The sequence below is a fragment of the Nitrobacter vulgaris genome (assembly GCF_031453995.1).
Lineage (GTDB): Bacteria > Pseudomonadota > Alphaproteobacteria > Rhizobiales > Xanthobacteraceae > Nitrobacter > Nitrobacter vulgaris.
This window is the reverse complement of record NZ_JAVDPZ010000003.1, coordinates 1-56339: the sequence shown is the minus strand read 5'-3', so window position 1 is coordinate 56339 and position 56339 is coordinate 1. Positions and strand designations below refer to the sequence as shown.

Below are 56339 nucleotides of genomic sequence, written 5' to 3'. Positions count from 1 at the left end.
TCCTTTCAGATAGGATTTGGCTTCGTCGAGCTCCTTCGGCGTCGGTCCGTTGTCGGCAAAGCGCTGGATTTCCTTATTAACGGCCTCGATGCTCTCGCCGGCGCGGTCCGCGCGGGTTCCGGTGGTGCCCGCGAACAGCGCCGAATGGTCCATCCACAAAAGAGATTCCGAGATGGAATAGGCGAGGCCGCGCTTTTCGCGCACCTCACGATACAGCCGCGACGACAGCGAGCCGCCGCCGAGAATGTGGTTATCAATGTAGGCTGCCATGAAATCGGGGTCGTGACGCTTGACGCCGGGGCCTCCGAACATGACCACGGTTTGCGGTACGTCGAGCGGAACGAATGCACTTTGCGGCGGCTTCGCGGCGAGGATGTCAGGAACGGGTGTGAGATCGCCCTTCGCCGGTAGACCTCCGAAAGTTTGATCCAGCATCTTTGCAAGAGTCGCCGGCTCGATGTCGCCCACCACCGCGATCTTCAACTTGTCTCTCGCCAGCACCCGCCGCACGTAATTTCTGAGATCGTCGGTCTTGATCGTTGGAATGCTTTCGAGCGTACCGTGCGAGGGATGACCGTAGGGATGACCGCCGAATGCGAGCTTGGAAAAGTTGAGGCCGGCAAGTGCATTCGGATTGGTTGAGTTGTGGCGCAGGTGGGACAGAACCTGCGCGCCGATGCGCTCGACGTCATCAGCGTCAAAGCGCGGCGAGGTTAAAGCGAGCCGCAGCAGGCCAAATGCTTCGCCACTGTGTTCCTTGAGCATTCGCAATGAGCCGCGGAGCTCATCGCGCTGGATCGTAAAGCTGAGCTCGATGGCGCGGCGATCGAGCTGTTCACGAAAGGTCTTGGAGGGGAGATCCCCGGCGCCCTCGTCGAGCAGGCTGGCAACCATGTGGCCGACGCCCGGCTTGTCGGGCGGGTCCTGCGCCGAGCCGCCAGAGAACGCATATTCCATTGCCACCAGAGGTACGGTGGCGTCCTGAACGAACCAGGCCTCGATACCTCCCGGCGTCACCAGATGCTGGATTTTCGTCCCGGCGAACGAGGGACCAGCAGCAAAACAGATCAATGCGAAACATACGGTGACGAGCAGGCTGCGCCCCGCTCTTGTCCGGGGGCGTCTCACGATCGCTTCTCCTCGTGCGCCGGCGTCGAGTCCTTGATGAGGTACCCGGTGACCGAGCGCGTTTTTACCAGCCACTTCTGCGCGACGTCCCGAACCTGCGCGGCGGTCACCGCACGGATGCGGTCCGGCCAGTTCCTGATCTCGTCGACGCTCAATCCGACGGTTATGCCCGTGCCGTACCAGCGTGCCAGTGTCGTTTGACTGTCCTGAGCGTAGACGGCCTGCGCGATCAACTGAGTCTTGACGCGCTCGAGGTCCTCCGCGGGGATCGGGTTTTTGATGAGATTTGCGATCACGGCATCGATGGCCTGCTCGACCTCAGCAAAACCGGTGCCCGGTTTCGGCGCCACCGCGATCGAGAACTGACCCGGATCGAGCGCGGTGCCCTGGTAGGTCGCGTTGGTGGCGACGGCCAGCTGTTTGTCGACAACGAGCGCGCGGTAGAGATAGGCGTTGCTGCCGTCGCCGATCAATTGCGCAAGCACATCCAGCGCGGGACTTTCTCCCGCCGCAGCGGTGGTTACGGAGGGCACGAGGTAATACCGCCGCAGCATCGGCTGCTCGACGCGAGTGTCCGCAAGCGTGACCGTCCGCGGCGCGACCGGCAGCGGCTCCTGCGGGCGGATACGAGCGCTCGGAATAGCGGGCTGCGGCGGCACATGGCCAAACGTCTTTTCGATTTCAGGACGAATCTTCTGCGCGTCCACGTCGCCCGCGATCACCAGCGTTGCATTGTTCGGGGCGTAAAATCGTTTGTAGAAGGCAAGCGCATCCTCGCGGGTGAGCTTCTCGATTTCATGACGCCAGCCGATCACGGGGCGGCCATATGGATGGTTGAGATACAGCGCGGCCATGATCTGTTCGGTGAGCCGCGCGTCCGGATTGTTGGCGACGCGCATGTTGTATTCCTCGAGCACGACGTCGCGCTCAGGCAGCACGTTTTCATCCTTCAGCACCAGGCCGGTCATGCGGTCGGCCTCGAACGCCATCATGGTCGCGAGTTGATCGCGGGTTACGCGCTGATAGTAGCCGGTGTAATCGAAGTTGGTGAAGGCATTCTCCTCGCCGCCAACGCGCAGCACGGTCTGGGAAAACTCGCCGGTGGGATGCTTGGCGGTGCCCTTGAACATCAGATGCTCGAGGAAATGTGCGAGTCCGGATTTACCGGGCGTTTCGTCCGCCGACCCGACCTTGTACCAGATCATCTGAGTGACCACCGGCGTCCGGTGATCGGGAATGATGACGACCGCGAGCCCGTTGGCCAGGGTAAACGTGACGGGAGGTTGGGAGGTGACGGTCTGCGCCATTGCTGCCGGCACGGCCAGAAGGACCGCAAGGCACACCGCCAGTGCCGCGAAAGCGGGGATGGCCGCTCGTCGCGCTGCCATCATGGCGCATCTCCGGCGATTTGTCTGAGAGATCACGTTATCGTCAATCCTTTGCTGGAGCGTTTTACGAAGTGCATATGGTTGGCATGGGGAAACACGTCAAATCGAAAACGGGGATATCGCTTCAGATCCCATTAAAAGGGACGCTTTGGTGGGAGGGAAATTGACATTCGCGCCCCGCGAGCCGCGCGTCTTGGACGCGATATCGATTCAAACTCCACGGGCGACGTGCATTACTAGCGGTCCTTCGATTCTGACATTCGTAAGAAGGCAAGGCTCGCTTAAACGAAATGCAATGTCAGGATCGGACGATGTCGGGATCGGACTACGGCAGCGAATGTGGTTATTCCGGTGGAGTGTCGTCCGCTCCTGCCTAACGCCGAAGACTGCCTGCATCATGTTCTGCGATCCGGCAGGAAGACGTGGGCCGTCTGGTCGCGTGATCCGCTTCCCGCCGCGGTCGGTTAGTAAGTCCGTTCTTTGCCGCTGTTGACGTCGATATAGGTGTTGCCGAGAGCTTCCTTGGGTCCGGTGCCGTAAGCGAAGTTCGGCGATGGAGTCTGATAGCCCGCCGGCGGTTGCGTCAGTTTTTCACGATCAGGCTCGCCCGTGAACGGGGCAGTCTCCGTTTTGTTGCCGCCGAATAGATTGCTGAACTTGCTCGCGAAGCCAAGTTGCGTGGGGCTGAGTGATGGATTCACATTATCCGCCGTGCCCAAGTGACGCGTCTCAGCCTGTTGTGTGGCGGTGACCGCCGAACCATTCGTCGCGAGCTTGCTCGGCAGAATCGAATGTCCGCCTTCCGATTGTCCGCCTTGCCAAGGCGATGGCTTGCGGTCTTTCTTGGCGGCGGCCGCCTCCTTGCGACGCTCAACGTCGGGGTCCTTGGGCCAGTTCGGGTCCCTGGCTTCAGCCACGCCCGAGCCGGGCTGCGGCAATTCGGTGCTGGGTGGAATCACCAGCGGCGACCGCTCGCGATACTCGATGCTTGAGTTTTCCATATTGGTGGCGCCGAGGCCGTGCATGATTTTCGTGATGATTTTGTCTTCGAAGCTGGCGTTTTCATCGTCTTGGGCACGGGCCACGCCCGCCGACAGCACGATGGCAACGCCCGTGGCGACCGCGGCCAGACGAACGCCGCGCAGCAGTGTTGCCGTGGCCCCGAGCACGTCCCAACCGTTTCGTTCGGTGTTGCGCATCACGTTCATCCTGTTCAGCTTTTCAGCGGATCGCAGCAAAAGCCGCTATCACCCCGAGTAAGCCCTATCGTCCGTGATCAGGGCGCTTTTGCGGCGGAAGTCCCGAGGAAAGAATCATACAACAGGGCTATCACCCCGACAACGATCGCCACATCGGCAAGGTTGAATACGTACCAGTTATAGGTTTTACCTGCGATCTGGACGTGAAACAGGGCGAAATCCACCACCGCGCCATAGGCGAAGCGGTCGATCGCGTTGCCGATAGCTCCGCCGATAATAAGGCCGAGGCCAATTGTCGCCGTGCGGGTATGCGACCGCGCCATCCAGACCGCCAGCAGGACTACTGCGACGGCCTTGATCGCGAGCAGAATCGCGGCGGCCGTCGGACTTTCAGTTTGGAACCAGCCATAGCTGATGCCGGTGTTCCAGGCCAGCACGAGGTCGAAGAACGGCGTGACGCTGACGGCGCCACGGCGGCCAATATCAAACGCAAACAGAAGCCAGAGCTTGGACGCCTGATCGGCAATCAGCACCGCGATGGCCGCAACGATGCCGGAGCGAACTGCCGGCGTCACACAGTTACTCCCAGCGTCTTCCATTCCCGCAGCGCCTGCGCGTCGCGTGGCGATACGTCGGGATACTCCCTGTCGCTGCCGACGGTTGGCAGGATCTTCCACGATCGGGCGCACTTGGCCCCGGCAGCTTTCTCGATCACCACGGCCACGCCGGGGACGCTCGGCAAAAAGAACGCGTCGGACGGGGCGTTACCCTCGCGCACTTCAAAATTTGAAGTGATGCAAACCTCTGCAAGATCGACGTCGAACAACACGCCAAGCATCGCGCGGTCGGCGACATAGACAATCGGCGAGGCTTCGAGCGAGGAGCCGATCCGCTTGGCGGCACGCTCAAGCTCCAGCGCGCCGGTGACGACGCTGCGCACCGCGCGGATGGTCTCCCATTTCACAGCCAGGGCGTCGTCGCGAAAGTTGTCGAAGCTCTCCGGGAACAGCGTCAGATGCACCGACGGTTCTGCATCCGGCCGATAGAGCCGCCACGCCTCTTCGGTCGTGAACGAGAGCACCGGCGCCAGCCATTTCAGGATTGAATCGCAAAGTTTGTCGATCACGGTCAGCGCGGCCTTGCGCGCCGTCGACGACGGCGGTTCGCAGTAAAGCGTATCCTTTCGGATATCGAAATAGAACGCCGACAGTTCGGTGTTCATGAAAGCCGCGAGACTTGCGACCACCGTCTTGTAGTCGAATTCCGCATAGGCCTTGCGCACCACCGCGCTCTGTTCTGCAAGTTGGTGCAGCATCAAGCGCTCGAGTTCGGGCATGTCGGAGATCGCAACGGCCTCGCCGCGATTGAAATGATGCAGCGTGCCGAGCATCCAGCGAATGGTGTTGCGCAGCTTGCGATAGGTCTCAATGGTGTTCTTGAGAATTTCCGGACCGATGCGCTGATCGTCGGCATAATCCGTTGCGCAGACCCACAGCCGCAGGATGTCGGCGCCCGAATCCTTGATGACTTTCTGAGGATCAACGGTGTTGCCGAGAGATTTCGACATCTTGCGGCCGTTCTCGTCGAGCGTGAAGCCGTGGGTCAGCACCACATCGTAAGGCGCGCGGCCGCGGGTGCCGCAGCTTTCCAAGAGCGATGAGTGAAACCAGCCGCGATGCTGGTCGCTGCCTTCCAGATACATCACGGTATCCTGGCCGCCGTCGGCCTTGCGCTTGATGTCCCTGAGGCCGGGGAAGTGCAGGGGGTCTTCCAGCACGAAAGCGTGCGTCGAGCCGGAGTCGAACCAGACGTCGAGAATGTCGTCGACCTTGCGCCAGTCCTCGTTGGAGCGCGATCCCAGAAAACGCTCGCGCGCGCCATCGGTGTACCAGGCGTCCGCGCCTTCCGTTTCGAAGGCGTCGGTGATGCGCTGGTTGACGGCGTCGTCGATCAGGATTTCGGCGGAGCCATCGCCCGTCTCGCGCACGAACACCGCGATCGGCACGCCCCAGGCGCGCTGGCGCGAGATCACCCAATCGGGGCGATTGGCGATCATGCCGGTGATGCGGTTCTGCCCGGCTGGCGGCACCCATTGGGTGACGCTGATTGCTTGCAATGCGCGGGCGCGCAGCGTGTCGCCGTGCTTCGCCTTGCCGTCATCAGCGATGTCCCGATCCATCGCGATGAACCACTGCGGCGTGTTGCGGAAGATCACCGGCTTCTTCGAGCGCCACGAATGCGGATATTGATGTTTCAAACGGCCACGGGCGAGCAGCATGCCGCGTTCGACCAGCGCCTTGATGACCACCTCGTTGGCGTCGCCCTTGTTGCCCTTGTCGTCGATGACTCGCTTGCCCTCGAAGCCCGGGGCCTGCGCGGTCAGCGCGCCGTTCTCGTCGACGGTATAGGGAATTGTCGAAATGATTCCGCGCGCCTCAAGCTCGCGCGCGTTGTGAGTCCAGATGTCGAAATCCTCACGACCGTGGCCAGGCGCGGTGTGGACGAAGCCGGTGCCGGTGTCGTCGGTGACGTGATCGCCTTCCAGCAGCGGCACGATGAATTCGTAGCCGCCGGAAAAGCTTTTCAGCGGATGCGCGCACTCCACCGCATCTAACGTGTCGGCGGGAATGTCGCGAATCTTCTCGAAGGCGGTAACGCGCGCCTGTTTGAACACGTCCTCGGCAAGTTTATCCGCGAGGATCAGAAGATCACCGGCCTTCGCCCAGTTGTCGGCAGGTGCATCGGTGACCTTGTAAAGACCATAGGCGATCTTGTTCGAGAAGCTGATGGCGCGGTTGCCCGGCAGCGTCCACGGCGTCGTGGTCCAGATCACCACGCTCGCCTGCGCCAGCGCGCCGTGCGCCGGCGAGGTCACCGGAAACTTCACCCACACCGTATCGCTGGTGTGGTCCTCATACTCGACCTCGGCTTCCGCCAGCGCCGTTTTCTCCACCACGCTCCACATCACCGGCTTGGAGCCGCGATAGAGTGTGCCATTAGCGGCGAACTTCATCAGTTCGCGCGCGATCTGCGCCTCGGCCGGATAGGTCATGGTGGCGTAGGGATGATCCCAGTCGCCGATAATGCCGAGACGCTTGAACTGTTCGCGCTGCACGTTCAGCCAGTTCTCCGCATAGGCGCGGCATTCTTTGCGAAATGCCACCATCGCTGCGGGGTCTTTGAAGTTCGGCTTCGTCTTGCCCTTGGAGCGGTAGTTCTCCTCCTCGATCTTCCATTCGATCGGCAGGCCGTGGCAGTCCCATCCCGGCACGTAGTTGGAATCATACCCCAGCATCTGCTGGCTTCGGGTCACCACGTCCTTCAGGATCTTATTGAGCGCGTGGCCGATATGGATGTTGCCATTGGCATAGGGCGGGCCATCGTGCAGCACGAATTTCGCGCGGTCCTTCGCGGTCTTGCGGAGCTGTCCGTAAAGATCGATGTCTTTCCAGCGCTTCAGGATTTCCGGTTCGCGCTGCGGCAACCCCGCGCGCATCGGAAATTCCGTCTGCGGCAAAAAGAGGGTTTTGGCGTAATCGGGGGCGTCGGCTTTCGCGGCGGATTTCTGCGACTTGTCGGACATATGGCTAGGCTTCTGGCTTTGGCTGAATGGCGCGGAAAGTGGGGTGGTCCCGGTCTTGCGCCGAGCGAAGCTCAGGCGAAAGCCGGGCCGCTAATGCTTGGAATGGTGCGCCGCGCAAACATGGGACTGTCCATAGCAGTCAGCCGAGGGAATGGCAAAGCGCTGGGTCGTGATTCAACTTCCGCTCCGGAGACGACGCGCAGGATTTCCCGCCACCGTGACACCTGCTGCGACATCCCGCGTCACCACGCTGCCGGCGCCTATGACCGCCCCGTCGCCGATAGCGACGCCGGGAAGGATGATCGCGCCTCCGCCGATCCAGACATCGGAGCCAATTCGAACAGGCCTGCCGAACTCGAGCCCTTCGTGCCTTGTCTGAGCGTCACGGGGATGGTCGGCGGCATAGATCTGGGTCGCTGGACCGATCTGGGTGCGGTCACCGACCGTAACATGGACCACGTCAAGGATAACGCAGTTGAAATTGAGAAATACGCCGTCGCCCAGAAAGATATTATAGCCGAAATCGCAGGAGAACGGAGGCCGGATCACGACGCCTGCGCCGACGCGGCCCAGGTGCTGCGTGAGCAGTTCGTAGCGTTGGGCTTCCGGAAGCCCCATCGCCGCGTTGTAGCGCGCGAGCCATACGCTGTTCGCACCTTGCTCGGCCTGTATCTGCGGGTCGCCGGGGCGATACAGTTCGCCCGCGAGCATCTTCTGCTTTTCGGTCTTCAGCCGATCTCTCCCAGCTTCGGAAATACATCAGGTGCGGCGGCGAGCTGGGTTTTGGCACGGGCGGCGTCATCGTCCATTTGACGAACCAGCGCCTCGACACCATCAAACTTCAGTTCGTTGCGGATGAAGTCGATGAAGGCGACGTCCAGTATGGTCCCGTAGAGGTCGCCCTGGAAGTTGAACACGAATACCTCGAGCAGTGGCGCGCCGTTGTCGAATGTCGGACGGCGGCCGAAGCTCGCAACGCCGTCGAAGCGGTGGTGATCCTTTCCCTCGCCGCGGCCGACGCGCACTGCATAGATACCATGCTTGAGGCCGCAATCCTGATCGAGGCGGATGTTGGCGGTGGGATAGCCGAGGCTGCGGCCTCGCTTCTCGCCGTGGATCACCTCGCCGGTCACGAACCATGGCCCACCGAGCATCGCGGTGGCGTCCGCGATCCGGCCTTCCGCAAGCGCCATGCGGACGGCGCTGGACGAGACCGCGCGTTCGTCGATGTCGACAGGAGGCTGCACGTCCACCTCGATCCCGAGGCGCGGGGCTTCGCTGACAAGCAGGCTCGGCGATCCCACCCGGCCCTTGCCGAAACGGAAATCGTATCCGACGGCGATGCCGCTGACTCCGAGGCGTTCGATCAGATCTTGGTGAATGAAATCTTGCGCTGTCGTGCCGGCCCGCGCGGCGTCGAAGGTCATGACCACGGCGCCGTCGAGACCTGTGCCCGCCAAAAGCCGCAGCTTGTTGGTTTCGTCGGTCAGGCGAAACTGCGAGGCATTCGGACTGAAGAACTTCCGCGGGTGCGGCTCGAAGGTCACCGCGAAGGCAGGCTTTCCGCGGGAGCGGGCCATTTCGAACGCGGCCGCGATGACCGCGCGGTGGCCGAGGTGTACACCATCGAAATTTCCTATTGCCACCACTCCTCCCTTAGGAATAGCGGCAGCGAGAGCGATATCGCGGATAATCGTGAATCCCGAGGCCATTATCGCGTTCATTGAAGGGTTTCAGTGGCGGACCGTGACGTTGCGGCCGGATCGAAGTCAAGTCGGCTTGGCGTCCGGCGGCACCTTTCGACGGCCGGTTAACGCGCTGTTTAAGGGCTGGTCGTATCATGCAAAACTACCCGCGAGGCGAGTGACCGGCGGAAAATACCGGTGTTTGCTTCGAGGATGGCCCACTTCAGCGGGCTTTTGGCGATTTCGGCGCACATAGAAAATCTGACGCAGGGGGCTCGAGATGGCGGTTGATTTGTCGATGTCTGTTCTGGTGGTGGATGATTACAACACCATGATCCGCATCATCCGGAATCTGCTCAAGCAGCTTGGTTTTGAGAATATCGACGACGCCAGCGATGGTTCGGCGGCGCTGAACAAGATGCGCACCAAGAAGTACGGTCTCGTGATCTCCGACTGGAACATGGAGCCGATGACCGGCTACGACCTGCTCAAGGAAGTCCGTGCCGATGCCAATCTTGCGATGACGCCGTTTATCATGATCACGGCCGAGTCCAAGACCGAGAACGTCATCGCCGCCAAAAAGGCCGGTGTGAACAACTACATCGTCAAACCGTTCAACGCCGCGACGCTGAAGAACAAGATCGAAGCGGTATTTCCCGACAACGTCCCGGCGTAGCGTTTCCGGCGAGCCCAGGTTTGCGATCAGAATACGTGCGACGCAGCGGCTTCGCCGCGTCCTGTTCGTCTACCATCTCAGCTCGCGCATCAGCGCCAGAGGCGGATGGCCGAACAGTTCCTTGACCGAGGCCGGATCGAGCTGGTCGATGCCGGCGAATTGCTCGGAATGGATGCCGCGCGTCAGAAACAGCAGGTCGATGCCGAAGGCGTGCGCGCCCATGAGGTCGGTGCGTACGGAATCGCCAATGGCCAGCACCCGGTTTAACGGCGTGTCTTTGCCGCGCTGCTCTCGCGCCAAGGCCATGGCGCGCTCGTAGATCGGCCGGTGCGGTTTGCCGTAGAAGACCACCTCGCCACCGAGTTCGCGATAAAGTTCTGCGATGGCGCCGGCGCAATAAAGCAACCGGTCGCCACTTTGAACGACAATATCGGGATTGGCGCAAATCAGCGGCAGCTTGCGCTCGCGCGCCTGCATCATAAGGGCACGATAGTCCTCCGCGGTTTCGGTCTCGTCGTCGAAGGGGCCGGTACAGACGATGTAATCGGCGTGCTCGATCGGCGCGAATACCGGATCGAGGCCTTGGTGGATCGCGCTGTCGCGCTCAGGCCCCAGCCAGAAAATCGCCTTGGCCGGATGCTCTGCGACGAAGTTGCGCGTCAGGTCGCCGGAGGAAGCAATGCCATCGTAAGCATCGTCCGGAACTCCGAACTTGCGCAACTGCCGCTGCACTGCGTCGGCCGGGCGCGGCGCATTGGTGATAAAAATGACGGTGCCGCCCCGGCTGCGGAAGGTTTTCAGCGCGGAGCAGGCCTCGGAAAACGACATGACACCGTTGTGGACGACGCCCCAGACGTCGCAGAGCACGACATCCCTTTCGGCGGCGGGCTCGCGCAGATGATCGATAAAACGAAGGGCAGTCATTCAGTCGGATGCTTTCAGGCAGCGCCGCCAGCGCGACGTGCCAGGGCAGCGTTGCCGGTCACGCGAGACGAACGTTCGGGCTTGATCGCGTCAGTTTTCACGGCTCCCACTTCACCCGGTCTGGCTGCACTGTTGGCGCGCGACTTTGCCTTGTCAGCTGTATCCTCCGCCGCATCCTGGCGTAGCGGCCGCGGCGCGGCGAATAGGAAACCCTGGCCAAAGCGAACATTGTAGTCGAGCAAATCGACGACCGCCGCTTCTTCTTCGATCCGCTCTGCGATCAGGTCGATGCCGAAGCGTCCCAGCAGATCGGATATGTCGGCCGGATGGATATCGGAGGTCGACGTTTGTTTCTGGTCCAGCAAGAGCGAGGCGGGCACCTTGATGAAGCGGACGCCGCGGTCGGCCAGTTCGCGCGGTTCAATTCGCAGGTTCGCTACATGGTCGACCGAGAACCTGTAGCCGAGCTGCGTCATCGCGGCCAGGCGTTTGCTTCCGGTGATGTCCAGAGCGCGCAGCGTATCGTGCTTGAATTCGAGAATCAGCGAGGACGCCAACGCACGATTGGCTTCGAGAATGTCGAGGTACTGCGCGAATGTGGCGGGATTTCCGAGCGTCGCCAAGGCGACGTTGCAGAACAGGCCGACGTCCTTGTTGCGCGATTGAAGCCGCTGCAGAACTTGCATGCAGCGGAGCAAGATCGTGTTGTCCAGTTGCCCCATCAAGCCCACAGCTTCGGCGGCTGGAATGAACTCGCCGGCTGCGAGGTATGCGCCACGGGCATTGCGCAGCCGCGTCATCGCTTCGTAGTAGCGAATCTTGCGCTGCGGAAGCGTAACGATCGGTTGCAGGAAGGTATCGATGCTGCCGGTCTCGATGGCGTTTTGGATGGCCAGGATCTGTAGGTCGGTGTCAGTCCGTGCCGAATTGATGGCCGTCCGAGGCAATGCCGGTGCAATCGCCCTCGCGAGGGGCTCACGGTGGACGGGTCTCTCCGGTGCCACCGGTTCGAATGCGGGCGCGGAAGCGGCTGATGGCAAGTCGGTCAGCATGTCGTCATGGGCGGCGACCGTGGCGGCGAGCTGCTTGACCAGTCCGCCGAGCTCGTTGATTTCACCAAGCGCGGATTGAAGGCCGGATTGAACTCGGTCCGAACCACCGGAATTCGCCGAGGCAATCTTGCTTTCGGCTGCCGCGAGGCGGCGCCCGAAATCGGAGATCTGGCGGGCAAGGTCAGCGACGCCCTGCGACAGGTCCGCGATCTGACCTTCGGCGTTGTTGCCGTCGCGTAACCGCATGGACACAGCATTGTAGAGGATGAGGAATGCCAGGACCGTCAGCGCTACGATGGCTGACTCCGACGCGCGCAGGCCTGTAATCGTATAGAGCACGATACCCACCGAGGCGGAGACCAGCACCATGCAGAGAGCAATGAAAATCGTGGAAATACGAATCATCTGGCGTAAATGCTTCCGGCGTGGAGCGATCTGCGGCGCTTCCAGTCCCCCGCACTACCATTATTGCTGATTCGGCGGATGGGTCTTTCTGAAGTTGTCCGCCGAAAATCGGGCCGATGGTTCAGGCGACGGCGCGAATCACCTTGGCGGTCTTTTCGACGATCTCGCCCACCTGATCGTCGCTGACGATCAACGGCGGGGTAAGTGCCAGCGTGTCGCCTGCGACGCGCATCATCAGATCGTAATCGTGGAAGGCGGATCTCAGGGCCGCAAAGCCGCGGTCGCCCGGCCCGTTTTCGTTGGGGGCGAGCTCGATGCCCGCCGTGATGCCGACGGTGCGGATGTCCACCACGTTAGGTTCGTCGCGCAGGCTCATCATCGCGTCCGCGAACTTCGGTTCCAGGCCGCGAGCACGCTCGAACAGCTTTTCGTCGCGGTAAATATCGAGCGTGGCAAGCCCTGCGGCGCAGGCCAGCGGGTGCGCCGAATAAGTATAGCCATGGAACAGTTCTACGGCATTCGCCGGGCCGGTCATGAAGGCGTCGTGGATGGTGTCGCGCACCAGCACGCCGCCCATCGGGGCCGCGCCGTTCGTCACTCCCTTTGCAAAGGTGATCATGTCGGGGAGCACGCCATAGCGCTCGGCGGCGAAGGCGTAACCGAGGCGTCCGAAGCCGGTGATGACTTCGTCGAAGATAAGGAGGATGCCGTGCTTCTGCGTGATCTCGCGCAGCCGCTTGAGGTAGCCTTTCGGCGCGGGTAGCACGCCCGTCGACCCGGCCATCGGCTCCACGATCACGGCGGCGATGGTTTGGGCGCCGTGCAGATTGACGAGGCGCTCCAGCTCATCGGCAAGTTCCGCGCCCCATTGCGGTTCGCCTTTGCTAAACGCCTGCTTGTCGCGGTTGTAGGTGGATTGCAGATGGTCGACACCGGTGAGCAGCGCGCCGAACATTTTGCGGTTGCTGACGATGCCGCCGACCGAAGTGCCGCCAAAGCCGACGCCATGATAGGCCCGCTCGCGGCCAATCAGGCGGATACGGTTCCCCTGACCGTTGAGCTGGTGATATGCCAGCGCGAGCTTCAACGCGGTGTCCGCGGCCTCCGATCCGGAATTGCAGAAGAATACGTGATCGAGCCCCTCCGGCGCGAGCTCGGCGATGCGGCTTGCCAGTTCAAAGGCCTGCGGAATGCCGAACTGGAACGGCGGCGCGAAGTCCAGCGCCTCGGCCTGTCTGGCGATAGCCGCGGCGATCTCGGCGCGGCCGTGACCGGCGTTGCAGCACCACATGCCGGCGGCGCCGTCGAGGATTTTGCGGCCGTCGGTGGTGACGTAGTGCATGTCTTTGGCGCCGGCGAGCAGCCGCGGCGCTTTTTTGAAGGCGCGGTTAGCGGTGAAGGGCATCCAGAACGCAGCAAGATCGTTCGGCACGTTGAGGGCAAGGCTTTTGTCTAACATCGGGGATCCCTCATTTTTTCAGCGCGTTGCGGATGATGTTCGGACCTCCGCCGCGCAACATCAGCGTTGGTGGGCACTTCACTATGCGGCGCCTTCGGTGCCAACTCAGGATTCGAAAGGACTGGAGTCAACTCAACCATTCCAGCGTGTTCAAGTTCAGAAATTTGCTTGCCTACAGCGAAAATGAACCGAACGTCTGAGCTTGAACCACCCTAGAACTTTTTGCGCACCTGCGAAACGCAGTTTGCGTGATCGATCGCGTGCTGAAAATGCCGAGACATCTGCGGCGTCGTCCGGTGGCCGGACGCGCGCTCGTTTTGCGGTCGAAATATACTACTATTGATTGATATAATATTCACACACACTTAATAGTTGTGTGACTCAATAAGTCGCATGACAGACTTGCCACGCCACGCCTTGTGCCTTCCGCGCTTTGCCCGCTGCATCCGCGCCGCGTCCGCGGTCGAATTCGCGATGCTTCTGCCGCTGTTCCTGGTGCTGGTATTCGGCATCGTCGTGTTCGGCGCCTACCTCACCATGGTGCATGGCGTGCAGCAACTTGCCGCGGAAGCGGCGCGTTCGTCGGTCGCGGGCTTGAGCGAGACAGAGCGCATCAGCCTTGCCGAAAACTACGTCACGACGAATGCCGGGTCGTATCCTCTGTTGCAGCCCGGACATCTCACCGTCAGCGCGGCAACCTCCGGCAGCGACGTCTTCGTCGTCACAGTCAACTACGACGCCTCCGACAATGTCATTTACACGTTGCCGTTCGTGCCGGCGCCGCCTTCGACCATCATCCGCTCAGCGGCGATTCCGTTCGGCGGCTTTTGAGGAGACGCACGATGCGGAACCTGCTTCGGCGCTTCATTTCGGATACGCGCGGCAATTTCGCGATCATGGGAGCCGGGTGCATGGTGCTGGTGCTCGGTTGCGCCGCGCTCGGCGTGGATGTCGGGTCGATCTATGCCGACCGCCGTAAGGCGCAGAGCGCCGCCGACCTTGCGGCCATTGTCGCCGCCGGCAACCTTGGCAAAGCCACGAGCGCGGCCGCCGCCACCGTGATGGCCAACGGCTATCCGACGAACGCGCTGCTTTCCGTCGAACTCGGCACGTTCACCGCGAACGCAGCGCTGGCGCCGCAGGCGCGCTTCGTCACCCCCGCGACCGGCGCGCCCAACGCGGCGCGGGTCACGCTGCGTACCGAGACGCCGCTTTATTTCGCGCGCATGTTCACCGGCGGCAGCAGCCACTTCGATATCACCAGCAGGGCAACGGCCGCGAGCACCGCGCTTGCCTCGTTCGCGATCGGCTCGCGGCTGGTCTCGCTCAATGGCGGCCTGCTTAATGCGATTCTCGGTCAGATGTTGGGAACGACATTATCGCTTTCGGCAATGGACTATCAGTCGCTGATCGACGCTCACATCGACGCCTTTGATTTCATCAATGCGCTGGCGACGCGGCTCGACCTGACCGGCGTCACCTACGACTCCGTGCTGTCCGGCGACGTGAAGGTCGGCGACATGGTGGCGGCGATGCTGAGCGCGCAGCAGGCGGCGAACGGCATGAATGCCGCGACCACGGCGCTGTCGAAGGTCTCGCTGGCGCTTGCCGGGCTAACCACCACCATCGTGCCGGGGAAGCTGATCGACGTCGGCCCCTATGCGGCGATGACGGTCGGCTCAAAACCGAAAACAGGCGTCAGCGTCTCGGCGTTCGATCTGCTTTCGGCGACCGGTGCGATCGCCAATGGCAGCAACCAGATCGCGGCCTCCGTCAATCTCGGACTACCCGGTATCGCCAGCGTCTCCGTGATGGCGACGATCGGCGAGCGCCCGCAAGGGACAAGCTGGATGACGGTCGGGACTGAAGGCGCGAGCGTGCACACCGCGCAGACCCGCGTGCTGGTATCGATCAAGTTGCTTGGCAGCGGCCCGGTCGCGGCCGTCAATCTCCCGGTCTATATCGAGGTCGCCTCTGGTACGGCCACGCTGACCGCCGTGAGCTGCGGCCGTCCCGATATCAGCACCTCCAGCGTCACGCTCGGCGTCACGCCCGGCATCGTCGACGCCTGGATCGGCAACGTGTCGGCGGCCGAGATGACCAACTTCACCAGCAAACCGGACCCGGGCGCGGCGATGCTGGTCAATCTCGGCGCAGTCACCGTGACAGGCCGCGCTCATGCCGGCATGGGCAACACCGCGCCGACGCCGGTGTCCTTCAGCTACGCGGACATTGCCGCGCAAACGAAGAAGACCGTGACCACAACCGATTTCACCTCGTCATTGACCGCGAGCCTGCTCGGCGATCTCTCGCTCAAGATCAATGTGGGGCCGCTGGGCCTGCCCGTCCCCGGTCTCGGGCCGGCCGTGACGGGCATCATCAGCGGCGCCACGGCGTCAATCGATCAGGTGCTGGCGCAGGTGTTGGCGACGCTCGGCGTCGGCATCGGGCAGGCGGATGTCTGGGTCTCCGGCATCCGCTGCGACGGCGCGGTGCTGGTGAATTGATCTCCCGCAAGGGGAGAGGGATAACGAGTTCGCCTTGCCCGCTTGCCCGTCGGCTGGTAACCCGACGCTGATTTTGTAGACGACGGAAATCTACAAACACAGCAGCGAGTCCCATGTCCGACAAGAAACCGAAAAAGCCGCAAAAACTCCGCGCCCGCCTGCCGCGCGGGCTGGAGGATCGCGGTCCTGCCGCCATCGCCGCCACGCGGCAGATGATGGAAAAAATCCGCGCGGTCTACGAGCGCTACGGCTTCGAGCCGGTCGAAACGCCTGCTTTTGAATACACCGACGCGCTCGGCAAATTCTTGCCGGATCAGGATCGCCCCAATGAGGGTGTGTTCTCGTTCCAGGACGACGACGAGCAGTGGATCAGCTTGCGCTACGATCTCACCGCGCCGCTGGCTCGTTACGTGGCGGAAAATTTCCAGAACCTCGCGCTGCCCTATCGCAGCTATCGCGCCGGCTATGTCTACCGCAACGAGAAGCCGGGACCGGGACGCTTCCGGCAGTTCATGCAGTTCGATGCCGATACGGTCGGCAGCGCGTCGCCCGCCGCCGACGCCGAGATGTGCATGATGGCCGCGGACACCATGGAAGCGCTCGGCATTCCGCGCGGGCAGTATGTGGTGAAGGTGAACAACCGCAAGGTGCTCGATGGTGTAATCGAGTCGATCGGCCTCGGCGGCGACGGCGAGGCGGGGCGCCGGCTCACGGTGCTTCGGGCATTAGACAAATACGATCGGCTTGGCGAAGAAGGTGTGCGTTTGCTTCTCGGTCCAGGCAGGAGAGATGAGAGTGGAGATTTTACTGAAGGAGCACACCTTACTGACGAATCAGTAACACTGTTAGTTTGGTTCGTGATGTTACGAACTAGCGGGTGGGGTATCGAATCCACTGCTAGGCAGTTTAATCCTGACATCCATCTTGCCGCAGGAGAAGAAGAGTCGAGAACGACGGACATGCTTTCCGCGATGGAAGCGTCTCAGTACAAGAGTAGCAAGGTATTTCTAGATGGCGTCGCCGAATTGCGGCGGATCGGCGAATCAATCGCGTCCTGTGGATACAGTGATGGTCGCGTTGTCGCTGATCCCTCCGTCGTGCGCGGCCTCGAATATTACACCGGTCCTGTCTACGAGGTCGAACTGCTGCTCGAAACCAAGGACGAGAAGGGTCGTCCGGTGCGGTTCGGCTCGGTCGGCGGCGGTGGGCGTTACGACGGGCTGGTGTCGCGCTTTCGTGGTGAGCCGGTGCCGGCAACAGGTTTCTCCATCGGCGTGTCGCGCCTGCAGGCGGCACTGACTATGCTCGGAAAGCTCGACACAAGACCGCAGCCCGGCCCGGTGGTGGTCACTGTCTTTGGCGGCGACATCGCGGGCTATCAGAGAATGGTCGCGGAGTTGCGCAATGCGGGTATTCGCGCGGAATTGTATCTCGGCAATCCGAAGCATTCGCTCGGCCAGCAGATGAAATACGCCGACAAGCGCCATTCGCCGTGCGCCATCATTCAAGGCAGCGACGAGAAGGCCAACGGCAAGGTGCAGATCAAGGATCTGATCGCGGGCGCGGGGTTGACCTCGATCGAGGACCGCACTGAGTATCTGAAGAAGCAGGCGGAGGCGCAGATTGAAGTCAGCGAGAACGATCTCGTCGCCGAAGTGCGGAAGCTGCTCACGCGCCACGGCGTGAGGTGGGATTAGTCATTGTCTTGTCTGGGCAGGCTCGAGCGAAGCGGATACCGTTTGCGCGAAGAAAACGCGTAGATCAAAACCATAGAGCCACGCTTCTGATTTTGTCAGAGGCAGATAAAGGCTCTAGTGCGGCACCATCGACTTGTATTTTTCAAAGTCGCGCACGTTCATCTTGAAGCCGCCGGGCATCACGACATCGCCGGGTTTCTGGCCTTCCTTGCAGGGGCCGGCCCATTTCGCCGCTATGGTGACCTTGTTGTCTTGGCTTCCGAGCTTGCCGCCTTGGCTATGCGATGTGACGTTCACCGTATAGGCGGAGTTGAAATCGCCTGAGGTTTCGGCGTGCGATGTCACGGTCGTGCCGGCCATGGTGCAGACCGAATCCATGACATAGCCGGTTGCGGCTTTCTGGATCTCAGTCTTGGAGCAGTTCTGCTTCGCGGAGGGGGCGAAATCCGACATGAACTCGCGGTCCACGGCCTCGCTGGTGCATTGCTGAACCACAACCGCCGGCATTCTGCCGCCTTCGTGGTCCAGCTTGATGTCCCAAAGCCCGGCCTTGCGCAGCGGCAGTTGCACCTCCGCCAGCGCAGGCGCGGCGGAAAGAAGAAGTAGCGGCAGGAAGGAAATCGAGAGCCGAAGAGACCGTCGCATCGCAAACTCCGTCGGTGGAATGTCGTGGCGCGGACCTGCCATTCGTATCCCCTTTGAATAGCCGGGGACAGCCACACTAAGAAGTTTCTGATTGGGAGTTTCGCTTGCAGCGTTTGCTGTAAATTGGCAGCGAACGCCGAATTCACTCCATGAAGGTGCAGGCTCAGTAGCGCGTCTGCAGCGGAGGCTGATCCGGACCGTAGGGCACCCAGCGGCAAGCGAATGAGATGTAGCCTCCGGGATAGGCCTGGACGCCGAGGAACTTCGCCACTTTGCCGTAGCGCGCACAGTGATCGACTGCAAGCACGCGAAAATCTGCCTGATGCGCCAGCGAATAGGAGATAATACCGCCGGTGTCGTTGCCTTTGAGCGGCGGCACCCAGTCGGCCCGCGCTGATCCGCAAACCAGCGCGCTGGTCATCGTCGCCAGCAAAGCCGCTCCGAACAATCTCATCCTCATCTCCATCGTTGCGACTCGAACCTTAGAACGCTGAGCGGGCTGTGGAAAGAACGGCAAGCCGCTCATCGTGGAGTTAGGCCGCGGGTGTTGCCTTGCCGCACTTGACCTTGCGCGTGCTTCGCGGCACCGTCGCAAGGCTCAGATTCATCGGCGGAACTCCATGCGCAACCTTATCACATCCTTGAAGAAACCCGCTGTCGGCACGATGCTCGGCGCAGCATTAGGGCTGTTCGCTACGATGCCGGTTGCGCACGCTTTCAATTTTCCCGTGTTCGGGCCGTCTTATGAGGGTCGGTTGCCGGGCTGTGAGGCCGGGTTGCCGACCATCACGACGCAATTTTGGGAGAAGGAAAGGAAATTCTGGAATTCCCCGCTGCGCATCACTGCCTATGGCAACGTCCATGAAAAGGCGTTCCGGCCCCGGGAGTCCAACAATATTCCCCGCCGCTACTGCACCGCCGAAGCGATGGTCAGCGACGGCAAAGTCCGCACCGTGCATTATTCCATCATCGAGGACGGCGGGATTGCCAGCATGGGGCAGGGCGTCGAGTGGTGCGTGGTCGGCCTCGATCGCAACTGGGCCTATAATCCGGGCTGCCTTACTGCCCAACCATAAATAAGATAGGCTCGGTTCTGATCCCGGAAGGGAAAGGCTTGCCCCGTGTTCTCATCACGAGGGCGGGCGGAAACCCCTTATACACTATCCTTGTAAAGCTTCAGAGATGTCCCGGCCTCGGGTCGTTATGCTATGGTGGGCTGGTTCTCGTCGGATACCGCGCGAGGACCGGATTCCGGCTGGGCTGAGGAGTTGGCGTCATGAAGTGGGTGTCTCGCGCGGCGGCCGCGTCTGTTCTGTCGTGGCTGATCCTGCTTGCGGGGTGGACGGTCGATGCGGCGGCAAAAGACCAACGACAGAATGCGCCCGGCGCATTCGATTTCTATGTGCTTTCGCTGTCATGGTCTCCGTCGTTCTGCGCTGCCGCGGCGGAACGCGGCAGTACCAGCCGGTCGCAGCAGGGCCAGTGCGGCGAGCGACCGTTCTCTTTTGTGGTGCACGGCCTTTGGCCGCAATACGAGCACGGCTTTCCCGATTATTGCCAGCGTCCTGCGCCGCGGCTTGATCGCCGTATCATGACCTCGATGCTGGATTTGATGCCGGCGCCGGGCCTGATCTACAGCCAGTGGGATAAGCACGGCACCTGCTCAGGGCTCAGCGCAGAGGCTTACTTCGAGACTGTCCGCAAATCACGCGCCGCTGTGAAGATTCCGGCGGAATTCCTCGATCTCGCCGCACCGAAGAGCATGACGCCCGATGCTATCGAGAGCGCCTTCATCAAGAATAATCCGGGCCTCAGCCAGTCCGCAATTGCGGTGATCTGCGACCGGACCAGGCTCAGCGAAGTGCGTATCTGCATGAACAAGGACCTGCAATTCCGCGCGTGTGAGGAAATCGACCGGCGCGCCTGCGTCCGGGACCAGGTGGTGATGCCTCCGGTGCGCGGCGGGTAGTATTTCGTCTCCTTCTGCGCGTATTGGAGCGGTAAGACGTCTGGCCGGACTTGATGGCGTTGCTCCGAGAAATACCAAAAGAACTCAGCACCATGAATTACCGCCACGCCTTCCACGCCGGCAACTTCGCCGACGTCATCAAGCATATCGTGCTGGTCCGCGTCCTGACCTATCTGCACGAGAAGCCGGCGGCATTCCGTGTCATCGACACTCACGCGGGCGCGGGCGTCTACGATCTGACCGGTGAGGAGGCAGATCGCGGCGGAGAATGGCTGACCGGCATTGCGCGGCTGATGCAGGCACGTTTTTCCGACCCCGTTGCTCAGTTGGTTGCGCCCTATCTCGATATCGTCAGGGCCTTCAATCCCCAGCGTGACCTGAAATGTTATCCGGGGTCACCCCTGATCGCGCGTGCTTTGCTGCGGCCGCAGGACCGGATGGTCGCCTGCGAAATCGAGCCCGTTGCACGCAAGCACCTGATCGGTGCGCTGCGGCGCGACACCCAGGCCAACGTGGTCGATCTTGACGGCTGGATGGGGCTTGCCGCTTTCGTGCCTCCGAAGGAGCGGCGCGGGCTGGTGCTGATCGACCCGCCGTTCGAGCGCAAGGACGAGTTCGAACGCCTCGCCGGCGGATTCGCCGAAGCCTTCGCCAAATGGCCGACCGGCTGCTACCTGCTGTGGTATCCGGCCAAGCGGCGCCGGGCGACGGACGATCTGGCCCGCAGGGTCGGTGCCGTCGCGGGAGGCGACGCCGACAAATGCCTGCGACTGGAATTCAGCGTGGCGCCGCAGACCGCGGACGGTCCACTCACTTCGGCTGGGCTTCTGATCGTCAATCCACCATGGACGTTGCGAGCCGAACTCAAGTCCATCCTTCCCGAACTGGAGAAACCGCTGGGCCAGGGCGGCGCCGCCCGCTTCAAGCTTGAGGCGATCACCGATTGAGCCGGCCTTGCCTGGGCGGATTGCCGTCAAAAAAAATCCGGCCGCAAGCGGCCGGAGGTTGGTGTGATGATTATTGTTCTCGTTATAGCGTTTCGAGCGAAGTGGGATCCGGTTCGCTCGAAGAAAACGCGTCAAATCAAAAAGATCTCTAGAAGTGATAGTTTACCCCGGCGCGGACCATTCCGGATTGGTAGCTGTGAGGCGCGCCCGTAATCGTGAAATTGCTGCTCGACAGATCGACATACAGATACTCGACCTTTGCGGTCCAGTTCTGGTAGATGCCGACTTCAGCGCCTACTCCGACCGTCCAGCCCGCGTTGGTGTGGGATTCCGACAGAGCGAAGGTTTCGGCGCGCAGTTTACCGAAGGCAAGACCGCCGGTGCCGTAAACCAGGACGTTGTTGAACGCGTAGCCGACACGGCCGCGCACAGTGCCGAACCAGGGATTTGAGAATTTCCAGGCCGCGAAAGTATCGTTGGCGGCGTTGGCCTGGATGTCACCTTCGAGGCCGAACACCAGCGCACCGCTCTGCCAGTTGTAGCCGGCCTGCACGCCGCCAAACACGCCGTCCGGCCTGGTGAGGCTGTTCTGGACGCTACCCCAGGCATATCCTAGGTTGCCGCCCAGATAGGGCCCCGCCCAGCTAAAGGCATTGAGCGGCTGGTTGACGGTGTAGGGCGCCCGGTAAGAGAAATCGGCGGCCTGCGCGGTGCCGATCAGCGCTGTGGATGCCACTGCAGCCAATGCTGCGATCATTGTCTTGGTCATCTCGGCACTCCAACCCTTTTACCGTTCCCACCGTGACATCGCGCGAGCCAGGTCCGTATGGCTACGAAATGCTAAATTCGATACGTAGGATTTATCGAAAGTTTTAAGTTAAGCGGTTCTTAAGACGGCGCCCCCGCCGACTCTTGTCCTTAAAAAAGTGTTATCGGCATGACCGCGTCGGGAACCGGTCGCGTGACGCTTTGCGCAGAGCCAAAGCCTCGCCCTGTCTGGGAGTGGATCGCTGGCATCGGCCGGCTTCATCGCTTAACTGAGGGACATGACGACCGATTCCTCCGATCCTGCGAAGCCGATCGGGCCAAGACAGCCGCCTGGTTCCGGAGTGGACATGCGGCGGCGCGGCGGGGTGCCGACGGAACAGGACGTCGATCCCGCAACCATTGAGACCGACGAGGACGACGAGCCGCGGCTGCCTGATCTTCCGGACGATACGTCCGATACGATCGCGGAGGCTCCGCTCGCGATCGGACGTGCGGCGATCGAACACGCGGTTCGCCATGCGCCCACCTCGCCCGGCGTCTACCGCATGATGAATGCCGCAAGCGACGTGCTGTATGTCGGCAAAGCCAAGAACGTGCGCAAGCGTTTGTCGTCTTATGCGCGGCCGACAGGCCAGGTGATGCGCATCGCGCGCATGATTGCGGCGACGGCCACCGTCGAGATCGTATCGACCGAGACCGAGACCGAGGCGTTGCTGCTCGAAGCGAATTTGATCAAGCAGTTGCGACCACGCTTCAACGTGCAATTGCGCGACGACAAGTCGTTCCCCTATATTCTGATTACTGGCGACCACTGGGCGCCGCAGATCCTCAAACATCGCGGCGCGCAGTCGCGGCCGGGCCGCTATTTCGGGCCTTTCGCGTCCGCCGGTGCCGTCGGCCGCACCATTACGGCGTTGCAGCGGGCATTCCTGGTGCGCTCCTGCACCGACTCCTTTTTCGAAAGCCGAACGCGGCCTTGCCTGCTGTACCAGATCAGGCGTTGCGCCGGTCCCTGCACCGGCGAGATCGATTTCCCCGGCTATACGGCATTGGTTCGCGAGGCGACCGATTTCCTGTCCGGTCGCAGCCGCGCCGTGAAGGAGGAGCTGGCGCGGGAAATGGAAAAAGCCTCCGACGATCTCGCCTTCGAGCGCGCTGCGCTCTATCGCGACCGGCTGGCCGCGCTGTCGGCGATCCAGTCGCAACAAGGCATCAACCCGCGCACGGTGGAAGAAGCGGACGTTTTCGCCATTCATCAGGAGGGCGGCTATTTCTGCGTCGAGGTATTCTTCTTCCGCACCGGACAGAACTGGGGCAACCGAGCCTATTTTCCGCGCGCGGAGAAATCTTTCACGCCGGAGGAGGTACTTGGATCATTTCTCGCCCAGTTCTACGACGACAAGCCTCCGCCCAGGTTGATCCTGCTATCGCGCCCCATCGAGGAAAGCGAATTGCTCGCCCATGCGCTGTCGATCAAGGCTGGTTACGGGGTCAAGGTTTTAATGCCGCAGCGGGGCGAAAAGAAGGAGTTGGTCGTACACGCGTTGACCAACGCCCGCGAAGCGCTGGGCCGTAAACTGGCGGATACCGCGACGCAGTCGCGGCTGTTGCAGGGGTTGGCGACGGTGCTCGGCTTGCCGCAGGCGCCGCAGCGCGTCGAAGTCTACGACAACAGTCACATCCAGGGCACCAATGCGGTGGGGGCGATGATCGTCGCCGGTTCCGAAGGCTTTCTCAAGAATCAGTACCGCAAGTTCAACATCAAGTCTGATAACCTGACCCCCGGTGACGATTACGCGATGATGCGTGAGGTGTTGGAGCGCCGGTTCAAGAGATTGCTGACGCAGAAAGCTGAATCGGAACAGGACGCCGTTCCGCAATGGCCTGATCTCGTAATCATCGACGGCGGCCTCGGCCAGCTCAATGCCGCCCGCGGGATATTCGAGGCGCTGGGTCTGAGCCGGGTCTCGTTGGTGGCGGTCGCCAAGGGACCGGACCGTGATGCCGGCCGCGAAACCCTGTTCCTGCCGGATCGTCCAGCCATCAAGCTCGAACCACGGGATCCGATTTTGTATTTTATCCAACGATTGCGTGATGAGGCGCATCGGTTTGTCATTGGATCGCATCGTAAGCTGCGTAGAAAGGACATCCGAGAAGCCGGATTGCAGGAAGTTCCCGGTATTGGCCCCGCGCGTAAGCGCGCGCTGCTGCATCACTTCGGGACGTTAAAGGAGATTGAGCGGGCGTCGCTGGCAGACCTCGGCAAGGTTCCGGGCATAAGCGCCGAAAGTGCCCGCAGGATCTTCGATTTTTTCCACGCGCGGCCGGCGTAGGGGATTTGTTATGATATCCGGTCTTCTTTTTCGTATTAAGATCAATGAATTAAGACTGCGGCAGCCGCGAGGTCGGCAAAATTGCGCGGCGCGGCCGGTTGACGTTCGCCCTGCGACAGTATTGGTAAGATGAAATGAGCACCGTAACCAGCCAGGCGACCGCGAAGCACATGCTGTCGCTACCGAATATCCTCACCTATGCTCGCATCGCCGCGATCCCGGTGGTGGTGGGTTGCGTCTATGCGCAATCGATCATGGACGGGCCGTTACAGCTGCGCTGGGTGGCGCTCGGAGTGTTCATTGCGGCCGCTGTGACGGACTTTTTCGACGGCTACTATGCACGAATCTGGGATCAGCACTCCGCCCTCGGCAAGATGCTCGATCCGATCGCCGACAAGCTTCTGGTTGCATCCTGCCTGCTGATGTTGGCGGCGGACGGCATCATCCATGGCTGGACGCTGTGGGCGGCAATCGTGATCCTGTGCCGCGAGATTCTCGTATCTGGGCTTCGCGAATATCTGGCGGCGTTGCGCGTCAGCGTGCCGGTAACCAAGCTTGCGAAGTGGAAGACCACCGCGCAACTCGTCGCGATCGGGTTTTTGCTCGCGGGGGAGGCCGGCGATCTGGTATTCCCGTTCGTGACCCAGGTCGGACTTCTGTTGTTGTGGGTCTCGGCGATCCTCACCATCTATACGGGCTGGGACTATTTCCACGCCGGTATTCACCACCTCATGGCGGAGGATGAGAAATGAAGGTGCTTTATTTCGCCTGGGTGCGCGAGCGGGTCGGCAAGGCCGAGGAGGCGCTCGATCCCCCGCCGGCCGTCGCGACGGTTGCCGATCTGATCGCATGGTTGTCGCAGCGGGGCGATGAATATGCCCACGCATTCGAGAAGCCGAAGGTGATCCGCGCCGCGATCGACCGGATGCATGTCAACCAGGACACGACGATCGCGGGCGCGCGCGAAATTGCCTTCTTTCCGCCGATGACCGGCGGCTGATCTGTCAACTCCGGCTCCGTCGATGACCGTTCCCGTCACCATACGCCTGCAGGAAGCCGACTTCGATGTCGCGCGCGAAGTCGCGGCGCTGTCGCGCGGCCGCACCGACATCGGCGCCGTCGTGAGTTTCTCTGGCATTTGCAGAAGCGACCAGGCCGGCGGCGAGGGTGGCGATGCGATCGCCGCGCTGATGCTGGAACATTATCCCGGTATGGCGGAGGCTGAGATCGCGCGTCATGCCGAGGAGGCGCTCTCGCGCTGGCCGCTCACAGGCATCACCATCATTCATCGCTACGGCCGGATCGTCCCTGGTGAGAACATCGTTCTCGTGGTCACTGCGTCGTCGCATCGCGAGGCGGCATTTCAGGGCGCCGAATTCCTGATGGACTATCTCAAGACGCAGGCGCCGTTCTGGAAACGCGAGGAGGGCGCCGCCGGGTCAAGCTGGGTGGACGCTCACGACCGCGACGACACTGCTGCGGCGCGCTGGGCCAAATCCTGATGGCGAGGACCGCCGCACGCGGCGGACGATCGAAAGTCGCGGCCGCCAGCTCAAACCGAAAACGCCCGCCGGAGCGAGCCACAGCAAAGGCTGCAAACTCTGCCGTTGCCAGAACCTCGACTCCGGAACTCGAGACGATTTTCGACTATGTTCATCATGCAGCCGCAAGGCTTGAGCGCGCGCATGTCATTTTCGCGCACGGCACCACCGATCCGGTCGCAGAGGCGGCCTTCCTGGTCGGCGAAGCCATGCACCTGCATCCGGACGAAGTCGAACCGCAGGCCGCGCGGCGCGTGCCGAAGGCGGCGGGCCAGCGAATTCTTGGCTGGATTGAGCAGCGCATCGCAACCCGCAAGCCCGCCGCCTATCTCGTCAACAGGATGTATATGCGCGGCTTGCCGTTCTATGTCGACGAGCGCGTGATCGTGCCGCGTTCGTTCATCGGGGAAATTTTGGATTCGCATTTCGGCGACGACGATGTGCTGCGTTTGCGTCATCCTGCAACCGTAACCCGTGTGCTCGATCTATGTACCGGCTCGGGATGCCTTGCCATTTTGGCCGCGCGCGCATTTCCGAATGCTACGGTCGATGCGACTGACCTGTCGGCGGACGCGCTCGCGGTCGCAGCGCGCAATGTACGCGAGCACGGCCTTGACGATCGCATCCATGTTGCGCAGGGAGATCTGTTCACAGCAGTCAGTGGCAAGCGATACGATCTCATTATCTCGAACCCGCCTTATGTCGATGCGAAGGGCATGGCGGGCCTGCCGCACGAGTGTCTTGCGGAGCCGCGGATGGCGTTCGACGGCGGTGCCGATGGCATCGATCTGGTGCGACAGATCATCGACGGCGCCAATACTCATCTCGCGCCCGGCGGCGGACTGTTGTGCGAGGTCGGTCGCTGCAAGCCGGCGATCGAAAAGGCTTATCCGCGCGCGGATTTGCTCTGGCTCGATACCGAGGAGTCCGAGGGCGAGGTGTTCTGGATCGAGGCTGCGCGGCTTGCGGATCGATCTGCACATTCGGCCGGCGCGGCATGAGCGTGTGGCGTGTTGCGTTTGTTCCTGCGAACCGGTGCCTGATCGTTTGAAAGCGCTATAAACGCTGGTCAATGAACGAGATACGACACCTCCGGCGACACGGTGAGAGGTGCCCGTCGTCCGATATTGTCTTTCTGCCCCGATTGCCGTGTTGATGACGAAGTCGCCATGCTTTTTGACGCTCGCCATAGCGCACTCTCGCGCGATGTTTGGCTCGGAGAATTCCGGGCCACCCTGACGCTCGGTTGGCCTCTGGTCCTCACCAACCTCGCGCAAATCGCGCTGACCACGACAGATGTGATCGTGCTGGGCCGCGTTGGTGCTTCCGCGCTGGCCGCCGGAACCCTTGGGGTCAATCTGTACTTCGCGATCCTGATTTTCGGCATTGGCGTCGTCACCGCGACCACGCCGATGATGGCCGAGGCGTTTGGCCGCAAGCTGCATATGGTGCGCGACGTGCGGCGGACGTTTCGGCAGGGGATATGGGCGTCGGTTCTGATTGCGGTGCCGAGCTGGCTGCTGCTTTGGCATACCGAGGCGATCCTGCTTCGGTTTGATCAGGAACCGCAGCTTGCAGCAGATGCTCAGCTGTTCGTGCGCGCCTTGCAATGGGGCATGCTGCCGACGCTCGGCTTCATCGCGTTACGCTCGTTCTTCGCCGCGCTGGAACGGCCGTTATCGGCGATGATGGTGACGGCGGTCGCGATCCTGTTCAATATCGTCGCAAACTGGGCGCTTGTGTTCGGTCATCTTGGTCTGCCGGCACTTGGACTGCGCGGCTCCGGCATCGCAACGACTTTGTCGAACACCTTCCTGTTCGCGGGGTTGGTACTGGTGGTGAACTTTAGCCACAAGTTCCGCCGCTATCATCTGTTCGGTAACTGGTGGCATGCCGATTGGCCGCGTCTCGTCACGCTGTGGCGCGTCGGTCTGCCGATTGGTGCCGCGCTCGGCTTCGAGATCACCGTGTTCAATGCCGCGGTATTCCTGATGGGACAGTTCGGAACAGCCTCGATCGCGGCTCATGCCATTGCAATTCAGATCGCGTCGGTTTCCTTCATGGTGCCAATGGGACTGGCGCAGGCGGCGACGGTACGTGTCGGTCGCGCGTACGGCGCGCGAGACTTCGACGGGATTACCCGCGCAGGATGGACGTCGTTTGCCCTGGCGATTGCATTCATGGTGAGCACCAGCGTCTTGATGATTACCGCGCCACGATGGCTGATCGGCGCATTTGTCGACGTCAACGATGCGGCAAACGCCGAGGTGATCGGACTTGCCGTGTCGTTTCTCACCTGTGCAGCGGTATTTCAGATTGCCGATGGCGCGCAGGTGGTCGGCGCCGGTATGCTGCGTGGTCTGCAGGATACCCGCGTGCCGATGATTTATGCCGGCCTGGGTTATTGGGGCTTCGGTATGTCGTTGAGTTTGCTGTTTGCCTTCAAACTCGGATTTCAGGGCACCGGTATCTGGATCGGTCTGGCGTCGGGCCTCGCGGCCGTGGCCATCCTGATGATTTCGCGCTGGGTCAGACGTGAGCGGATCGGTCTGGTGCCCCTAAACGGCAGGCAGTTTCGCGAGGTCTTGGCCGCGAAATAAATCGCGTGAATGCGCGTCGGTCACAGCACCTTGCGGGTCCAGTTGTGCGGGTCAGTCGCGCGGCCATACTGGATGTCGACCAGCTTCTTGCGAAAGCCCATCGCGACGGATCCGGCGGCGCCGCCATTGATGGTGAAATCGCCGTGCGCCGAGCACACCTTGCCGATCGGCGAGATGACGGCGGCGGTGCCGCAGGCGAACGCTTCCCGGAGCCTGCCGCTGGCGGCATCCGTGCGCCACTGATCGATTGTATAGGGCTCCTCGCGCACGCTCGTGCCGGATTCCCTTGCGAGTGTGATGATCGAATCGCGGGTGATGCCCGGCAGGATGGTGCCGAGCGGCGGCGTCGAGAGCGAACCGTCGTCGAAAACGAAGAAAACGTTCATGCCACCGAGTTCTTCGACATAGCGTCGCTCGACCGCATCCAGAAAAACCACCTGATCGCAGCCGCGATCGATGGCTTCAGCCTGCGCGCGCAGGCTGGCGGCGTAGTTTCCGCCGCATTTGACGGCGCCGGTGCCGCCGACTGCCGCACGCGTGTAGTTTTCCGATACCCAGATCGAGACTGGTGCGGGGCCGCCCTTGAAATAGGAGCCGACCGAAGAGGCGATGACGGCGAAGATGTAGTCCGCCGATGGCTTCACGCCAAGGAAGACCTCGTTCGCGATCATGAAGGGCCGCAGGTATAGGCTGCCTTCACCGCCAGGAATCCAGTCCTGGTCGATGCGCACGAGTTGCTCGATGGCCTCGATGAAAACGGTCTCGGGTAGTGGCGCCATCGCCATGCGCTCGGCCGAATTGCGGAAGCGTCTCGCATTGGCGCCGGGACGGAACAGGTTGACGCCACCGTCGTCACGCTTGTAGGCCTTGAGGCCTTCGAAAATCTCCTGCGCGTAGTGCAGAACGGCGGTCGCAGGATCGAGCGGGAAGTTGGCGCGCGACGCGACCCTCGCCCCGTGCCAGCCTTTCGCCTGATTGAAGTTCACAACGGCCATGTGATCGGTAAACACCCGGCCAAAGCCAGGGTTCGCAAGTTTTTCGGCGCGCACGGTCGCCTGCGTCGGATTGGCTGTCGGTTGGATATCGAATCTCAACGACGTCCCGCCATCGATCGTATCAAGCGAAACTCCCATGAACATTCTCCCGGCTTTGCAGTACCTTGTCTGCGTGCCCCTGCCTGCCATGCGAAGGCGGTTTCCGCTTTGGCGGAAGGCGCGAAGTCCAGTATGTTAACCGAAATGCCGCCCGGCAATCGCACCGATCAGAATTCCGGGCTGCGTGGTCTCGCACGCTCGTGTCGGGGGTCGATAAACAGTCGGCCCCGGACGAAACGTTATTATATTTCGCATCAGACAGCCGACTTGTAACATTGAAACCAGATATGTCAATATGGCTGACATAAAACTCTCGGCCCCGACCGCCATGGTCACTTCCGGCCCTGAGACGCCCGGCAGGCGATCCGCGGAGACGCGTTGGGACATCATCGAACTGCTGTTCTTTGCCTATCGCGATTTCGTTGACGATCCTGATCATGTGCTTGAGGAACTTGGCTTCGGCCGCGCGCATCATCGCGTCATGCATTTCGTCCATCGCTACCCCGGGCTCACCGTCGCCGATTTGCTCGATGTGCTGCGGATCACGAAGCAATCGCTGGGGCGAGTGCTCAAGCAACTCCTCGACGAGGGCTATATCGTGCAGAAGGCCGGCGACGCTGACCGCCGTCAGCGCCTTCTTTTCGCCACCCCGAAAGGCGAGGCGCTGGTAGCGCAGCTCGCGGGCCTTCAGACCGATCGCATCAAACGCGCGCTGCGGGGCCTCGACGCATCCGGTGTCGAGGTGGTGCGCAAATTTTTGCTCGGGATGATCGACCACGATGATCCTGACAAGGTGCTGGAGGCGATCCTGCGAGCGGACGGCAAGATGGTGAAGGCATGACAGTAACGCAAACGGCAGGGACCGCGCGAGCGCAGGTGAAGCTGGCCGACGACGCCCCGCATCTGCTGCTGGTCGACGATGACCGGCGCATCCGGGATCTGTTGTCGCGCTTTCTGGCGGGGGAGGGTTACCGTGTCACCACGGCCATGAGCGCCAAGGCCGCCCGCTCGAAATTGCTCGGTCTGCATTTCGACCTGTTGATCCTGGACATCATGATGCCCGGCGAAACCGGCTTTGATCTCGCCCGTTCCATCCGTGCCTCGTCTCCGGTGCCGATCATCATGCTGACGGCCCTGCACGAGGCCGAGAACCGCATCGAGGGTTTGCAGATCGGTGCTGACGACTATCTCGCCAAGCCGTTCGAGCCGCGCGAACTGGTGCTGCGGATCGGGAATATCCTCAAGCGTACGATGCCGCTGCCGATGATGCGAAGCGAATCGATTGCGTTCGGACCCTATGTCTATCATCTGGAGCGCGGTGAGCTGCGTCAGGGCGACGACGTCATTCATCTCACTGATCGCGAGCGCGAGATGCTGCGTATGCTCGCGGCCACCCCGGGCGAGACGGTTCGCCGCGGCGAACTCAACGGCGGCGGCACCGTGAACGAGCGCGCCGTCGATGTCCAGATCAACCGGTTGCGGAGGAAGATCGAGCGCGATCCCGCCAATCCGCTATTCCTTCAGGCGGTGCGCGGGGTAGGCTATCGCCTGGTCGCAGCCCCTTGACGTCGATAACGACCACCCTCGATGCCGGTCTGACGCTAGTCCGCACGGCGTTGCGACGGGTCATGGTCGTCAATAGCCGAATTGGGCACGCGTTCAAAAAGTGGATGCCCGAGGGCCTCTATGCCCGTGCGCTGCTGATCATGATTGTTCCTATGGTGGTGCTGCAATCGGTCGTGGCCTTCGTGTTCATGGAGCGCCACTGGAATACGGTGACGCGACGTCTGTCGGCGGCAGTCGTGCAGGACGTCGCCGCGCTGATCGATGTGTACAAGGATTACCCGCAGGACAAGGACCGTACGGCGATCCGGCGCATCGCACAGCAGCGGCTCGGATTGGTCGTCGATTTCCTGCCTCCGGGCGATATGCCCCCGCCCGGGCCGAAACCGTTCTTCACCCTGCTCGACCAGTCGCTGTCGGTGCAGATCAGCAGGCAGATCGGCAAGCCGTTCTGGATCGATACGGTCGGACGGTCCAATCTGGTGGAGATCAGAATTCAGCTCGACGACACTGTGATGCGGGTGTTTGCGCAGCGCAGCGCCGCCTACGCGTCAAACTCGGAAATCTTCATCTTCTGGATGCTGGGCACGTCGTCGATCCTGCTGTTCGTCGCTGTGCTGTTTCTTCGCAACCAGATCAAGCCGATCCTGCGGCTGGCGGACGCCGCCGAGAGTTTTGGCAAGGGCCGCGACGCGCCGAACTTCCGTCCGCGCGGGGCGCGCGAGGTCCGCCGCGCGGCGCATGCGTTCATCGAAATGAAGATGCGTATCGAGCGCAGTATCGAGCAGCGCACCGCGATGCTGGCCGGCGTGTCGCATGACCTGCGCACGATTCTGACCCGCTTCAAGCTGGAGCTGGCGCTGATCGGCGACAGTCCGGAAGTCGATGGCATGCGGAAGGATGTCGACGAGATGCACGGGATGCTCGAGGCTTATCTCGCTTTCGCGCGCGGTGACAGCGGCGAACATGCACAGCCGACCGACATGGCTTCCGCTCTCGAGGAGTTACGAAGCGATGCCGAGCGCAACGGTCACGCAGCAACGGCGATATTTAACGGACTTCCCGTCGCCACCGTCAAGCCGGCAGCGTTCAAGCGCTGCCTTGGCAATCTGGTGTCAAACGCGGCACGATATGCCGACTCCATCGCCATCAACGGCCATCGCGATCACCGATGGCTCACCGTCATGGTCGATGATGATGGCCCGGGCATCCCGCGGGATATGCGCGAGGAGGTCTTCAAGCCGTTCCTGCGACTCGACAGCGCGCGCAATCAGGACGAGGGCGGCTCCGGTCTCGGCCTCGCTATTGCGCGAGACATCGCGCGCTCCCATGGCGGTGACATTACACTCGGTGACAGTCCGATGGGCGGTCTGCGCGCGACCGTGCGGGTGCCGGTGTAGGTGCAAGCGTGTTCTTTCTGCGCTCGGATCATGCCTAGCTTTCCCGGTTCTGAGGTCCCACATTGAATACGGGCTCGTTGCGGTCTGGCCAGGAGGAGCGCATGATGCTCTACGGCCTCGAGCACACTCGAATTGAGGGAGCGGGTGACATGGACGGCTCGGTTAAGCTGGAAATGCGCTATGGTGCCTCCAACTATGCGCCGATGCCGGTCACCATCGTGCGTGGCAAGGGCGTCTACCTGTGGGACGAAAACGGGCGACGCTACATCGATATGATGGGCGCCTATTCGGCGGCAAGCTTCGGACATTCTCATCCCCGATTGATACAGGCGCTCACCGACCAGGCGCGACAACTGGACACGATTTCGCGCGCTTATTTCAACGATCGTCTCGGAGCCTTTCTCGCCCGCGCTTGCAGTTTGACCGGGATGGACTTGGCGCTGCCGATGAACAGCGGCGCCGAGGCGGTGGAGACGGCGCTGAAGGCCGCGCGCAAATGGGCCTACACGGTCAAGGGGGTGCCGGCCGACCGCGCTGAGATCATCGTCTGTGACGGCAATTTTCACGGCCGCACCATCGCTATCGTCGGCTTCTCGTCTGTGGCGCAATATCGCGACGGCTTCGGTCCATTTCCGCCCGGTTTCAGGTCGGTGCCGTTCGGCGACGTGGCGGCGCTTCGAGCCGCGATCACGCCGAACACCGCGGCCTTCCTGGTCGAGCCGATCCAGGGCGAAGGCGGCATCAACGTGCCGCCGCCGGGCTACCTTGCCGAGGTCGCGCGCATCTGCCGGGAGCACAATGTCCTGCTGATCTGCGACGAGATCCAGTCCGGCCTTGGTCGCACCGGGCGGCTGCTGGCTTGCCAGCACGACGGCGTGACGCCGGACGCGGTGACACTGGGCAAGGCGTTGGGCGGCGGACTTCTGCCGGTGTCGCTGTTCCTGGCGCGGCGCGAGGTGATGCAGGTGTTCACGCCCGGCGACCATGGCAGCACCTTCGGCGGTAATCCGATTGCGGCCGCGGTCGGATTGGCCGCACTTGATACGTTGATGGACGAGAGACTGGTCGAGCGGTCCGCGCGCCTTGGCACGCATCTGCTTGCACGGCTTCGCGCGATCGAAAATCCCATCATTCGCGAGGTGCGAGGGCGGGGGTTGTTCGCGGGCGTCGAGTTGGATCGCGATTTAGCCAACGCCGCCGCGGTAGCAACGCGGCTGTTGCAGGCGGGCGTGCTGACCAAGGACACTCACCGCAACACCATTCGTTTTGCGCCCCCGCTGATTATCGAAGAATCCCAGATCGATTGGGTGGCGGACCGGGTCGCCGAAGTGCTGGACGAATTCGCTCGCGCGGAAGCTGATCCCTGAACTCCGCCTCAATCGATGTCGAAGCGGACGCCTTGGGCGAGCGGAAGATCGTCGCCGTAATTCACCGTGCTGGTGGCGCGACGCATGTAGGCTTTCCAGGCGTCGGAGCCGGCTTCGCGGCCGCCGCCCGTTTCCTTTTCTCCGCCGAACGCACCACCGATCTCGGCGCCGGAGGGGCCGATGTTCGCATTGACGATGCCGCAATCGGAGCCTGCCACTGAGAGGAACTTCTCCACCTCGCGCATGTCGGTCGAGAAGATCGAGGACGACAGCCCGTGAGCAGCCGCATTGTGCTGCTCTATCGCCGCGTCAAGGTCGGTATATTTCATGACATACAAAATCGGTGCGAAGGTCTCCCGCAGCACCGGGCCGGTCTGCGCCGGCATCTCCACCAATGCCGGCCGGACATAATACGCGTTGGGAAGCCGTTTCTCCTCGACACGCTCACCGCCGTGGATCCGCGCGCCGTGCGCCCGTGCCTCCTCAAGCGCGCATTGCATGGTCTCGAATGCGGCTTCGTCGATCAGCGGACCGACCAGCACCTCGTCGCTTGCGAGCGGGTCGCCGATCCGGACCGAGGCATAGACGCGTTTCAGCTTCGCTACGAATTCGTCGTGGACGTTGTCATGAACGAACAACCGCCGCAGCGTGGTGCAACGCTGGCCGGCGGTGCCGATGGCGGCGAAGGCGATGGCCCGCAGCGCCAGATCGAGGTTCGCCGACGGGCAGACGATCGAGGCATTGTTGCCGCCGAGTTCGAGAATGCCGCGCGCGAACCGCCGCGCAAGTTGCGTTCCGACCTCGCGGCCCATCGCTGTCGATCCGGTCGCGGAAATCAGCGGCACCCGTGGATCGTTGACCAGGACTTCGCCGATATCGCGCCCGCCGATCAGCACAGTGCATAAGCCGTCGCGGATGTTGCCCGCCTTGACGGCGGCGCGTTCGAACAGCGCTTGCACCGCCAGCGCCGTGAGCGGGGTTTTTTCCGACGGCTTCCAGATTACCGGATTGCCGCAGACCAGCGCCAGCGCCGCATTCCACGACCATACCGCGACGGGAAAATTGAACGAGGTGATGACGCCGGTCGGGCCGAGCGGATGCCATTGCTCCATCATGCGGTGATTGGGCCGTTCGCTGGCGATCGTGAGACCGTAAAGCTGGCGCGACAGGCCGACCGCGAAGTCGCAGATGTCGATCATCTCCTGCACCTCGCCACGGCCTTCCGAGACGATCTTGCCGGCTTCAATGGTGACCAGGCGGCCCAGAACATCCTTGGCGTCGCGCAATTCAAGGCCAAGCACGCGAACCAGTTCGCCACGCCGCGGTGGAGGGACCGACCGCCATTGCCGGAACGCCGCTTCAGCGAGCGCGACGGTTTCGGCCACACGTCGCGAACTTGCATCCTCGACGTGTGCGATGGTCTCGCCGGTCAGAGGCGAGCGTACGGCGCGCGTGCCGTGCCGGCGATCGGGTGAAACCCCGAGATGATCGAGCAGGGATGCAACCTCGTCGGCAAGCATAAGAGCTTCTCCCAAACGGGTCCGGGTGGCCCATGTTGCGGCAAGTCATGACAATTCTTCAAGCCGGATGAGCGTTCCCGCAGCATGTGCGGCGATGCGTCAAGCGCTCGCGGAAATCCTCGGATCGTCAGGGACGCTTCAGTCCTGCAGCAAAAAACTACTTCGCCAGTTCCTGCGATCGCTTTGTCGCGGCGGCCACCGCGCGCGTCATCAGTTCTTTCAGACCGTGCTCGCTCATCAATACGTTGAGCGCTGCGGCCGTGGTGCCGCCGGGCGAGGTGACGTTCTGGCGCAGCGTCGCGGCGTCGAGATCGGATCGATGCAGCAATTCGCCTGACCCGGCGACAGTCTCGCGGGCCAGCTTTGCAGCGAGATCGGCAGGCAGGCCTGCGCTGACGCCGGCGCGCGCGAGCTCCTCGGCGAGCAGGAAGACGTAGGCCGGTCCCGATCCCGACACAGCCGTGACGGCGTCCATCAGCGCTTCGTCATCGACCCATTCCACCGCCCCGGTCGCGCGCAGCAGCGCGTCGGCCATGGTGCGCTGTGTCTCGTTCACGCCTTTCGCGGCGACTGCCACGGTCATGCCGCGGCCAATCGCGGCAGGCGTATTGGGCATCGCGCGGACGATGTTGCCGCCGCAGGCCGTGTCGAGCATGGCAATCGTCGTGCCCGCCATGATCGACACCACAAGGGTCGGAGATCCCACCAGCGGCCGCAGCGTCGGAGCGGCGTCGCCGAAGGTCTGCGGCTTGACCGCGATCACGAGCGCCGCGACGTCACCGATTTCCTCGGCTGCGGGATTTAGCCGAATGCCGCCGGCGGCGAGCGAGCGGGTATCGGCGGAAGGATATGGCTCGATCACAATGACGCGCTTCGGATCCAATCCGCGCGCGAGCCATCCCGTCAGCAATGCGCTGCCCATCTTCCCGGCGCCGGCGAGAACGACAGTGCCTGAAATATCCGCGAGAGTTTCCATGTCCGGCGTTATCGTCATGGCGGGTTCCTGATGGTCAAAGAGCGTTCGCGAAAAGACCCGTCATCGCGGGTTGAGTACGAAGCATACCTTCGCACGGACAACCCCACGATCCGTCATTCATTGAACGAATTGCAAGAGGATGGACAGCCCGGTCATGACGCAAAAAGCAATTGCGCGAGATTACGCCTCGCCCTCGGTGTCGAACATCGCGGCGGTCATTGCCTCGGCCGCCGACTTTCCGGCCCAGACCACGAACTGCAGCGCCGGGTAGTAGCGCTCGCAGGCGTGGATCGCGCCCGCCATCATGGTCTCGCACTGCGCGTTCGACGCAATCAGCCCCTCGGGAAGGACAAGCGCATGGCGGTACATGATCGTTCCGGTCTGGGTCCAGATATCGAAATGGCCGACCCACAATTGCTCGTTGATCGCGGCGATCACGCGCTGGGCCTCGCTGCGCCGGGCGACCGGAATCTTCATGTCGAAGGCGCAGGCGAGATGCAACGCATCGATCTCACCCATCCAGGTGAAGGTGAGGTGATAATCGGTCCAGTTGCCTTTCGAGACGATTGTGATTTCGTCTTCGCCGGAACGCTCGAACGCCCAATCGTTGGTGGCGGCAATGTCCTCGACCACCGCCAGCGGATTGTTCTTGGAATCGATAGCGCCTTCGAGCAGCGACATGCCGTCCCGATCCTTGCTTTTGCTTGTGTTGATACGCACTCATAGAACGGCCGGTGCTGGCACGCGGCGGATATCAATCTTTCAGACGATCCATCACACGCGTTGATCGAATGAGGATGATGTCCTGCGCGGATCAAGTGATGTGATTTGCGGAATCGGCGCAACGCCGCCTGGAGTCCGTCCACAGGCAAAGCGCGCGTCGTCCACAACTGATCGAAAGCAGAGACGGTTTACGCCGTGAACAAAACGGACTCGGGACACGCGTTGCGCGAGTCTTGCGGTTGCGACTCGCTTGTCGCGAGTCCGGCATCATCCGATGATCGACGAAAGATTCCCGCGCGGGATGATGTCTACACCCTCGGCGATAAAATGAGGTTGGTATGCCCACGGTTACGCTCGCTCTCAAAGGAGCGATCAATCGCTTCATCTTCGAAAATTTTCGGATGTTGATCCTTGTCCCAGCAATCTCTCGTTACGATGCATGGGTACGACCGAAGCGCCTTCTTGGGGCGACCCTGGGTCTGCCTTTTCTCAATCTCCCCGACGCGGAAAGATCAGCCTGTCCGACGGCTAAAAGCGACTTACGCGACAGCCGGAGAGTTCGAAAAATTCAGCCCAATTTCTTGTTATTTCGGGCGTTTGCGGTTAGAACGCCGCCACGTCTCATGGCCCCCGCACCCCTGGAGGCTTGCCGGTGACGTGCAACGGGCCGCGATTGCGGCCTTTAACTTTTTGAAAAGCAAGGATAAATCGATGGCGACCGTCAGGGAATTGAAGGCGAACGCGCGTCCGAAGAGCGGCAAGGGGGCCGCCCGGGCTGAGCGTCGCGCCGGCCGAGTGCCGGGCGTGATCTATGGAAACAAGCAGCCCCCGCAGCCGATCTCGGTCGAAGAACCAGAACTGCGTCAGCGCATTCTGGCGGGCCGTTTCCTGACGACGATCTTTGACATCAACCTGGACGGCAAGAAGCATCGCGTGATTCCGCGCGACTTCCACCTTGATCCGGTCAAGGATCTGCCGATCCATGTGGACTTCATGCGGCTCGGCGAAGGCGCCACCATCCGCGTCAGCGTTCCGCTTCGCCTGCTGAAAGCGGATGTCGCGCCCGGCGTGAAGCGCGGCGGCACCGTCAATCTCGTAACCCACGCGATCGATGTCGAGTGCGCGGCTGAAAACATCCCGCAGTTCATCGAGGCCGACGTCGGCGCACTGGAAATCAACCATTCGCTCCATTTGTCGGACGTTGAATTGCCGCCCGGCGTGAAACCGCTGGCACGCGAGGACGTCACGTTGGTGACCATCGTGCCGCCGTCAGGCTACGCGGAAGAACTCAAGGCAGCCGCCGCTGCTGCGGCCGGCACCGCGGCTCCCGCCGCCGGTGCGGCTCCCGCTGCTGCTGCTGCAGGCGCGGCCGCCGGTGGCGCGAAGGCGCCCGCAGGTGGCGGAGCGAAGGCGCCCGCAGGTGGCGGCGACAAAAAGAAGTAAGCGGCCGGTGGAGCGATTTGACATTCGCGACGCCGCCTGCCGAGGTTTCGCAACGCGAATGTCTTACGGCTAACCGGATTCCACTTAGCCGGAAAATGCTCTAGGGGATCCGCGTCATGCGCCTGTTCGTCGGACTGGGAAATCCCGGCACGAAGTATCAGGGGAATCGACACAACATCGGGTTCATGGTCGTGGACGAGATCGCGCGGCGTCACGGTTTCGCACCGTGGCGCCGCCGCTTTCAGGGCGAAGCTTCCGAAGGCACGCTCGACCGGGAGCGGGTCATCCTGCTCAAGCCGACGACCTACATGAACAACTCCGGCAACGCGGTTCAGGACGCCGCGCAGTTCTTCAAGCTGACGCAGGGTGATGTCGTGGTGTTTCACGACGAGATCGAACTCCCGCCGGCCAAGGTTCGCGTCAAGGTCGGCGGTGGCATTGCCGGACACAACGGCCTGCGATCGATCTCGGCGCATGTTGGCAACGACTATCGCCGCGTTCGACTGGGCGTCGGTCACCCGGGCATCAAGGAACTGGTGCATGCGCACGTGCTGAACGACTTCCCCAAAAGCGAACGTCCCTGGGTCGAGGCGCTGGTGGACGTCGTTGCGGAAAACGCAGCACTGCTCGTCGCCGCCAGGGATTCGGCGTTCCAGAACAAGGTGCATCTCGCGATGCAGGCGAAGGGATTTGCCGAGAAGGATAAAGAGGACAACAACGGCGCCAAGTAAACGGCCAGGTCAAATCGTCTTCATCGCCAGCGGTCCGGCGATTGGTTCCTCGAATAAAATGGATAGGCGGGTTAAGCCCCGCTTATGGCGATCCGGGTCGGTTGCGCAATCCGCGCCAAATATCGGAATGAATCATGGGTTTCAAATGCGGTATCGTCGGGTTGCCCAATGTCGGCAAGTCGACCCTGTTCAACGCGTTGACGGAAACGGCGGCGGCGCAGGCGGCGAACTATCCATTCTGCACCATCGAGCCTAATGTCGGCGCCGTGGCGGTGCCGGATTCGCGCCTCGACGGGCTCGCGGCGATTGCCAAATCGGCGCAGATCATTCCGACGCAACTAACGTTTGTGGACATCGCCGGTCTGGTGCGCGGCGCATCCAAAGGTGAAGGGCTCGGCAACCAGTTTCTCGCCAACATCCGGGAGGTCGATGCGGTCGCGCATGTCGTGCGCTGTTTTGAGGATTCCGACATTACCCATGTCGAGGGCAAAATCGCGCCGCTCGCGGACATCGAGACCATCGAGACCGAACTGATGCTGGCCGATCTCGAAAGCCTCGAGAAGCGTGTCGACAATCTTTCGAAAAAGGCCAAGGGCAACGACAAGGAAGCCAAGGAGCAGCTCGATCTGGTCGAGCGTGCGCTCAAGCTCCTGCGCGACGGCAAGCCGACGCGCGGCATGGAGCGCAAGCCTGAGGAAGAACGCAATTTCCGCATGCTCGGATTGCTGACCTCAAAGCCGGTGCTCTACGTTTGCAACGTCGAGGAAGGCTCGGCGGCGAGCGGCAACGCCTTCTCGCAAGCCGTGTTCGAACATGCGGCGAAGGAAGGCGCGGTCGCGGTCGTGATTTCCGCGAAGATTGAGTCCGAGATCGCGACGCTGTCGCGTGAGGAGCGCGCCGATTTCCTTGAAACGCTGGGGCTGGAAGAGGCGGGTCTCGACCGCCTGATCCGCGCGGGCTACGACCTGCTGCATCTCATCACCTATTTCACGGTAGGCCCGAAGGAAGCGCGCGCCTGGACCATCACCAAGGGCACCAAAGCCCCAGGTGCGGCGGGCGTCATTCACACCGACTTCGAAAAAGGTTTCATCCGCGCCGAAACCATCGCTTGCGCCGACTATATGGCGCTCAATGGCGAAGCAGGCGCACGCGATGCCGGCAAGCTCCGGCTGGAAGGAAAAGAATACGTCGTCGCCGACGGCGACGTGATGCATTTCCGGTTCAATACCTAGAGTCCGATTCAACTGCGTTGAATCAAGCTCCGCTTAGTTCTTCCGGCTGAGCATGCTCTCATCCGGACCGGTTTTCACGTTGCGCTGGCGCGGCCCTTCGAGTCGGGATCATGCTCAGGGCATGAGTCCCGAGAGAAAACCGATCCTCGGATCGGATCATGCTACGACCGGGTCGCGCCCTGATCGCGAATAGCACCGAGATGTTCGTTGATACGAAAGACGATCAGGATCGATTCGGCTGCGATCCGCGAAAACACGATGCCAACGAGGACGCCGGCGACATTCAGAAGGATCGTGATGAAACCACTAAAGGGACTGACGGCCATCGAGGTCAGGCCCGCGAAGATGCCGGATAATCCCGACAGCACGATCAGGACAATGACCAGCCAATAAAATACCTTGATGATGGTGGGCGTGATGAAGCGATCCCACTGAAACAGATCCCGGATTTCAAACATTTGCCGTTCCCCTCGCGCGTCGCGCGGCCGTCATGAGCCGGGCGGCACTTACCCCAAGGGCCGCTCCCGGCAAGCTCGCGCCGCGGCATGCTGGCGTACGGGTTGAGATTGCTGCAAATAGCGGCCACAATCGGGCATCCTTCAACAGCTCTCGCCATGACCCTGACATTTGAAGATTTCCCCCTCGGCCATTTCGAAGACATGGGGGTCGGGCAGCGTCGTGATCTCGGTTCGTTTATCTTCACCGGCGATCTCATCAAGACATTCGCGTCACAATTCGACCCGCAGCCGTTTCACCTCGACGATGATGAGGGCCGCAAATCACTGTTCGGCGGTCTGGCAGCCTCCGGCTGGCATGTCGTTTCGGTTTGGATGAAGCTGATGGTCGCGCACAGTCAGCGTGAGGCGGCGGAAGCCGCCGCGCGCGGCGAAAAGCCGGGGATGTGGGGGCCGTCGCCCGGATTTCGCGACCTGCGCTGGCTGAAACCGGTCCTGGCGGGGGATACTGTCAGTTATGCCAGCGAAGTCGAATCGCTGAGAGCCTCCCGCTCTCGTCCGGAATGGGGCGCTATGCAAATACGTAACACCGGCACGAACCAGCGCGGCGAACTGGTCTTTTCCTTTTTGGGCTCAGTTTTCGTGCCGCGCCGGCTTCCGCAGGATTGAGGGGTTGCACGATTGACCTAGTTTGGAGGAATTTTATTCGAAAACGAGCCTCTTTTAAGGAATTGTGAACCCTCAGACAGTCTTGTCGAAACGCGTCAGGGTAAGGGGCAGGGGGACGCCATGGCAGATCGCGCTGGATTGAAGATCGTCGGCTTGCTGTTCGCGAGCGTGACGCTGGCCGTAACGCTGGCAACGTGGACCGTGGTGAAGCGCTACTCAGATGGCGTATATTCGCTGGACAGTGTTGCAGTCGCGCACATCCCCGCTCGCTGAACCCTGCTGAAACATCCGTTCAGCCGGCCGAGCCAAGCCTGGCTTCAAGCGCGGCGATCCGTTCCTTCAGCGTCTCATTGTCCTCGCGCGCAAGCCGCGCCATCTCCTTCACAGCCTCGAACTCCTCGCGCTTGACCAAATCGAGATCGCGCAGGATCTTCTCTGCCTGATGGCGGACTACCGCGTCGACCTCACGCTTGAGCCCCTGAGCCACCCCGGCGGTATCGTTCATAAGTCGTCCAATCTCGTCGAAAAACCGGTTGCTGGTCTGGGTCATCTACTATCTCCGGTTAGCGGCAAGATCGCCATATCACCGAGAGAGAATGGCGATCCCGACACGGCAGTTCAAGCCCGCTCGAACCGTCGCAAGCCTTGTTGGGGCCGGATTTCCCTTGCAATCGTTACGTGGCCGTTCGAGAGGTGGATGCCCACGGCAAGCGCGGGCATTCCGCCTTGGATAGAACGAATCCGATGTTTCTCCTCATCACCTATCCTGTCTTCGATCCCGTTGCCATTTCGCTCGGTCCGATCGCGATCCGCTGGTATGCGCTGGCCTATATCGGCGGTATCATGCTCGGCTGGCTTTATGCGCGGGCGTTGCTCAGGAGCGAGAAGCTCTGGGGGGGACCGGCGCCGATCTCGGTGGTGCAGCTCGACGATTTTATCCTGTGGGTGACGATCGGCATCATCGTCGGCGGCCGCGTCGGCTATGTGCTATTCTACAATCTGGATTTCTTCATCCACCATCCCGCCCAGATCTTTCAGCTCTGGAACGGCGGCATGTCGTTTCACGGCGGCTTCATGGGCTGCGTTGCGGCGGTCATCCTGTTCTGCCGCAGGCACGGCCTGCCGATCCTGTCGCTTGGGGACGTCGCCACCGCGGTCGGGCCGATCGGCCTCTTTCTTGGCCGTATCGCCAACTTCATCAACAGCGAATTGTGGGGGCGTCCGGCTGACCCGAGCCTGCCCTGGGCCATGGTGTTTCCTAACGGCGGCCCGCTGCCGCGGCATCCGAGCCAGCTTTACGAGGCCACGCTCGAGGGGCTGGTACTGTTCACGATCCTCGCGCTGATGATCCGCTTCGGCGCGCTCAAGCGGCCGGGGCTGATTCTTGGCAGCTTCATCACGCTGTACGCGCTGGCGCGGATTGTCGCCGAATTCTTTCGCGAGCCGGACCCACAGCTCGGATTTCTGTGGGGCGGATTGACCATGGGAATGCTATTGTCGATACCGATGGTTATCGCTGGACTCGCTATTGTCTATGCCGCCTGGTCCCGCGGTTCGCGGGTGTCAGACGCACGAGCGATTCCGAATCCGGGCAAGGTCGATCGTGGCTGAACCTTCTCCGCTGCTGGCCGACATCAAGAAGCTGATCAAGACCTCCGGTCCGCTGCCGGTCTGGCGCTACATGCAGCTTTGCCTGACCCATCCCCAGCACGGTTACTATATCGCGCGCGACCCATTGGGGCGCGAGGGTGATTTCATCACGTCGCCCGAAGTCAGCCAGATGTTCGGCGAACTGCTCGGGTTGTGGGGCGCCTCGGTGTGGCGGTCGATCGGCTCTCCGGCCACGCTGCGGCTGATTGAGTTCGGTCCCGGCCGCGGCACCATGATGGCGGATGCGCTACGCGCGTTGCGGGTGCTGCCACCCATGTATCAGGCGCTCAGCGTCCATCTGATCGAGATCAATCCGGAGCTGAGGGAAAAGCAGAAGGCGGCGCTGTCCAGCACGCCGAACATCCATTGGCACGCGAGCTTGGACGAGGTGCCGGAGGGACCGGCGATCATCCTCGCCAACGAATACTTTGACGTGCTTCCGATCCATCAGATGGTCAAGCGCGACGACGGCTGGCACGAGCGGGTTGTCGATATCGATGGCAGCGGTCAACTCGTGTTCGGCGCCAACGCTGCGCCAACGTTGCGCTTCGACATGCTGCTGCCGCCGCTGGTGCGCGCGGCGCCGGTCGGGGCCATTTTCGAGTGGCGCCCGGATGCCGAGATCATGTCCATCGCAACCCGCGTTCGCGATCACGGCGGCGCTGCGCTGATCATCGATTACGGCCATGTGCGCAGCGACGCGGGCGATACCTTTCAGGCCATCGCAAGGCACAGCTTCGCCGATCCGCTGAAATATCCCGGTCAGGTGGACGTGACAGCCCATGTGGATTTCGAAGCGCTTGCCCGCGCAGCCGAGGATGTCGGTGCCCGCGTGCACGGGCCGGTGACGCAGGGAGAATTTTTGCGACGGCTCGGCATCGAGTCCCGCGCCGTCAACCTGATGGAGAAAGCAACTCCTGAAATATCCGACAGCATCGCGACGGCGCTGAAGCGTCTAACCGAGGGAGGCCGTGGCGGCATGGGGTCGATGTTCAAGGTGATCGGCGTGTCCAATCCTGGCCTCACCGAATTGGTGGGACTGAGCGATCGGGAGCGTCGCGGTGGGATGAGGGCGCCGTGACGCTGGCATCCACCCTGCTTTCGACGGTTTCCGGGCTGCGGCACGCCTTTTTCACCCGTGAAGGCGGAGTCTCGCAGAGCATCTACGCGAGTTTGAATGCTGGCATCGGTTCGCAGGATGACCCGGCGCATGTCACCGAGAACCGGCGCCGCATGGCCGAGATGATGGGCGTTGCGCCAGGGAATTTTCTCTCGCTCTACCAGTTCCACTCGTCCGATGCCGTAGTCGCCGACAGGGCTTGGGACGTGTCATCCCGGCCGCGGGCGGACGCCATCGTCACGCGAACCCCCGGGCTTGCGATCGGCGTGACCGCGGCCGACTGCGGTCCGATCCTGTTCGCCGATCCGCAGGCCCGCGTGATCGGCGCGGCACATGCCGGCTGGAAGGGCGCGCTGACGGGCGTGCTGGAAAAGACCATCGAAGCGATGGAAGCGCTTGGCGGCCGGCGCCGCGACATGGCCGTTGCCATTGGTCCGCTGATCCGCCAGCAAAGCTACGAGGTTGGAGCCGAATTCGTCGCGCGATTCATGGAGGCCGATCAGGACAATGAGCGGTTCTTCGTTCGGTCGGAGCGCGACGGCCATGCCATGTTCGATCTCGGCGGCTTCATCCGGATGCGGCTTGAACGCGCTGGCGTGCTGACGATCGACGATACCGGCATCGATACTTATTCAAACGAACGCTTCTTCAGCTATCGCCGCTCGGTGCATCGCGAGGAACCGGATTTCGGCCGCCACGTCCACGCGATCGTGCTGGACGTTGATTAACGGCGCCGGATGCCGACGGTCGATGATCGCTCATGCCGTGTGGCGAAGCTCCGCTCAGGGCAGAACGGGCGCGTGCTACCACCCGGCAACCGCAGGGCGGCCCTTTTTCGCAGACGGCCGATGTCGGCGAGCGTGGTCGGCTTCGCCGCATTAAGCGGTCATTGACGTCCGATTCGGCGGGATCTACCCCGGATTCCGCCAGGCTGCGTATTGCCAGACTTGGCCACTCCTTGATACACCGCCTCCGCGGGATCGGAGAGGCTCTCGGGAGACGGGATGTTGAACGTTGTATCCACCACATCGCGGGGAGACGCGTCGATGTCCGCCAAGAACGGCGCCGTCAAGCTGGTCGCCGGCAACTCCAATCTGGTGCTGGCGCGGGAAATCGGTAGATGGCTTGGGCTTGAACTCACGAAAGCCAGCGTCCGTCGCTTCGCCGACAACGAGATCTTCGTCGAAGTCCTGGAGAATGTGCGCGGCTCGGACGTCTACGTAATTCAGTCGACTTCGTATCCGACCAATGACCACCTGATGGAGCTTTTAATCATCACGGACGCTCTGCGCCGTGCCTCTGCGCGCCGGATCACCGCGGTGATTCCTTATTTCGGCTATGCGCGGCAGGATCGAAAGGTCGGTTCGCGCTCACCGATTTCGGCCAAGCTGGTGGCCAACCTGATCACGCGCGCCGGGACGGATCGCGTGCTGACGCTGGATCTGCACGCGGGGCAAATTCAAGGCTTTTTCGATATTCCGACCGACAATCTCTACGCGTCCCCGGTGATGGTTCGCGATATCAAGGAGCGGTTCGAACTCGGCAAGCTGATGGTGGTATCGCCCGACGTTGGCGGCGTGGTGCGCGCGCGCGGTCTTGCCAAGCGCATCAGTGCTCCGCTGGCGATTATCGACAAGCGTCGCGAGCGCGCGGGCGAATCCGAAGTCATGAACGTGATCGGCGATGTCGCGGGCTATACGTGCATTCTGATTGACGACATCGTCGATTCCGGCGGCACCCTGGTCAATGCCGCCGACGCGCTTCTCGCCAACGGCGCCCGGGACGTCTATGCCTACATCACTCACGGGGTGCTGTCCGGCGCCGCCGCCGCGCGCATCGCCGGCTCAAAACTGAAAGAGCTGGTCATTACCGACTCGATCCAGCCGACTGACGCCGTGAGCAAGACCGGCAACATCCGCCTGCTGTCGATCGCCGGATTGATCGGCGAGGCGATCAACCGCACTGCTGCCGAACAATCAGTATCGAGCCTGTTCGACTGAACGGCAGATTGAAGTGAGGACACTAAAGTCTGATCCAGGCTCGATCTGGATCAAACTTTAATATCCTCGCTGCAAGAGCAGTATGCTCACTCGTTGCGCAGGTTCTCAGCTGTGCGTTTCCATTGCGCGACGTTGTCCGCGATGATCCGGGTCGACTTCATCGCGGCCTGACTCAGCTGAGCATAGCCCGAGATCTCGCGCTGGACCCGCTGTCCTTCCGCATGAAGCAGATCGCGGAGGGTTTCAAGTTCGGTGACGAGGTTCTCGATCTCGGCGAGCGAAGTTCCGGCGACACGCTGGATCAGCGAGTTGACGTTGTTCACCGTTGCTTCCGTGTTCGGCTCCAGCTTCACGTCGGGGTTCGGAGCACCCGCGGCGGGACCGGCAGCGGGACGGCGCAGATAGGCGATGTCGTTGCGCACGAAATCGCGAATACCCGCCTCTACCTCCGAGACGGCGGCGAGGTTCGTATCGGCTTCGGGTACGCTTGGTTCTTCTTTTTCAGATGGAGTGGCATTCATCGGCTTGTTCCCTGTTTCGCGTTGAGCGAGCGCGGTTGTCCCCCCGCACGACGAGTTTCTAGCTACGGTATCAGGGCTGCCGATTTTGACAACATCGGGGCCGATCTGCGGCGAGCAGCGTTCAATCTCCGAAATCAGCCGCGCTGGCGGGCTCACCACTTACGCTTGAACGCTGCGGTCAGGCTCGCGTTCGGGGGACCTTGCGGCGTTTCGCTGACCGAGCCGGCGACGCTGATGTCGTCGAACAGCTTCTGTTCGGCACCGATCCTGCGAAGCCATTTATTATCGTTTGTTGAAAGCGACTGTCCCGCGATCAGGCTGGTGCCGGTGTCGGTCAGGCTCAGCCTGGCCGAATGGTCGGTTTTATACTGTCGCGTTCCTTTGATGCCCGGGATCGACAGCGCGTCGTGTTGAGTGACGTTGTAGCCGTTCTGAAGGGTAACCGCATAACGGCCGTCGCTGAGAGGCAGCGATTTGCTGAGCGAGGTATCGAGCATGGTTTGAGCCCGGGCGGGGTCAATCCGTGCTTCAAGCGCGGTCTTGTCCCAGATCCGCCCCAGGCCGGGCGCGGTGGCGGCTGCCCATGCCTGACCCGAGGACTGCGATGAGCGGGCGTCGGTTGCAAGTTTGTTCGCTGCGGGTTCCGACGCCGTCAGCGGCGACGGCTGACGTATGACGGTCAGATCGGTCCCGATCCGTGTGTCCCAGAGCGGTGAAACCGAACGTCTTGCGGTAAGGGCGGCGGAGCCGTCCGCATTATCGCGGGAGGTCCAGGCAAGTTCGGGGTCGGATGCGGGTTGCGACGATGACTGTGAATGGCGAACCTGCGGCGGCATTTCCTTTGAGAGGGTAAAGCCGTCGGCCTCGAGTTGGCTCCAGTCGATTTCGGAATCCGTTGGTCGGTCGCCATCGGGCGCGATGTGCTCCGCCGTGTTGCCGGGAGTGTCAGCATCTCCCGATTGTGCCGATAAGGTTCCGGTTGTCCAGCCGGCAGCAACCGCCAGAAGCAGTAAACCCGCACGTCGTATGATCCTCGAAGCCATGGGTTCTGCCAGTCCGCCAATCCGAAGCCGCACATTGCGGCCGCGTGTGTTCGAAATTATGGCGCGCGGGCATGCGCGCATCGGCGCGATGCCTATATGCTCATCATGGTAAATTCAATCTCGCCCGCGACCGCGCGGCCGCGCCGGCCTTCACCGATACTGATCTGCAGAAAATGTCTCAAGCGCGCCGCGAACGGCCACGCGGTTAAACGCGCGCTGAAATCGGAACTGAAGGCTTTGAGTCGGGCGAGCGGCGAGAAGCGCCCGCGTGTGGTGATGACCGGCTGCTTCGGAATTTGTCCCAAACGCGCGGTGACGACGGCGAGCGGCGTGACACTGGCGCGCAACGAATTCCTGCTGATAGCGGATGCCGAGCAGGCGAGGGACGCGGCGGCAAAGCTGATGGCGCACGAAAATCTAGAGCGGGATGAGAAAAAGTTTTAGCGGTTTCCTGCCGCATCTCGCGTTAAAATATTGGAATGATCGCGTTCGATTCCGGATCGCGTCGATTCAAAATCATCGTGATACATCCTTTTTGATTGATGCGTTTCTTCCCGCGAACCGGTATCCACGTCGCTCGAAACGCTATAAGCGTCAGGCCTTCACCGTTTTCGGTTTCGCTGTCTTTCCGGATTTTTTCTTCGGCGCGACGGCCTGTTCCGCCGCGAACGTGTCCGCCGCCCGCCGCATCGCGCGTGCGTAGCTGTCGGCTGCGTTGTCGGCGGACATCCGCAGCCGCCTTGCGGCGGCGGTGCCTTCCTCGAACGTGTGTTTCGCCATTTGCCGCAAGCGCTGCTTGCCTGCAACATCCTTCGCTTTCGCTGCAAGAGCGAGATAGCGGTCGCGCCGAGTCTTCACAGCCGCCGTCAGGCTTTTGTGTTGCTGCTTCGCAAGCTGCCGGATGATGACGTCGAGATCGGCATCCGCCATGGATGGTGCCCCCGCACAATGTGAAGAGAAAATCGCTTCATGCTTAGAGCATGATCCCGAAAAGTGAAAATCGTTTTTCGGATAAAGATCATGATCAATCAAAAAAGATAATGCTGGATTCTGATTCAACGACGGTTGAATCAGAAGCCAGCAAGCGGCGAGAAGTGTCGCAATCGCGGGATCGTTTTGACACGATGTTGCTCTTGAGATCGAAAAACAAGTCTCAATGCCCACTCATGACCAGCGTCTTGACGGGAAGCACAAGGGCTTGGATGCGCAACAGCATGGCATGCACGATCCCTACGGCGTCTACGGCGTGGAGCGCGAAGCGCTTGAAGGCACCGGTATCTTTTGACGCGATCTGGTCGTGGTTGCTGGTGTAGGCGTTGACGATGCAACTGCTTCCCGGTGTGATACCCTCCAGGCCGCCTTTGTAGAGCGGCTCGAGGAGGACAAGAATCGAGCCCGGACGCAGAGTCTGCCCCGCCTCGACGAGCTGCTCGCCGCCACGGAATTGACCGGCCGCGATGTAGTCCTGTACGCTCGTGACGACCATCGGAATAATGGCCCACGGCTTCGAAATGCACGTGGCCTCCGCCACCATTCCGACCCTCATCACCTGCGCTTCGATCTGGCCGAACCCCGCCGCCAGCGACCGTTTGCCGGCGCCCTCCGGGATCAGGATTCCCGCCGATCGCATCATCGGGTTGACGATATCGCCAGGCCGTAACAAAAACTGCTCGACGCGTCCGTCAACGCCGGCGCGAATGTAGGTCTTGTCGAGATCGACCTGCGCCTGTGCCAGCGCCGCCTCGGCGCTAGCCTTCTCCGCGGGAAGAAGCGATGTCATGCGGGTCATCGCGGATTCTTTCGCCGCATTTGCCGCATCCACGGTGCCCTGCCGTCCCGCGAGCAGGACCCCGAGTTTCTCGATGTCGCGCTGGGGGACGATCCCCGGATTGCGCCTTTGCAGTTCGCGCTTCACGTTAAGCTCGTCGGACGCCTGCTGGTATGCGCTTTTGGCTTCTTGGATCTGGGCATCCGCCTTGATGATATCGACCTGTGCAGCGCCTAGCGCGGCATCCACCTCAGCGATCTTGCGCCGAGCGGTTTCCAGCGCTGCTTCCTGCTTCGAGCTGTCGAGCTTGAAGATCACGTCGTTCTTTTTCACGGGCGCGCTGAAATCGACATGAACCTCGGCCACCCGCCCGATTGTCTCGGGGATGATCGGGACGGTCCTGAAGTACAGGGTCGCTGTCGTCGTCGAGGGATGGAAATAGAAGATCACCGTGATCAGAGCGACCGTGAGCATCAAACAGGCGGTAATGCCCCACCTCAGCTCGAACCAGACGGAGTAGAGCGTGATTTCGCGGCCAAGCCGCTTTCCCTGCGCGTAGCGCCGGTAAAGATAATCGGGGACGATCGTCAGCAGCGAACAGAGCAGCAGTTCAAGCATGACCCGGCAACCCGCTCGCGCCGGCGTCATCCTCGCCGGGTTCTTTTTTGTCGGACGCCTTTGCCAAATCCGGTTTTGCCAAGTTCGGTTTTGCCAAGTCCGGTGCGTCGGCGGTCGCGATATCGTGCGGCGGTCGGGGCGCCGCCGTGCCTGGCTGGACGCCGGCAATTGTCGCCACGGAGCCTGCGATGCTGCGCAGCGGGGTGCTGAAATCCGGCAGGTCGATCATCGCCAGCAACAGTCCCGCCACCCAGAACACATGCATATGGGTAAACAGCGCCAGTAAGCCGAGAACGGCGACAATCTCGAACTGCAGCTTCTGCGATCTGTGCGCCATCCGCTCCGGCAGGGTATGCAGCCGCAGATAGATATTGCCGACCGCCAGAACGGCTCCAAGCAGGATGACGCCGACAGCCACCATCAAGACATCCGTGTCACCGGGCGCTGTAATGAACGAGGGAAGATCGTGGGGGGCGTTTGGATGAAGCAACTCGCTCAAGCGGTCCTCCATTCCGGAAACAACTAACTGAAAAAGTATAGCCGGCATTTGCCGAAGGTTGGCATCATTGCACAGGCTTGGAATTTGGCAAGTACGATCAGCTACGGCGGCATTTCGAAGCGTCGGCATCCGTCATGTCGAGCGCACGGTGAGCCTTTCCTGATTGTTTGACCGGCGACGCCTGTTCACTTCTTCTTCCATCCACCCCTGTGGCCCGGCGCGCCGCCGGATGAGCGCGGCCGTGGACCGAATTCAGGTCCGGATTCGCGCGAATTGGTCGGTTGGAAAATCCTGCTTTCGGTCCCCGGACCCATTTCGTCGAGCGTCGGTTTGCGCGGCTTTGGACGCGTGCCGGTCGGCTTGACCTCGTGCCAGGTGGCGATACCCATTTCGTCGAGCGAGGGTTTATGGATTTTTGAAGTTGAGGAGCCGCGCTTGCCAAACTTTCCGGTCGGCCTGCCTTGCGCTGCTTTATCCAAACGCGCTGGCAGATTCGCCGCATCGCCGTATTTCTTCGCGCCGGCATAGGCGCCCGCCTTTGCCGCGACCCCGCGCTGCTTGATGGTGGGATCATCGACCACGGCCAGCTCGGTGGCGCGCAGCCGCTTGACCTCATCGCGCAGCCTTGCGGCTTCCTCGAAGTTCAGGTCGGCGGCGGCCTCGCGCATCCGCGTTTCCAGATCGGAGAGAACGGCCTCGAAATTGTGGCCGATCGCGATCGCATCGTCCGACCAGGAATTCCCCTTGCCGCCGTCGCCGATCTCCACCAGCACATGATCGCGCTCATAAACGCTGTTGAGAATATCGCCGATGGACTTCTTGACGCTTTCCGGCGTGATGCCGTTGGCGGTGTTGTATTCCACCTGCTTTTCGCGGCGGCGGTCGGTCTCGGCGATGGCGCGTTGCATCGATCCGGTCACCTGATCGGCATAGAGGATCACCCGGCCGTCGACGTTGCGGGCCGCGCGGCCGATGGTCTGGATCAGCGAGGTCTCGCTGCGCAAAAAACCTTCCTTGTCCGCGTCGAGGATGGCGACCAGCGCGCATTCGGGAATGTCGAGGCCCTCGCGCAGCAGGTTGATGCCGACCAGCGCGTCGAAAGCGCCAAGCCTGAGATCGCGGATGATCTCGATACGCTCGATGGTGTCGATGTCCGAGTGCATGTAGCGCACGCGGATGCCCTGCTCGTGCAGATATTCGGTGAGGTCCTCCGCCATGCGTTTGGTTAGCACCGTGATGAGTGAGCGATAGCCATTCGCTGCGGTGGCGCGAACCTCGCCGACGAGATCGTCCACCTGCGTGCGCGCGGGGCGGATATCGACCGGCGGATCAATCAGCCCGGTCGGACGGATCACCTGCTCGACGAACACGCCGCCGCTCTCGTTCAGCTCCCATGCGCCCGGCGTGGCGGATACCGCGACCGATTGCGGGCGCATCATGTCCCATTCCTCGAAACGCAGCGGCCGATTGTCCATGCAGGAGGGCAGGCGGAAGCCGTATTCGGCGAGCGTGGCCTTGCGGCGGAAGTCGCCGCGAAACATGCCGCCGATCTGCGGCACGCTGACGTGGCTCTCGTCGGCAAACACCAGCGCGTTGTCGGGGACGTATTCGAACAAGGTCGGCGGCGGCTCGCCCGGGCGGCGGCCGGTGAGATAGCGTGAATAGTTCTCGATGCCGGCGCAGCTTCCGGTCGCCTCCATCATTTCGAGGTCGAAGGTGGTGCGTTGCTCCAGCCGCTGCGCTTCCAGCAGGCGACCCTGCGCGTGCAGTTCGTCGAGCCGCATCTTGAGTTCCGATTTGATCGACTTGATCGCCTGCACTAGCGTCGGACGCGGCGTCACATAATGCGAATTGGAATAGACCTTGATGAAATCCAGTTCATCCTGCTTGTGGCCTGTGAGGGGATCGAACTCCTCGATGCTCTCCACCTCGTCGCCGAACAGGTTCACGCGCCAGGCGCGGTCTTCGTAGTGCGCCGGGAAGATATCGATGACGTCGCCGCGCACGCGGAAAGTGCCGCGGGTGAAGTCGGCCGATGTGCGCTTGTATTGCAGCGCCACGAGATCGGCGATGAGCTGACGCTGGTCGATGCGCTCGCCGCGCTTCAGGGCGAAGGTCATTGCGGTGTACGTCTCGACCGAGCCGATACCATAGATACACGACACAGAGGCGACGATGATGACGTCGTCGCGCTCCAGCAGCGCGCGCGTCGCCGCGTGGCGCATGCGGTCGATCTGCTCGTTGATCGAGGAATCCTTCTCGATATAGGTGTCGGTGCGCGGCACATAGGCTTCAGGCTGATAGTAGTCGTAATAACTGACGAAGTATTCCACCGCGTTGTCGGGGAAGAAATTCTTGAACTCACCGTAGAGCTGCGCTGCCAGCGTCTTGTTTGGCGCGAGGATGAGGGCCGGACGCTGCGTGGCTTCGATCACCTTGGCCATGGTGTAGGTCTTTCCGGAGCCGGTGACGCCGAGCAGCACCTGGGTGCGGTCGTTGCGCTGGATGCCTTCCACCAGTTCGCGGATTGCCTGTGGCTGGTCGCCTTTGGGCTGATACTCCGACTTGATCTCGAACCGCACGCCGCCTTCGCTCTTCTCCGGTCGCGGCGGCCGGTGCGGTGTCCATACTTTCATCCCGCCGTCGTCGCCGCGAAATTCGGGGCGGCCATCGCGGATCAGATTCTCGAGCGCTTCAGCGGTCGCCTTGACGCCAAGGCCTTCCATCTTGTTGCGCGGTGGCCGCGCCAACGCTTCATCGTCATCCTCGGCGGTTGGGAGGCCCAACTGCCGCGCCAGTTCCGGGTCGAGCGTCGGGATGGTGGCGGAGGTGCCGTAGTTCGGCGTCGCGAATTCCGCTTGCGGCGCTTCTTCGAAGCCCTTTTGCTTTACCTCGTCCTTGAGGGGAGAGACTTCCCTGTCCCTGTCACTCGCTCCGCTAACGGGAGGGGAGCGAGACGCATCCCGTTTTGCCGTCGCATCGTCCTTGCCGCGCGTGGAGGCTCGCGCGCGATGCGCCGCAGCCTCGCCGCCGGAGCGGCGGTCCCACGAATTGTCCGGTGGCGGTTGCAATCCGGTGCCGGACCCGAGGCCGGCATCGCCGCGGTTAATCGCCGGATTGAGCAATTCGGCGAGCGCAGGTCCGATCGGCTGCACCTCGGGACGATGTGCCTTCGATTTCGGGGCTTTAGACTTCTGAGCGCTCGGCGGTTTACCGGGTTGTTTAGGAGGACTGGGAGGCTTCGCCATGCCGGCAATATGGGGCGAATCCAGCCCGCAAGAAAGAGCGCAATCACACGGATGCACATACCGTGATCACGCCTTCGGCGATGATGACCTCGACACGGCCTTTCGCAGGCAATCGCGGCAGAGGCAATCGCCGCCTTCGGTCGGCATTGGCAATCGCCCGGCCTCCTCGGCGCACCAGCAGTTGCCAGATAGATCGCAAGTGAATTCCGTTCCGCATCCGGAACAGGCGAGGCGGCGAATGGCTTGCTGTCCGGTCTGGCGTGTCATGGCGGCGGGTGTGCTCTCATAGCGTTTTCGAACGAAGTGGAATCCGGTTCGCGTGAAGAAAACGCGTCAATCAAAAAAAACTAGAGTCTTTCACCGCTTCCGTTAAGCGGTGAAAGACTCTAGGCCGGGTTGATCGATGCGCAACCATAGTTCCGGATCGATACGGATGAAATCCTTTCAGAAGCGAGATTATTCCGCCGCGCGAAGGCGATGGATCGGGAGACGTCGGTCTCTTCCGCGCAGTGAGAGGTAGTAGTCGGCATCCGCCGGATTGTCGGTGCGACGAATGAGATCGGTCACCGGCGCATAACTCAGCATTCGGCCGCCGTCCGGAAGCGCCGTGCAAATGAAGCGCAGCACCTCGCCGTTTCTGAGTTTGATATTTATCGGGGTCGGATCGCCCGCGCGTACCATCCCAACGCGCTCGGCGATGAAATGGCTAAGCTCATCTTGCGGCAGTTCATACGCGCCGGTATCGCGGCCATGATACATCAGCGCGATAAACGGCGGCTTGCTGTCGGCCTTCGCGTCAGGCAGCGAGAAGTAATTCCGGAACGCGCGGTTGATGAATTCGGCACGGGTGTCCGCGTCGAGCAAGACGATCCCGATGTCGGTCTGGTTGAGGGCGGTGGACAGCCGTGCCGCTGTCGCGTGCCGCTCGCGCTCCCGTCTGAGCGCATTCATCATCCGCAACCGCAACAATCCGGTGATCAAGGCGGTGCCGCCGGCGGTCAAGGTCAGCAATCCAAGACGTAAAACGATGGAACCGTCAGCGACCGTGGCATTGTAGTCGCTGAGAATTCCTGCGGAGGCTAAAACGGCTATTCCGGCACTGATCAGACCGGAAACTGTGCCACCAAGCGATCCGGCGAGGGCGACGACACAAATATATAGCGCTGACAGGTCGGGAAAGGCGGCAACGTTGCGATCGGCATAGATGGACGCGCCTGCGATCAAAATCGCGAAAGCCGGGCCCAACACTATTCGCCAGTCGATATGCATCACCGTTCCATGATACCGAATGAGACTAAATCCGGTTCGCGAACAACTGGTTGCACAATCGCAAGGTTTTCTTCGCCAGCGTTAATGGCGCCTAACGCGGCGGCGCGCGATTTGAAATGAATTGCGCTGCCCGAGATCTAATCCAAGGAACTGCCGGGTGCTGTTCGGGCCGCGTGGGTTTGCCCGCCACAGTATGAGGTCGCGTGATAATCCTCGCCCCTTGATCGGCGTTCTGCAAAGCTGCCTTCAGGGAATCATTGTGTGGGATGAGAGTTTCGATGAGCGACCGACGCCTTCCGTTGATGTTGATGATCGGGCCCCTTTATATGCTGGGCCTCTGCGCTTCCTTGGCGCAGGACGTTCCCGGTATTGAGATCTGCACCGTCGAAAAGACGATGGAGAGGCGGACGAGTTGCTTGCAGAGCAACATCAATTTTCTGCAAACCACCCTCAGCAGATATGTCACCGATAGCAGGCAGAAAATCGATGCGGCCAACCGACAGATGCAGGTGCTTGAGAGCACAGTTGCGGAACTGCGGAAGGCGGTGGCTGAACTTCAGGCGGCGAGCAAGAAACAGCCGCAGTCCCCGACGAAGGAGGACGGAAAACATCCGGCGAAGGAGGAAGGGAAGTAGTTCAGGCGTTATCTCCGACGTCATTCCAGCCGCTGACATCTGTCCTGGTACCCGTTGTCAAGATGTTCTTTAATTGATCATCGGCGCTCGATGAGTTTGTCGCGTGTATCGGCCACCTGCAAGGTTCTTTTCGAAGTCGTCCCATTTGGCGCTTCATCTCGGCATCCAAGGCGCCGGAATCCCGAATGTGAAGTTCGCGATGCAATAGCTCGCATGTAAATCGATCGGGCTTTTCCGGTAGCCTGCCGCTCTGACCGATACGGCAACTGTCGCCAGCGCTGTTGGCGCG

Annotated in this window: 55 protein-coding genes (1 of these 55 running past the window's edge); 27 read left to right on the top strand and 28 right to left on the bottom strand. The window is 61.6% G+C overall.

Annotated features, from left to right (window positions below; translation table 11 throughout):
• The 7 genes from GGQ85_RS02395 to GGQ85_RS02365 all read right to left on the bottom strand — a co-directional run.
• Positions 1-1128: the 5' portion of a M16 family metallopeptidase gene (locus GGQ85_RS02395; protein ID WP_374708838.1), read on the bottom strand. It extends 267 nt beyond the left edge of the window; 1128 of the gene's 1395 nt are visible here — the first part of the coding sequence; the start codon lies at positions 1126-1128; its stop codon lies beyond the left edge, outside the window.
• Positions 1125-2519 (bottom strand): M16 family metallopeptidase, encoded by a 1395-nt coding sequence (locus GGQ85_RS02390; RefSeq protein ID WP_309773221.1) that lies wholly within the window; start codon positions 2517-2519, stop codon positions 1125-1127. Before GGQ85_RS02390 ends, GGQ85_RS02395 begins: the two co-directional genes overlap by 4 nt.
• A 461-nt stretch (positions 2520-2980) precedes the next feature.
• A complete protein-coding gene (locus GGQ85_RS02385; RefSeq protein ID WP_309773220.1) occupies positions 2981-3715 on the bottom strand; it encodes a hypothetical protein in 735 nt (244 codons plus the stop codon).
• Between the two features lie 77 nt (positions 3716-3792).
• On the bottom strand, positions 3793-4290 hold the full coding sequence (gene lspA, locus GGQ85_RS02380) for a signal peptidase II (RefSeq protein WP_309773219.1): 498 nt from the start codon (positions 4288-4290) through the stop codon (positions 3793-3795).
• A complete protein-coding gene (gene ileS, locus GGQ85_RS02375) occupies positions 4287-7298 on the bottom strand; it encodes an isoleucine--tRNA ligase (protein WP_309773218.1) in 3012 nt (1003 codons plus the stop codon). The genes lspA and ileS overlap by 4 nt, the downstream gene beginning before the upstream one ends.
• Before the next feature lie 174 nt (positions 7299-7472).
• Entirely contained in the window at positions 7473-8009 is a 537-nt protein-coding gene (locus tag GGQ85_RS02370) for a sugar O-acetyltransferase (RefSeq protein WP_079447566.1), read from the bottom strand.
• A gap of 17 nt (positions 8010-8026) precedes the next feature.
• On the bottom strand, positions 8027-9010 hold the full coding sequence (locus tag GGQ85_RS02365; RefSeq protein ID WP_309773327.1) for a bifunctional riboflavin kinase/FAD synthetase: 984 nt from the start codon (positions 9008-9010) through the stop codon (positions 8027-8029).
• Positions 9011-9263: 253 nt separating this feature from the next.
• Between GGQ85_RS02365 and GGQ85_RS02360 the strand changes: the two genes are divergently transcribed.
• Complete coding sequence (locus GGQ85_RS02360; RefSeq protein ID WP_079447564.1) at positions 9264-9659, top strand: response regulator; 396 nt, start codon at positions 9264-9266, stop codon at positions 9657-9659.
• Positions 9660-9728: 69 nt separating this feature from the next.
• On the opposite strand, the gene GGQ85_RS02355 is transcribed toward GGQ85_RS02360, so the two are convergent.
• The 3 genes from GGQ85_RS02355 to aptA form a co-directional block, all read right to left on the bottom strand.
• A complete protein-coding gene (locus GGQ85_RS02355) occupies positions 9729-10583 on the bottom strand; it encodes a TIGR01459 family HAD-type hydrolase (RefSeq protein ID WP_079447563.1) in 855 nt (284 codons plus the stop codon).
• Positions 10584-10597: 14 nt separating this feature from the next.
• The gene (locus GGQ85_RS02350) at positions 10598-12040 is read right to left on the bottom strand and encodes an EAL domain-containing protein (RefSeq protein WP_309773217.1); all 1443 of its coding nucleotides are present in this window, start codon (positions 12038-12040) and stop codon (positions 10598-10600) included.
• Positions 12041-12161: 121 nt separating this feature from the next.
• A complete protein-coding gene (gene aptA, locus GGQ85_RS02345) occupies positions 12162-13499 on the bottom strand; it encodes an omega-aminotransferase AptA (protein WP_309773216.1) in 1338 nt (445 codons plus the stop codon).
• Positions 13500-13892: 393 nt separating this feature from the next.
• Here aptA and GGQ85_RS02340 point away from each other — a divergent pair, with 393 nt between their 5' ends.
• The 3 genes from GGQ85_RS02340 to hisS all read left to right on the top strand — a co-directional run bounded on the left by GGQ85_RS02340 (position 13893) and on the right by hisS (position 17703).
• Positions 13893-14330 carry a TadE/TadG family type IV pilus assembly protein gene (locus GGQ85_RS02340; RefSeq protein ID WP_309773215.1) on the top strand — a complete coding sequence of 146 codons (438 nt, stop codon included), beginning with the start codon at positions 13893-13895 and terminating at the stop codon, positions 14328-14330.
• A gap of 11 nt (positions 14331-14341) precedes the next feature.
• The gene (locus GGQ85_RS02335) at positions 14342-16006 is read left to right on the top strand and encodes a pilus assembly protein TadG-related protein (protein WP_309773214.1); all 1665 of its coding nucleotides are present in this window, start codon (positions 14342-14344) and stop codon (positions 16004-16006) included.
• Positions 16007-16119: 113 nt separating this feature from the next.
• Positions 16120-17703: a histidine--tRNA ligase gene (gene hisS, locus GGQ85_RS02330; protein WP_309773213.1), complete on the top strand. Its 1584-nt coding sequence runs from the start codon at positions 16120-16122 to the stop codon at positions 17701-17703.
• Between the two features lie 114 nt (positions 17704-17817).
• On the opposite strand, the gene GGQ85_RS02325 is transcribed toward hisS, so the two are convergent.
• Complete coding sequence (locus GGQ85_RS02325) at positions 17818-18348, bottom strand: DUF3617 domain-containing protein (protein ID WP_309773212.1); 531 nt, start codon at positions 18346-18348, stop codon at positions 17818-17820.
• A 163-nt stretch (positions 18349-18511) separates the two neighbouring features.
• A complete protein-coding gene (locus tag GGQ85_RS02320; protein WP_309773211.1) occupies positions 18512-18802 on the bottom strand; it encodes a hypothetical protein in 291 nt (96 codons plus the stop codon).
• Between the two features lie 166 nt (positions 18803-18968).
• On the opposite strand from GGQ85_RS02320, the gene GGQ85_RS02315 reads away from it, so the two are divergent.
• The 3 genes from GGQ85_RS02315 (at position 18969) to GGQ85_RS02305 (ending at position 21264) form a co-directional block, all read left to right on the top strand.
• Positions 18969-19424 (top strand): hypothetical protein, encoded by a 456-nt coding sequence (locus tag GGQ85_RS02315; protein WP_079447557.1) that lies wholly within the window; start codon positions 18969-18971, stop codon positions 19422-19424.
• Positions 19425-19624: 200 nt separating this feature from the next.
• The gene (locus GGQ85_RS02310) at positions 19625-20317 is read left to right on the top strand and encodes a ribonuclease T2 family protein (RefSeq protein ID WP_309773210.1); all 693 of its coding nucleotides are present in this window, start codon (positions 19625-19627) and stop codon (positions 20315-20317) included.
• 92 nt (positions 20318-20409) lie between these two features.
• Entirely contained in the window at positions 20410-21264 is an 855-nt protein-coding gene (locus GGQ85_RS02305; RefSeq protein ID WP_079447555.1) for a 23S rRNA (adenine(2030)-N(6))-methyltransferase RlmJ, read from the top strand.
• Positions 21265-21412: 148 nt separating this feature from the next.
• On the opposite strand, the gene GGQ85_RS02300 is transcribed toward GGQ85_RS02305, so the two are convergent.
• A complete protein-coding gene (locus GGQ85_RS02300; RefSeq protein WP_079447554.1) occupies positions 21413-22033 on the bottom strand; it encodes an outer membrane protein in 621 nt (206 codons plus the stop codon).
• 346 nt (positions 22034-22379) lie between these two features.
• On the opposite strand from GGQ85_RS02300, the gene uvrC reads away from it, so the two are divergent.
• The 6 genes from uvrC to GGQ85_RS02270 all read left to right on the top strand — a co-directional run bounded on the left by uvrC (position 22380) and on the right by GGQ85_RS02270 (position 28506).
• A complete protein-coding gene (uvrC, locus tag GGQ85_RS02295; protein ID WP_309773326.1) occupies positions 22380-24365 on the top strand; it encodes an excinuclease ABC subunit UvrC in 1986 nt (661 codons plus the stop codon).
• A 134-nt stretch (positions 24366-24499) separates the two neighbouring features.
• The gene (pgsA, locus tag GGQ85_RS02290) at positions 24500-25117 is read left to right on the top strand and encodes a CDP-diacylglycerol--glycerol-3-phosphate 3-phosphatidyltransferase (protein WP_079447552.1); all 618 of its coding nucleotides are present in this window, start codon (positions 24500-24502) and stop codon (positions 25115-25117) included.
• Complete coding sequence (gene moaD / locus GGQ85_RS02285; protein ID WP_079447551.1) at positions 25114-25365, top strand: molybdopterin converting factor subunit 1; 252 nt, start codon at positions 25114-25116, stop codon at positions 25363-25365. Before pgsA ends, moaD begins: the two co-directional genes overlap by 4 nt.
• A 22-nt stretch (positions 25366-25387) precedes the next feature.
• A complete protein-coding gene (locus tag GGQ85_RS02280; RefSeq protein WP_079447550.1) occupies positions 25388-25867 on the top strand; it encodes a molybdenum cofactor biosynthesis protein MoaE in 480 nt (159 codons plus the stop codon).
• Positions 25867-26907 (top strand): 50S ribosomal protein L3 N(5)-glutamine methyltransferase, encoded by a 1041-nt coding sequence (prmB, locus tag GGQ85_RS02275; RefSeq protein ID WP_309773209.1) that lies wholly within the window; start codon positions 25867-25869, stop codon positions 26905-26907. Before GGQ85_RS02280 ends, prmB begins: the two co-directional genes overlap by 1 nt.
• 168 nt (positions 26908-27075) lie before the next feature.
• The gene (locus tag GGQ85_RS02270) at positions 27076-28506 is read left to right on the top strand and encodes an MATE family efflux transporter (RefSeq protein WP_309773208.1); all 1431 of its coding nucleotides are present in this window, start codon (positions 27076-27078) and stop codon (positions 28504-28506) included.
• Between the two features lie 20 nt (positions 28507-28526).
• Here the strand turns inward: GGQ85_RS02270 and GGQ85_RS02265 are convergent, their stop codons facing one another.
• Complete coding sequence (locus tag GGQ85_RS02265; RefSeq protein WP_309773207.1) at positions 28527-29639, bottom strand: branched-chain amino acid aminotransferase; 1113 nt, start codon at positions 29637-29639, stop codon at positions 28527-28529.
• A 289-nt stretch (positions 29640-29928) separates the two neighbouring features.
• Here GGQ85_RS02265 and GGQ85_RS02260 point away from each other — a divergent pair, with 289 nt between their 5' ends.
• From GGQ85_RS02260 to rocD, 4 genes are all read left to right on the top strand, one after another.
• The gene (locus GGQ85_RS02260) at positions 29929-30441 is read left to right on the top strand and encodes a MarR family winged helix-turn-helix transcriptional regulator (protein WP_309773325.1); all 513 of its coding nucleotides are present in this window, start codon (positions 29929-29931) and stop codon (positions 30439-30441) included.
• Complete coding sequence (locus GGQ85_RS02255; RefSeq protein ID WP_079447546.1) at positions 30438-31166, top strand: response regulator; 729 nt, start codon at positions 30438-30440, stop codon at positions 31164-31166. The genes GGQ85_RS02260 and GGQ85_RS02255 overlap by 4 nt, the downstream gene beginning before the upstream one ends.
• Before the next feature lie 62 nt (positions 31167-31228).
• Positions 31229-32563 carry an ATP-binding protein gene (locus GGQ85_RS02250; protein ID WP_079447688.1) on the top strand — a complete coding sequence of 445 codons (1335 nt, stop codon included), beginning with the start codon at positions 31229-31231 and terminating at the stop codon, positions 32561-32563.
• Positions 32564-32712: 149 nt separating this feature from the next.
• Entirely contained in the window at positions 32713-33930 is a 1218-nt protein-coding gene (gene rocD / locus GGQ85_RS02245) for an ornithine--oxo-acid transaminase (RefSeq protein ID WP_309773324.1), read from the top strand.
• Positions 33931-33938: 8 nt separating this feature from the next.
• Here the strand turns inward: rocD and amaB are convergent, their stop codons facing one another.
• The 3 genes from amaB to GGQ85_RS02230 form a co-directional block, all read right to left on the bottom strand.
• Positions 33939-35450 (bottom strand): L-piperidine-6-carboxylate dehydrogenase, encoded by a 1512-nt coding sequence (gene amaB / locus GGQ85_RS02240; protein ID WP_309773206.1) that lies wholly within the window; start codon positions 35448-35450, stop codon positions 33939-33941.
• 157 nt (positions 35451-35607) lie between these two features.
• Positions 35608-36444: a pyrroline-5-carboxylate reductase gene (gene proC / locus GGQ85_RS02235; protein ID WP_309773205.1), complete on the bottom strand. Its 837-nt coding sequence runs from the start codon at positions 36442-36444 to the stop codon at positions 35608-35610.
• A gap of 162 nt (positions 36445-36606) precedes the next feature.
• Positions 36607-37107, bottom strand: coding sequence for a type III secretion system chaperone family protein (locus GGQ85_RS02230; protein ID WP_079447686.1), 501 nt, complete (start codon positions 37105-37107; stop codon positions 36607-36609).
• Positions 37108-37860: 753 nt separating this feature from the next.
• Here GGQ85_RS02230 and GGQ85_RS02225 point away from each other — a divergent pair.
• The 3 genes from GGQ85_RS02225 to ychF all read left to right on the top strand — a co-directional run bounded on the left by GGQ85_RS02225 (position 37861) and on the right by ychF (position 40555).
• Positions 37861-38592 carry a 50S ribosomal protein L25/general stress protein Ctc gene (locus GGQ85_RS02225; RefSeq protein ID WP_079447685.1) on the top strand — a complete coding sequence of 244 codons (732 nt, stop codon included), beginning with the start codon at positions 37861-37863 and terminating at the stop codon, positions 38590-38592.
• A 116-nt stretch (positions 38593-38708) separates the two neighbouring features.
• A complete protein-coding gene (pth, locus tag GGQ85_RS02220) occupies positions 38709-39323 on the top strand; it encodes an aminoacyl-tRNA hydrolase (protein WP_079447543.1) in 615 nt (204 codons plus the stop codon).
• Between the two features lie 134 nt (positions 39324-39457).
• Positions 39458-40555 carry a redox-regulated ATPase YchF gene (gene ychF / locus GGQ85_RS02215; RefSeq protein WP_309773204.1) on the top strand — a complete coding sequence of 366 codons (1098 nt, stop codon included), beginning with the start codon at positions 39458-39460 and terminating at the stop codon, positions 40553-40555.
• A 161-nt stretch (positions 40556-40716) separates the two neighbouring features.
• Here the strand turns inward: ychF and GGQ85_RS02210 are convergent, their stop codons facing one another.
• Positions 40717-41013, bottom strand: coding sequence for a DUF4282 domain-containing protein (locus GGQ85_RS02210; protein WP_309773203.1), 297 nt, complete (start codon positions 41011-41013; stop codon positions 40717-40719).
• Between the two features lie 156 nt (positions 41014-41169).
• Here GGQ85_RS02210 and GGQ85_RS02205 point away from each other — a divergent pair, with 156 nt between their 5' ends.
• Both GGQ85_RS02205 and GGQ85_RS02200 read left to right on the top strand, forming a co-directional pair.
• The gene (locus tag GGQ85_RS02205) at positions 41170-41679 is read left to right on the top strand and encodes a MaoC family dehydratase (protein WP_309773202.1); all 510 of its coding nucleotides are present in this window, start codon (positions 41170-41172) and stop codon (positions 41677-41679) included.
• 120 nt (positions 41680-41799) lie between these two features.
• Positions 41800-41952, top strand: a complete 153-nt coding sequence (locus GGQ85_RS02200) for a hypothetical protein (protein ID WP_173816003.1) — start codon at positions 41800-41802, stop codon at positions 41950-41952.
• Positions 41953-41971: 19 nt separating this feature from the next.
• Here the strand turns inward: GGQ85_RS02200 and GGQ85_RS02195 are convergent, their stop codons facing one another.
• Positions 41972-42229: an accessory factor UbiK family protein gene (locus GGQ85_RS02195; protein WP_079447538.1), complete on the bottom strand. Its 258-nt coding sequence runs from the start codon at positions 42227-42229 to the stop codon at positions 41972-41974.
• 194 nt (positions 42230-42423) lie between these two features.
• Here GGQ85_RS02195 and lgt point away from each other — a divergent pair, with 194 nt between their 5' ends.
• The 4 genes from lgt to GGQ85_RS02175 all read left to right on the top strand — a co-directional run bounded on the left by lgt (position 42424) and on the right by GGQ85_RS02175 (position 46449).
• The gene (gene lgt / locus GGQ85_RS02190; protein ID WP_309773201.1) at positions 42424-43290 is read left to right on the top strand and encodes a prolipoprotein diacylglyceryl transferase; all 867 of its coding nucleotides are present in this window, start codon (positions 42424-42426) and stop codon (positions 43288-43290) included.
• The gene (locus GGQ85_RS02185) at positions 43283-44410 is read left to right on the top strand and encodes a class I SAM-dependent methyltransferase (protein ID WP_309773200.1); all 1128 of its coding nucleotides are present in this window, start codon (positions 43283-43285) and stop codon (positions 44408-44410) included. The genes lgt and GGQ85_RS02185 overlap by 8 nt, the downstream gene beginning before the upstream one ends.
• A complete protein-coding gene (gene pgeF / locus GGQ85_RS02180) occupies positions 44407-45177 on the top strand; it encodes a peptidoglycan editing factor PgeF (protein ID WP_079447536.1) in 771 nt (256 codons plus the stop codon). Before GGQ85_RS02185 ends, pgeF begins: the two co-directional genes overlap by 4 nt.
• Before the next feature lie 318 nt (positions 45178-45495).
• Positions 45496-46449 (top strand): ribose-phosphate pyrophosphokinase, encoded by a 954-nt coding sequence (locus GGQ85_RS02175; RefSeq protein ID WP_079447683.1) that lies wholly within the window; start codon positions 45496-45498, stop codon positions 46447-46449.
• Positions 46450-46535: 86 nt separating this feature from the next.
• Here GGQ85_RS02175 and GGQ85_RS02170 read toward each other — a convergent pair whose 3' ends face one another.
• The 9 genes from GGQ85_RS02170 to GGQ85_RS02130 all read right to left on the bottom strand — a co-directional run bounded on the left by GGQ85_RS02170 (position 46536) and on the right by GGQ85_RS02130 (position 55415).
• Positions 46536-46970 (bottom strand): hypothetical protein, encoded by a 435-nt coding sequence (locus GGQ85_RS02170; RefSeq protein ID WP_309773199.1) that lies wholly within the window; start codon positions 46968-46970, stop codon positions 46536-46538.
• A 152-nt stretch (positions 46971-47122) separates the two neighbouring features.
• Entirely contained in the window at positions 47123-48013 is an 891-nt protein-coding gene (locus GGQ85_RS02165; RefSeq protein WP_309773198.1) for a hypothetical protein, read from the bottom strand.
• Positions 48014-48105: 92 nt separating this feature from the next.
• On the bottom strand, positions 48106-48360 hold the full coding sequence (locus tag GGQ85_RS02160; RefSeq protein WP_309773197.1) for a hypothetical protein: 255 nt from the start codon (positions 48358-48360) through the stop codon (positions 48106-48108).
• Positions 48361-48607: 247 nt separating this feature from the next.
• Positions 48608-48943: a hypothetical protein gene (locus GGQ85_RS02155; protein ID WP_309773196.1), complete on the bottom strand. Its 336-nt coding sequence runs from the start codon at positions 48941-48943 to the stop codon at positions 48608-48610.
• Between the two features lie 223 nt (positions 48944-49166).
• Entirely contained in the window at positions 49167-50399 is a 1233-nt protein-coding gene (locus tag GGQ85_RS02150; protein ID WP_079447680.1) for an HlyD family secretion protein, read from the bottom strand.
• A complete protein-coding gene (locus GGQ85_RS02145) occupies positions 50392-50898 on the bottom strand; it encodes a hypothetical protein (protein WP_309773195.1) in 507 nt (168 codons plus the stop codon). Before GGQ85_RS02145 ends, GGQ85_RS02150 begins: the two co-directional genes overlap by 8 nt.
• Positions 50899-51083: 185 nt before the next feature.
• Complete coding sequence (gene uvrB / locus GGQ85_RS02140; protein WP_309773194.1) at positions 51084-54146, bottom strand: excinuclease ABC subunit UvrB; 3063 nt, start codon at positions 54144-54146, stop codon at positions 51084-51086.
• 66 nt (positions 54147-54212) lie between these two features.
• Positions 54213-54413, bottom strand: coding sequence for a hypothetical protein (locus tag GGQ85_RS02135; protein WP_309773193.1), 201 nt, complete (start codon positions 54411-54413; stop codon positions 54213-54215).
• Positions 54414-54602: 189 nt separating this feature from the next.
• Positions 54603-55415 (bottom strand): PAS-domain containing protein, encoded by an 813-nt coding sequence (locus tag GGQ85_RS02130; protein ID WP_309773192.1) that lies wholly within the window; start codon positions 55413-55415, stop codon positions 54603-54605.
• 278 nt (positions 55416-55693) lie between these two features.
• Here GGQ85_RS02130 and GGQ85_RS02125 point away from each other — a divergent pair, with 278 nt between their 5' ends.
• The gene (locus GGQ85_RS02125) at positions 55694-56050 is read left to right on the top strand and encodes a hypothetical protein (protein WP_374708837.1); all 357 of its coding nucleotides are present in this window, start codon (positions 55694-55696) and stop codon (positions 56048-56050) included.
• The last annotated feature ends 289 nt before the right edge of the window (positions 56051-56339 follow it).

Bases quoted from the DNA above. Each gene is read 5' to 3' on its own strand.
- GGQ85_RS02390 (WP_309773221.1), bottom strand. From the start codon at position 2,519: ATGATGGCAGCGCGACGAGCGGCCATCCCCGCTTTCGCGGCACTGGCG.
- GGQ85_RS02385 (WP_309773220.1), bottom strand. From the start codon at position 3,715: ATGCGCAACACCGAACGAAACGGTTGGGACGTGCTCGGGGCCACGGCA.
- ileS (WP_309773218.1), bottom strand. From the start codon at position 7,298: ATGTCCGACAAGTCGCAGAAATCCGCCGCGAAAGCCGACGCCCCCGAT.
- GGQ85_RS02370 (WP_079447566.1), bottom strand. From the start codon at position 8,009: ATGCTCGCGGGCGAACTGTATCGCCCCGGCGACCCGCAGATACAGGCC.
- GGQ85_RS02365 (WP_309773327.1), bottom strand. From the start codon at position 9,010: ATGGCCTCGGGATTCACGATTATCCGCGATATCGCTCTCGCTGCCGCT.
- GGQ85_RS02360 (WP_079447564.1), top strand. From the start codon at position 9,264: ATGGCGGTTGATTTGTCGATGTCTGTTCTGGTGGTGGATGATTACAAC.
- GGQ85_RS02355 (WP_079447563.1), bottom strand. From the start codon at position 10,583: ATGACTGCCCTTCGTTTTATCGATCATCTGCGCGAGCCCGCCGCCGAA.
- GGQ85_RS02350 (WP_309773217.1), bottom strand. From the start codon at position 12,040: ATGATTCGTATTTCCACGATTTTCATTGCTCTCTGCATGGTGCTGGTC.
- aptA (WP_309773216.1), bottom strand. From the start codon at position 13,499: ATGTTAGACAAAAGCCTTGCCCTCAACGTGCCGAACGATCTTGCTGCG.
- GGQ85_RS02340 (WP_309773215.1), top strand. From the start codon at position 13,893: ATGACAGACTTGCCACGCCACGCCTTGTGCCTTCCGCGCTTTGCCCGC.
- GGQ85_RS02335 (WP_309773214.1), top strand. From the start codon at position 14,342: ATGCGGAACCTGCTTCGGCGCTTCATTTCGGATACGCGCGGCAATTTC.
- hisS (WP_309773213.1), top strand. From the start codon at position 16,120: ATGTCCGACAAGAAACCGAAAAAGCCGCAAAAACTCCGCGCCCGCCTG.
- GGQ85_RS02325 (WP_309773212.1), bottom strand. From the start codon at position 18,348: ATGCGACGGTCTCTTCGGCTCTCGATTTCCTTCCTGCCGCTACTTCTT.
- GGQ85_RS02320 (WP_309773211.1), bottom strand. From the start codon at position 18,802: ATGAGATTGTTCGGAGCGGCTTTGCTGGCGACGATGACCAGCGCGCTG.
- GGQ85_RS02315 (WP_079447557.1), top strand. From the start codon at position 18,969: ATGCGCAACCTTATCACATCCTTGAAGAAACCCGCTGTCGGCACGATG.
- GGQ85_RS02310 (WP_309773210.1), top strand. From the start codon at position 19,625: ATGAAGTGGGTGTCTCGCGCGGCGGCCGCGTCTGTTCTGTCGTGGCTG.
- GGQ85_RS02305 (WP_079447555.1), top strand. From the start codon at position 20,410: ATGAATTACCGCCACGCCTTCCACGCCGGCAACTTCGCCGACGTCATC.
- GGQ85_RS02300 (WP_079447554.1), bottom strand. From the start codon at position 22,033: ATGACCAAGACAATGATCGCAGCATTGGCTGCAGTGGCATCCACAGCG.
- uvrC (WP_309773326.1), top strand. From the start codon at position 22,380: ATGCGGCGGCGCGGCGGGGTGCCGACGGAACAGGACGTCGATCCCGCA.
- pgsA (WP_079447552.1), top strand. From the start codon at position 24,500: ATGAGCACCGTAACCAGCCAGGCGACCGCGAAGCACATGCTGTCGCTA.
- moaD (WP_079447551.1), top strand. From the start codon at position 25,114: ATGAAGGTGCTTTATTTCGCCTGGGTGCGCGAGCGGGTCGGCAAGGCC.
- GGQ85_RS02280 (WP_079447550.1), top strand. From the start codon at position 25,388: ATGACCGTTCCCGTCACCATACGCCTGCAGGAAGCCGACTTCGATGTC.
- prmB (WP_309773209.1), top strand. From the start codon at position 25,867: ATGGCGAGGACCGCCGCACGCGGCGGACGATCGAAAGTCGCGGCCGCC.
- GGQ85_RS02270 (WP_309773208.1), top strand. From the start codon at position 27,076: ATGCTTTTTGACGCTCGCCATAGCGCACTCTCGCGCGATGTTTGGCTC.
- GGQ85_RS02265 (WP_309773207.1), bottom strand. From the start codon at position 29,639: ATGGGAGTTTCGCTTGATACGATCGATGGCGGGACGTCGTTGAGATTC.
- GGQ85_RS02260 (WP_309773325.1), top strand. From the start codon at position 29,929: ATGGTCACTTCCGGCCCTGAGACGCCCGGCAGGCGATCCGCGGAGACG.
- GGQ85_RS02255 (WP_079447546.1), top strand. From the start codon at position 30,438: ATGACAGTAACGCAAACGGCAGGGACCGCGCGAGCGCAGGTGAAGCTG.
- GGQ85_RS02250 (WP_079447688.1), top strand. From the start codon at position 31,229: ATGGTCGTCAATAGCCGAATTGGGCACGCGTTCAAAAAGTGGATGCCC.
- rocD (WP_309773324.1), top strand. From the start codon at position 32,713: ATGGACGGCTCGGTTAAGCTGGAAATGCGCTATGGTGCCTCCAACTAT.
- amaB (WP_309773206.1), bottom strand. From the start codon at position 35,450: ATGCTTGCCGACGAGGTTGCATCCCTGCTCGATCATCTCGGGGTTTCA.
- proC (WP_309773205.1), bottom strand. From the start codon at position 36,444: ATGACGATAACGCCGGACATGGAAACTCTCGCGGATATTTCAGGCACT.
- GGQ85_RS02230 (WP_079447686.1), bottom strand. From the start codon at position 37,107: ATGTCGCTGCTCGAAGGCGCTATCGATTCCAAGAACAATCCGCTGGCG.
- GGQ85_RS02225 (WP_079447685.1), top strand. From the start codon at position 37,861: ATGGCGACCGTCAGGGAATTGAAGGCGAACGCGCGTCCGAAGAGCGGC.
- pth (WP_079447543.1), top strand. From the start codon at position 38,709: ATGCGCCTGTTCGTCGGACTGGGAAATCCCGGCACGAAGTATCAGGGG.
- ychF (WP_309773204.1), top strand. From the start codon at position 39,458: ATGGGTTTCAAATGCGGTATCGTCGGGTTGCCCAATGTCGGCAAGTCG.
- GGQ85_RS02210 (WP_309773203.1), bottom strand. From the start codon at position 41,013: ATGTTTGAAATCCGGGATCTGTTTCAGTGGGATCGCTTCATCACGCCC.
- GGQ85_RS02205 (WP_309773202.1), top strand. From the start codon at position 41,170: ATGACCCTGACATTTGAAGATTTCCCCCTCGGCCATTTCGAAGACATG.
- GGQ85_RS02200 (WP_173816003.1), top strand. From the start codon at position 41,800: ATGGCAGATCGCGCTGGATTGAAGATCGTCGGCTTGCTGTTCGCGAGC.
- GGQ85_RS02195 (WP_079447538.1), bottom strand. From the start codon at position 42,229: ATGACCCAGACCAGCAACCGGTTTTTCGACGAGATTGGACGACTTATG.
- lgt (WP_309773201.1), top strand. From the start codon at position 42,424: ATGTTTCTCCTCATCACCTATCCTGTCTTCGATCCCGTTGCCATTTCG.
- GGQ85_RS02175 (WP_079447683.1), top strand. From the start codon at position 45,496: ATGTCCGCCAAGAACGGCGCCGTCAAGCTGGTCGCCGGCAACTCCAAT.
- GGQ85_RS02170 (WP_309773199.1), bottom strand. From the start codon at position 46,970: ATGAATGCCACTCCATCTGAAAAAGAAGAACCAAGCGTACCCGAAGCC.
- GGQ85_RS02165 (WP_309773198.1), bottom strand. From the start codon at position 48,013: ATGGCTTCGAGGATCATACGACGTGCGGGTTTACTGCTTCTGGCGGTT.
- GGQ85_RS02155 (WP_309773196.1), bottom strand. From the start codon at position 48,943: ATGGCGGATGCCGATCTCGACGTCATCATCCGGCAGCTTGCGAAGCAG.
- GGQ85_RS02150 (WP_079447680.1), bottom strand. From the start codon at position 50,399: ATGCTTGAACTGCTGCTCTGTTCGCTGCTGACGATCGTCCCCGATTAT.
- uvrB (WP_309773194.1), bottom strand. From the start codon at position 54,146: ATGGCGAAGCCTCCCAGTCCTCCTAAACAACCCGGTAAACCGCCGAGC.
- GGQ85_RS02135 (WP_309773193.1), bottom strand. From the start codon at position 54,413: ATGACACGCCAGACCGGACAGCAAGCCATTCGCCGCCTCGCCTGTTCC.
- GGQ85_RS02130 (WP_309773192.1), bottom strand. From the start codon at position 55,415: ATGCATATCGACTGGCGAATAGTGTTGGGCCCGGCTTTCGCGATTTTG.
- GGQ85_RS02125 (WP_374708837.1), top strand. From the start codon at position 55,694: ATGAGCGACCGACGCCTTCCGTTGATGTTGATGATCGGGCCCCTTTAT.